At 63.3% G+C, this 57,671-nt stretch carries 51 protein-coding genes and 2 tRNA genes (1 of these 53 cut by a window edge); 34 read left to right on the forward strand and 19 right to left on the reverse strand.

Translation table 11 applies throughout. The features are described from left to right. Positions 1–28: 28 nt before the first annotated feature. Positions 29–652 carry a DsbA family protein gene (locus M1L53_RS22935; RefSeq protein WP_007730951.1) on the forward strand — a complete coding sequence of 208 codons (624 nt, stop codon included), beginning with the start codon at positions 29–31 and terminating at the stop codon, positions 650–652. On the opposite strand, the gene M1L53_RS22940 is transcribed toward M1L53_RS22935, so the two are convergent. Then, on the reverse strand, positions 640–1,476 hold the full coding sequence (locus M1L53_RS22940) for a M48 family metallopeptidase (protein WP_228232720.1): 837 nt from the start codon (positions 1,474–1,476) through the stop codon (positions 640–642). The two genes, M1L53_RS22935 and M1L53_RS22940, sit on opposite strands and share 13 nt — an antisense overlap. A 142-nt stretch (positions 1,477–1,618) precedes the next feature. Between M1L53_RS22940 and M1L53_RS22945 the strand changes: the two genes are divergently transcribed. Beyond that, positions 1,619–2,092, forward strand: a complete 474-nt coding sequence (locus tag M1L53_RS22945; RefSeq protein ID WP_003944571.1) for a ribose-5-phosphate isomerase — start codon at positions 1,619–1,621, stop codon at positions 2,090–2,092. A gap of 15 nt (positions 2,093–2,107) precedes the next feature. Then, entirely contained in the window at positions 2,108–2,905 is a 798-nt protein-coding gene (locus tag M1L53_RS22950; RefSeq protein WP_003944531.1) for an Fpg/Nei family DNA glycosylase, read from the forward strand. On the opposite strand, the gene M1L53_RS22955 is transcribed toward M1L53_RS22950, so the two are convergent. Both M1L53_RS22955 and M1L53_RS22960 read right to left on the reverse strand, forming a co-directional pair. Then, positions 2,902–3,678 (reverse strand): hypothetical protein, encoded by a 777-nt coding sequence (locus M1L53_RS22955; RefSeq protein WP_047270838.1) that lies wholly within the window; start codon positions 3,676–3,678, stop codon positions 2,902–2,904. The genes M1L53_RS22950 and M1L53_RS22955 overlap by 4 nt on opposite strands. Positions 3,679–3,870: 192 nt before the next feature. Then, positions 3,871–3,944, reverse strand: a tRNA-Gly gene (locus M1L53_RS22960). A gap of 408 nt (positions 3,945–4,352) precedes the next feature. Between M1L53_RS22960 and M1L53_RS22965 the strand changes: the two genes are divergently transcribed. From M1L53_RS22965 to clpX, 5 genes are all read left to right on the forward strand, one after another. After that, positions 4,353–4,426: transfer RNA gene (locus tag M1L53_RS22965), tRNA-Pro, on the forward strand. Between the two features lie 115 nt (positions 4,427–4,541). Then, entirely contained in the window at positions 4,542–5,915 is a 1,374-nt protein-coding gene (gene tig, locus M1L53_RS22970; protein WP_007730958.1) for a trigger factor, read from the forward strand. 216 nt (positions 5,916–6,131) lie between these two features. Next, complete coding sequence (locus M1L53_RS22975) at positions 6,132–6,719, forward strand: ATP-dependent Clp protease proteolytic subunit (protein ID WP_007730960.1); 588 nt, start codon at positions 6,132–6,134, stop codon at positions 6,717–6,719. A gap of 48 nt (positions 6,720–6,767) precedes the next feature. Continuing rightward, positions 6,768–7,430 (forward strand): ATP-dependent Clp protease proteolytic subunit, encoded by a 663-nt coding sequence (locus M1L53_RS22980; RefSeq protein WP_003944539.1) that lies wholly within the window; start codon positions 6,768–6,770, stop codon positions 7,428–7,430. Between the two features lie 332 nt (positions 7,431–7,762). Next, the gene (clpX, locus tag M1L53_RS22985; RefSeq protein WP_003944582.1) at positions 7,763–9,043 is read left to right on the forward strand and encodes an ATP-dependent Clp protease ATP-binding subunit ClpX; all 1,281 of its coding nucleotides are present in this window, start codon (positions 7,763–7,765) and stop codon (positions 9,041–9,043) included. Positions 9,044–9,160: 117 nt separating this feature from the next. On the opposite strand, the gene M1L53_RS22990 is transcribed toward clpX, so the two are convergent. The 3 genes from M1L53_RS22990 to M1L53_RS23000 all read right to left on the reverse strand — a co-directional run bounded on the left by M1L53_RS22990 (position 9,161) and on the right by M1L53_RS23000 (position 13,657). Further along, positions 9,161–10,498: an MFS transporter gene (locus M1L53_RS22990; RefSeq protein ID WP_042450291.1), complete on the reverse strand. Its 1,338-nt coding sequence runs from the start codon at positions 10,496–10,498 to the stop codon at positions 9,161–9,163. Between the two features lie 190 nt (positions 10,499–10,688). After that, entirely contained in the window at positions 10,689–12,911 is a 2,223-nt protein-coding gene (locus M1L53_RS22995; RefSeq protein WP_054187697.1) for a glycoside hydrolase family 3 C-terminal domain-containing protein, read from the reverse strand. A 71-nt stretch (positions 12,912–12,982) separates the two neighbouring features. Further along, a complete protein-coding gene (locus tag M1L53_RS23000) occupies positions 12,983–13,657 on the reverse strand; it encodes a TetR family transcriptional regulator (protein WP_007730968.1) in 675 nt (224 codons plus the stop codon). A 127-nt stretch (positions 13,658–13,784) separates the two neighbouring features. Here M1L53_RS23000 and aroQ point away from each other — a divergent pair, with 127 nt between their 5' ends. The 3 genes from aroQ to M1L53_RS23015 are packed head-to-tail and all read left to right on the forward strand — an operon-like array spanning position 13,785 to position 17,022. After that, positions 13,785–14,234, forward strand: coding sequence for a type II 3-dehydroquinate dehydratase (gene aroQ / locus M1L53_RS23005; RefSeq protein WP_054187688.1), 450 nt, complete (start codon positions 13,785–13,787; stop codon positions 14,232–14,234). Further along, complete coding sequence (locus tag M1L53_RS23010; RefSeq protein WP_054187687.1) at positions 14,234–15,112, forward strand: shikimate dehydrogenase; 879 nt, start codon at positions 14,234–14,236, stop codon at positions 15,110–15,112. The genes aroQ and M1L53_RS23010 overlap by 1 nt, the downstream gene beginning before the upstream one ends. Next, on the forward strand, positions 15,109–17,022 hold the full coding sequence (locus M1L53_RS23015) for a sugar phosphate isomerase/epimerase and 4-hydroxyphenylpyruvate domain-containing protein (protein ID WP_030536642.1): 1,914 nt from the start codon (positions 15,109–15,111) through the stop codon (positions 17,020–17,022). Before M1L53_RS23010 ends, M1L53_RS23015 begins: the two co-directional genes overlap by 4 nt. On the opposite strand, the gene fdhD is transcribed toward M1L53_RS23015, so the two are convergent. Together fdhD and M1L53_RS23025 are read right to left on the reverse strand one after the other, a co-directional pair. Beyond that, entirely contained in the window at positions 16,973–17,842 is an 870-nt protein-coding gene (fdhD, locus tag M1L53_RS23020) for a formate dehydrogenase accessory sulfurtransferase FdhD (RefSeq protein WP_003944453.1), read from the reverse strand. The two genes, M1L53_RS23015 and fdhD, sit on opposite strands and share 50 nt — an antisense overlap. Position 17,843: 1 nt before the next feature. Beyond that, complete coding sequence (locus M1L53_RS23025; protein ID WP_030536640.1) at positions 17,844–20,153, reverse strand: FdhF/YdeP family oxidoreductase; 2,310 nt, start codon at positions 20,151–20,153, stop codon at positions 17,844–17,846. Between the two features lie 121 nt (positions 20,154–20,274). Between M1L53_RS23025 and M1L53_RS23030 the strand changes: the two genes are divergently transcribed. From M1L53_RS23030 to M1L53_RS23040, 3 genes are all read left to right on the forward strand, one after another. Beyond that, on the forward strand, positions 20,275–21,282 hold the full coding sequence (locus M1L53_RS23030) for an iron-siderophore ABC transporter substrate-binding protein (RefSeq protein ID WP_030536639.1): 1,008 nt from the start codon (positions 20,275–20,277) through the stop codon (positions 21,280–21,282). Between the two features lie 63 nt (positions 21,283–21,345). Beyond that, positions 21,346–21,960, forward strand: a complete 615-nt coding sequence (locus tag M1L53_RS23035) for a GNAT family N-acetyltransferase (RefSeq protein ID WP_042450225.1) — start codon at positions 21,346–21,348, stop codon at positions 21,958–21,960. 12 nt (positions 21,961–21,972) lie between these two features. After that, positions 21,973–24,006: a S9 family peptidase gene (locus M1L53_RS23040; protein ID WP_030536637.1), complete on the forward strand. Its 2,034-nt coding sequence runs from the start codon at positions 21,973–21,975 to the stop codon at positions 24,004–24,006. A gap of 71 nt (positions 24,007–24,077) precedes the next feature. Here the strand turns inward: M1L53_RS23040 and M1L53_RS23045 are convergent, their stop codons facing one another. Further along, entirely contained in the window at positions 24,078–24,779 is a 702-nt protein-coding gene (locus M1L53_RS23045) for a hypothetical protein (protein ID WP_019749074.1), read from the reverse strand. 172 nt (positions 24,780–24,951) lie between these two features. Here M1L53_RS23045 and M1L53_RS23050 point away from each other — a divergent pair, with 172 nt between their 5' ends. From M1L53_RS23050 to proB, 9 genes are all read left to right on the forward strand, one after another. Then, positions 24,952–27,633, forward strand: a complete 2,682-nt coding sequence (locus tag M1L53_RS23050) for a valine--tRNA ligase (RefSeq protein WP_039973213.1) — start codon at positions 24,952–24,954, stop codon at positions 27,631–27,633. Next, positions 27,630–29,069 carry a folylpolyglutamate synthase/dihydrofolate synthase family protein gene (locus M1L53_RS23055; protein ID WP_003944455.1) on the forward strand — a complete coding sequence of 480 codons (1,440 nt, stop codon included), beginning with the start codon at positions 27,630–27,632 and terminating at the stop codon, positions 29,067–29,069. The genes M1L53_RS23050 and M1L53_RS23055 overlap by 4 nt, the downstream gene beginning before the upstream one ends. Then, the gene (locus M1L53_RS23060) at positions 29,066–29,506 is read left to right on the forward strand and encodes a DUF4233 domain-containing protein (RefSeq protein ID WP_003944448.1); all 441 of its coding nucleotides are present in this window, start codon (positions 29,066–29,068) and stop codon (positions 29,504–29,506) included. Before M1L53_RS23055 ends, M1L53_RS23060 begins: the two co-directional genes overlap by 4 nt. Positions 29,507–29,524: 18 nt before the next feature. Then, positions 29,525–29,944 (forward strand): nucleoside-diphosphate kinase, encoded by a 420-nt coding sequence (gene ndk / locus M1L53_RS23065; RefSeq protein ID WP_003944527.1) that lies wholly within the window; start codon positions 29,525–29,527, stop codon positions 29,942–29,944. A gap of 448 nt (positions 29,945–30,392) precedes the next feature. After that, the gene (locus tag M1L53_RS23070; protein WP_054187686.1) at positions 30,393–33,641 is read left to right on the forward strand and encodes a translation initiation factor IF-2 N-terminal domain-containing protein; all 3,249 of its coding nucleotides are present in this window, start codon (positions 30,393–30,395) and stop codon (positions 33,639–33,641) included. Positions 33,642–33,960: 319 nt separating this feature from the next. Beyond that, complete coding sequence (gene rplU, locus M1L53_RS23075; RefSeq protein WP_003944533.1) at positions 33,961–34,272, forward strand: 50S ribosomal protein L21; 312 nt, start codon at positions 33,961–33,963, stop codon at positions 34,270–34,272. Between the two features lie 42 nt (positions 34,273–34,314). After that, positions 34,315–34,584, forward strand: coding sequence for a 50S ribosomal protein L27 (gene rpmA / locus M1L53_RS23080; RefSeq protein WP_003944532.1), 270 nt, complete (start codon positions 34,315–34,317; stop codon positions 34,582–34,584). Positions 34,585–34,814: 230 nt separating this feature from the next. Beyond that, on the forward strand, positions 34,815–36,266 hold the full coding sequence (gene obgE / locus M1L53_RS23085; RefSeq protein WP_003944579.1) for a GTPase ObgE: 1,452 nt from the start codon (positions 34,815–34,817) through the stop codon (positions 36,264–36,266). Positions 36,267–36,310: 44 nt separating this feature from the next. Further along, a complete protein-coding gene (proB, locus tag M1L53_RS23090; protein WP_003944552.1) occupies positions 36,311–37,414 on the forward strand; it encodes a glutamate 5-kinase in 1,104 nt (367 codons plus the stop codon). Here proB and M1L53_RS23095 read toward each other — a convergent pair. After that, positions 37,387–38,244 (reverse strand): NAD-dependent protein deacetylase, encoded by an 858-nt coding sequence (locus tag M1L53_RS23095; RefSeq protein ID WP_042450219.1) that lies wholly within the window; start codon positions 38,242–38,244, stop codon positions 37,387–37,389. The two genes, proB and M1L53_RS23095, sit on opposite strands and share 28 nt — an antisense overlap. A 50-nt stretch (positions 38,245–38,294) precedes the next feature. Between M1L53_RS23095 and M1L53_RS23100 the strand changes: the two genes are divergently transcribed. Beyond that, entirely contained in the window at positions 38,295–38,816 is a 522-nt protein-coding gene (locus tag M1L53_RS23100) for a VOC family protein (protein WP_080726651.1), read from the forward strand. Between the two features lie 44 nt (positions 38,817–38,860). Here the strand turns inward: M1L53_RS23100 and M1L53_RS23105 are convergent, their stop codons facing one another. The 9 genes from M1L53_RS23105 to M1L53_RS23145 all read right to left on the reverse strand — a co-directional run bounded on the left by M1L53_RS23105 (position 38,861) and on the right by M1L53_RS23145 (position 48,885). Further along, positions 38,861–39,793, reverse strand: coding sequence for a D-isomer specific 2-hydroxyacid dehydrogenase family protein (locus M1L53_RS23105; RefSeq protein ID WP_054187685.1), 933 nt, complete (start codon positions 39,791–39,793; stop codon positions 38,861–38,863). A gap of 9 nt (positions 39,794–39,802) precedes the next feature. After that, positions 39,803–40,201, reverse strand: a complete 399-nt coding sequence (locus tag M1L53_RS23110) for an ectoine synthase (protein WP_003944463.1) — start codon at positions 40,199–40,201, stop codon at positions 39,803–39,805. 15 nt (positions 40,202–40,216) lie between these two features. Then, positions 40,217–41,479, reverse strand: coding sequence for a diaminobutyrate--2-oxoglutarate transaminase (gene ectB, locus M1L53_RS23115; protein ID WP_007731008.1), 1,263 nt, complete (start codon positions 41,477–41,479; stop codon positions 40,217–40,219). Between the two features lie 48 nt (positions 41,480–41,527). Further along, positions 41,528–42,043: a diaminobutyrate acetyltransferase gene (ectA, locus tag M1L53_RS23120; RefSeq protein ID WP_003944572.1), complete on the reverse strand. Its 516-nt coding sequence runs from the start codon at positions 42,041–42,043 to the stop codon at positions 41,528–41,530. 160 nt (positions 42,044–42,203) lie between these two features. Further along, entirely contained in the window at positions 42,204–44,303 is a 2,100-nt protein-coding gene (locus M1L53_RS23125) for a DEAD/DEAH box helicase (RefSeq protein WP_030536630.1), read from the reverse strand. 39 nt (positions 44,304–44,342) lie between these two features. After that, positions 44,343–45,164: a MerR family transcriptional regulator gene (locus M1L53_RS23130; protein WP_054187684.1), complete on the reverse strand. Its 822-nt coding sequence runs from the start codon at positions 45,162–45,164 to the stop codon at positions 44,343–44,345. A gap of 53 nt (positions 45,165–45,217) precedes the next feature. After that, positions 45,218–46,099 carry a ribokinase gene (locus tag M1L53_RS23135; protein WP_030536629.1) on the reverse strand — a complete coding sequence of 294 codons (882 nt, stop codon included), beginning with the start codon at positions 46,097–46,099 and terminating at the stop codon, positions 45,218–45,220. After that, a complete protein-coding gene (locus tag M1L53_RS23140; RefSeq protein WP_003944479.1) occupies positions 46,096–47,538 on the reverse strand; it encodes an MFS transporter in 1,443 nt (480 codons plus the stop codon). The genes M1L53_RS23135 and M1L53_RS23140 overlap by 4 nt, the downstream gene beginning before the upstream one ends. Positions 47,539–47,781: 243 nt before the next feature. After that, positions 47,782–48,885 carry an NADH:flavin oxidoreductase/NADH oxidase gene (locus M1L53_RS23145; RefSeq protein ID WP_042924054.1) on the reverse strand — a complete coding sequence of 368 codons (1,104 nt, stop codon included), beginning with the start codon at positions 48,883–48,885 and terminating at the stop codon, positions 47,782–47,784. A 195-nt stretch (positions 48,886–49,080) separates the two neighbouring features. Between M1L53_RS23145 and M1L53_RS23150 the strand changes: the two genes are divergently transcribed. The 10 genes from M1L53_RS23150 to M1L53_RS23195 form a co-directional block, all read left to right on the forward strand. Further along, a complete protein-coding gene (locus M1L53_RS23150; protein WP_007731018.1) occupies positions 49,081–50,367 on the forward strand; it encodes a glutamate-5-semialdehyde dehydrogenase in 1,287 nt (428 codons plus the stop codon). Between the two features lie 40 nt (positions 50,368–50,407). Further along, positions 50,408–51,310 carry a MoxR family ATPase gene (locus M1L53_RS23155; protein WP_054187683.1) on the forward strand — a complete coding sequence of 301 codons (903 nt, stop codon included), beginning with the start codon at positions 50,408–50,410 and terminating at the stop codon, positions 51,308–51,310. An 8-nt stretch (positions 51,311–51,318) separates the two neighbouring features. Then, entirely contained in the window at positions 51,319–52,782 is a 1,464-nt protein-coding gene (locus M1L53_RS23160; protein WP_007731020.1) for a VWA domain-containing protein, read from the forward strand. Between the two features lie 18 nt (positions 52,783–52,800). Next, the gene (nadD, locus tag M1L53_RS23165; RefSeq protein ID WP_003944462.1) at positions 52,801–53,517 is read left to right on the forward strand and encodes a nicotinate-nucleotide adenylyltransferase; all 717 of its coding nucleotides are present in this window, start codon (positions 52,801–52,803) and stop codon (positions 53,515–53,517) included. Positions 53,518–53,563: 46 nt separating this feature from the next. Beyond that, positions 53,564–54,010 carry a ribosome silencing factor gene (gene rsfS / locus M1L53_RS23170; RefSeq protein WP_003944502.1) on the forward strand — a complete coding sequence of 149 codons (447 nt, stop codon included), beginning with the start codon at positions 53,564–53,566 and terminating at the stop codon, positions 54,008–54,010. Next, complete coding sequence (locus tag M1L53_RS23175; protein WP_007731024.1) at positions 54,007–54,681, forward strand: histidine phosphatase family protein; 675 nt, start codon at positions 54,007–54,009, stop codon at positions 54,679–54,681. Before rsfS ends, M1L53_RS23175 begins: the two co-directional genes overlap by 4 nt. Beyond that, positions 54,668–55,450: a diglucosylglycerate octanoyltransferase gene (gene octT, locus M1L53_RS23180; protein WP_054187682.1), complete on the forward strand. Its 783-nt coding sequence runs from the start codon at positions 54,668–54,670 to the stop codon at positions 55,448–55,450. Before M1L53_RS23175 ends, octT begins: the two co-directional genes overlap by 14 nt. Before the next feature lie 4 nt (positions 55,451–55,454). Further along, positions 55,455–56,297 (forward strand): DegV family protein, encoded by an 843-nt coding sequence (locus M1L53_RS23185; RefSeq protein WP_003944515.1) that lies wholly within the window; start codon positions 55,455–55,457, stop codon positions 56,295–56,297. Between the two features lie 81 nt (positions 56,298–56,378). Continuing rightward, entirely contained in the window at positions 56,379–57,260 is an 882-nt protein-coding gene (locus M1L53_RS23190; protein WP_054187681.1) for a helix-hairpin-helix domain-containing protein, read from the forward strand. After that, positions 57,257–57,671, forward strand: partial view of a ComEC/Rec2 family competence protein gene (locus M1L53_RS23195; protein ID WP_054187680.1) — the start only. 1,946 nt of this gene lie beyond the right edge of the window; 415 of the gene's 2,361 nt are visible here — the first part of the coding sequence; the start codon lies at positions 57,257–57,259; its stop codon lies off the right edge, out of view. The genes M1L53_RS23190 and M1L53_RS23195 overlap by 4 nt, the downstream gene beginning before the upstream one ends.

Genomic DNA, 57,671 nt, shown 5'->3' on the forward strand with positions numbered 1-57,671 from the left:
CCGACATGAACTGATAGGGAGTTTCTTCGTGAGCGCAACCTCGAGCAAGACCACGGACACTGCTGACTTCTGGTTCGATCCGCTCTGCCCGTGGTGCTGGATCACCTCACGCTGGATTCTCGAGGCCCAGCAGGTACGCGACATCGAGGCCAAGTTCCACGTGATGAGCCTTGCGGTTCTCAACGAGGGCCGTGACCTTCCCGACGAGTACCGGGAGATGATGACCAAGGCCTGGGGCCCGGTCCGTGTCGCCATCGCTGCAGCGCAGCTGAAGGGCGACGATATCCTGCTGCCGCTGTACACGGCGATGGGGACGAAGATTCACAACGAGGGAAACAAGGACTTCGCCGACGTCATCAAGTCGTCCCTTGCCGAGGTCGGCCTGCCACCTGAACTGGCCGAGGCCGCCGACACCGACAAGTACGACGAGGCTCTGCGCGAGAGCCACCACAAGGGCATGGACGCCGTCGGACCCGACGTCGGAACCCCGACGATCCATGTCAACGGTGTGGCGTTCTTCGGCCCCGTGCTCTCACGCATCCCGCGCGGCGAGGACGCAGGCAAGGTGTGGGACGGCGCAGTCGCGCTGGCCGGCTACCCCCACTTCTTCGAGCTCAAGCGGACCCGCAACGAGGATCCTCAGTTCGACTGAGCGGCAGTGAGCGCCGGATTTCGGTAGAGCTGACCCGGCCGGAAGAACAGATGCCCTGAGTGCGTGCGGTTGCGAAGCGCAGCCGCACGCCAGGTCAGCACCGGATGCGACGACAAGATGTTGACGAACCACGGGAAGAACCCGGATTCGAGTGTCGCCCGATCGGCCAGTTCGTCGAACCCGACCAGACCCACCAGATACTTTCCCGCGCCTAGGACGCCCATCGCGCCCGGTGCACCCTGCGGACGCATGTGAAAGCCGAAGTTGTCCGCCGTGTACTCCATGGAACGCGACAGCGAAGACCCGATCACCGGAATGTAGTTCGACGCGAACTGTCCCCACTGGCGCCAGTACGACGCATGCCCGGCAGCGATGTGGCCGACCTCGTGGCCGATGATGAATGCGAGCGCATCGGGCTCGCGTGCCTGCCCACCGACTTCGAACAGGTCGCTGTAGACGACGACGAAACGGCGAAATCCGTGCCCCGACGCGAACGCGTTGATCCGTCCGTTCCCCAGCACGACGTAGGCATCCGGCGGAGTTTTCATGCCGAATCGTGCCGCAGCCTCGGCAACCAGCTGATACCCCTCCGGAAACTGTGAAGGCGTCATCTTGATTCCGTTGACCTGTTGCGATCCGTACAGCTGACCTCGCGCGAGGAACAGCAGGATCGGAGCCGCGAGCACCACGAGGATCCACGTCGACAGATCACCCGCAGCGATCAGAACGATCGCCACCACATAAGTGACGACCGTCGTCAGTACCGCGAGCACGAGTAGCGGGATTTCCCACGGGTGGCGAACGGCGTCACTGCCCGGTGACATACGAAGGGCGGGTGCAGCGGCCTGGCCGTTGACGGGGTACATGGGCACCACGATAGGTGTGCTCGCGCGGCGATGCGTGTTCCTGAAAGTGTGACGTCGACCCGGGTGCGCCCGGCTGGTCGGGCCTGAGAGAATTGTCGCCATGCGCGTATACCTGGGTGCCGACCATGCCGGATTCGAACGTAAGAACGAGATCATCGAACACCTGAAAGCGAACGGCCACGAGGCCATCGACTGTGGTGCTCACGAGTACGACGCCGTGGACGACTACCCGGCTTTCTGCATCGAAGCCGCAAAGCGCGTCGTCGCCGACGAGGGCAGCCTGGGAATCGTCCTGGGTGGCAGTGGCAACGGCGAGCAGATCGCAGCGAACAAAGTTCCCGGCGCACGGTGCGCCCTCGCTTGGAGCGTCGAAACGGCGAAGCTGGCACGTGAGCACAACAACGCTCAGCTGATCGGCATCGGCGGACGTATGCATTCCCTCGAGGAATCGCTTGCCATCGTCGACGCTTTCCTCGCCACCGCATGGTCGGGTGAAGAGCGCCACCAGCGTCGTATCGACATCCTGTCCGAGTACGAGAAGACCGGCGTCGCACCGGCTCTGCCGCAAGCCTGATCCGAAAGTTGTTCCGTGCCTGAAGGTCATACCCTGCACCGGCTGGCACGGTTGCATGCCCGCAAGTTCGTCGGTTCACCGGTCCGCGTCCTCAGTCCGCAAGGCAGATTCGCCGAGGACGCGCGCCTGGTGGACGGACACGTACTCACGTCCTCGGATGCCTGGGGAAAGCACCTCTGGCACACGTACGACAACGGTCTGACAGTTCACGTACACCTCGGGTTGTACGGAAAGTTCACCGACGCCGCCCTGCCGATGGAAGAACCGGTAGGTCAGGTCCGGATGCGTATGGTCGGTGCCGATTTCGGCACCGACCTTCGTGGTCCCACCGCCTGCGAAGTCCTGCTACCTCCTCAGGTCGCCGCGATCGAGGCCAGACTCGGGCCGGACCCACTGCGCCGCGACGCGGATCCAGAGAAGGCCTGGTTGCGAATCTCCAAGTCCAAGACGGCAATCGGCGCCCTGCTGATGGACCAGGCGGTCCTGGCGGGTGTCGGCAACGTCTATCGCGCCGAACTTCTCTTTCGTCACGGAATCAACCCTGAACGACCGGGGAATCTCGTCTCTCACGGCGAGTGGACCGCCATGTGGGCAGACCTAGTCGAATTGATGAAAGTCGGCGTCAGACGGGGGAAGATGCACGTCGTTCGCGCCGAGCACGACAACGGAGATCCGGCGTACGCGAAGGATCGTCCGCGTACCTATGTCTACAGAAGAGCAGGATCGCCGTGCCGCGTGTGCGGCACACCGATCCTGCATTCCGTCATGAAGGCACGAAACCTGTTCTGGTGCCCGGTCTGTCAGTCGGCTTAGAAGTCGAAGCCGCCGAAGTCCCCGCCGCCCCCGAAATCCATTCCGCCTCCGTCGCCACCAGACCAGTCGCTTCCGCCGTCAGCGGTGTAGTCCGTGTTGTCGATACTTCCTTGGTCGGCGCCGGGATCACCGGCGTCCATACCCTGATCTCCCGAGTCACCGGAGCCTGTGTCGGCGCCGGGATCGCCACCCTGGGCGAAAGCCTCTGCGCCGTAAGGAACCCCGGCCATGCCGGAGAACATGGTCGAGAACAGCATCATCGAACCCAGACCCCAGGCGCCGGCGACGAGTGCAGGCTTCCACCAGGGTTCGGAGTACCAGCCGGCCGGGACCGGGCGTCCGGCGACTCGGCCACCGGGGTAGTAGTTGGGTGTGTGCGACGACGGATTGGGTGATGCGGCGACCTTGCGGCCCTCGAATTCGACCTCACGGTCTTCGGTGACCGAACCGGCAGCCTTCTGTCCGTCGATGGAAGGAACTTCCGGTCCCGGATCCATGCCCATCGCCACCCGTGCCGCGCGGATGTAGTAAAGCCCTTCCAGTGCAGTCTGTTTCGCGAGACGTGCTTGGACCGGCGTTGCGGCCTGATCGATCTGCGAGCCTGCGGCGTTGTACCGTTCGGCCGCGTCGGCGAGGGCTTGGCGCGACGCGTCGTCACTGCCGGTCAGGTTGTAGACCTGACCGCCGAGGCGTTCGATCGACTGCCGGGCATCGGCTTTCGCATCGTCGAGTTGTGTTGCGCTGTGGCCGGAACCGCGTTGCTGGCTTTTCATGACCAGGAATACGACTACGGCCAGAACGACGAGTATGAGAAGAATCGTGGTCACGTGGCCTCCCGAGCAGAATCGATCCGGACAACTCCAGGATACGGACCGCAGGGGAGTGGTCTGAGTGGACAAAGTCGGAATACAAAAAATCCGCACCGGCTGGGCCGATGCGGATCTTTTGTGGAGTTTCCCTCCTGATGGAGGGGATGACGGGAATCGAACCCGCGTGATCAGTTTGGAAGACTGAGGCTCTACCATTGAGCTACATCCCCGTGCATACGACAACTCGGGATCGCCGTGTTCGTCGTCTGCGATACGAAACTGTACCCAATGCCCCACCGGATTTCATAATCGGGGGGTCGGAGAAGTTCGAGACCGTCGTTCACCTGGGGAATTGGCGAATTGCTCGGCGAGTCGGGGTGTCTCGGCCGCAGGCGCGGCTTCTGATTCCGGCTCTGAATGGCAGTTGAGGCAAGGCTGTATGTGGCTCCCGTATGTGGCTGCCGTCGGATGACATACTGACGGGGTCGACAGCCGGGCCGTGTACAAATGGCGGTCGGGTTCGTGAGAGAGTAGTGAGCGCGATAGGGTTGTGCGCGGTCACCGATGGTGGCTGCCTTTGTGGCCCGCTGTCTTAGCGGCCTCGGATGGCCGTATCGTGTGTTTCATGTGATCGGAAACGGGATGTAGCGCAGCTTGGTAGCGCATCCGCTTTGGGAGCGGAGGGTCGCAGGTTCAAATCCTGTCATCCCGACAAGTACGTACATGGCACTTCACCTCCAGTAAGTCCGGGAGTGAAGTGCCGCGCCAGACAGCAGTACCGATTCAACACAAGTTGTGAGCAAGACCAGACGAAGGAGCGAAGTTTCGTGAAGAGCACCGTCGAGCAGCTCAGCCCGACGCGAGTCCGTATCAACGTTGAGGTGCCCTTCGCGGAACTCAAGTCTGATTTCGACAAGGCCTACAAGGCCCTCGCGCAGCAGATTCGTCTCCCCGGCTTCCGTCCCGGCAAGGCTCCGGCCCGCCTCCTCGAAGCGCGTGTCGGTCGCGGCGCTGTGCTCGAGCAGGTCGTCAACGACGCTCTGCCGTCGCGTTACTCCGAGGCTGTCACCAGCGCCGGCGTGAAGGCCATCGGCCAGCCCGAGATCGAGGTCACCAAGATCGAAGACGGCGAGCTCCTCGAGTTCACCGCCGAGGTCGACGTGCGCCCGGAGATCGAGCTCCCTGACTTCAGCTCCATCAACGTCGAGGTCGATCCGATCGAGATCACCGACGAAGCCATCGAAGAGCAGCTGCTTTCGCTGCGTCAGCGTTTCGGCACCCTCACCGGCGTCGACCGCGCAGTCGAGGACGGCGACTTCGTCTCCATCGATCTGTCGGCCACCGTCGACGGCGAGAACGTTGCCGAGGCAACCGCGAGCGGACTGTCGCACGAGGTCGGTTCGGGCCAGCTCATCGAGGGCCTCGACGAAGCCATCATCGGCCTCAAGGCGGGGGAGTCCAAGGACTTCACGTCGACGCTGGTCGCCGGCGAGTACGCAGGCAAGGAAGCTGTTGTCACCGTGACCGTGCAGACGGTCAAGGAGCGCGAGCTTCCGGCTGAGGACGACGAGTTCGCTCAGCTCGCCAGCGAGTTCGACACCCTGGAAGAACTGAAGGCTGACCTCCGTGAGCGCGTCGCACGCGTCCGCAAGGTCGAGCAGGCCGGTCAGATCCGCGACAAGGTTCTCGAGCAGCTGCTCGAGACCGTCGAGGTTCCGCTGCCGGAGGCCGTCGTCAAGGCTGAGGTCGACGCTGCTCTGCACGACGCCGTTCACGGTCTCGATCACGACGAAGAGGCACTGAACAAGCTCCTCGAAGAGCAGGGCAGCAGCCGCGAAGAGTTCGACAAGGATGCACAGGAAGCCGCTGAGCGCTCCGTCAAGACGCAGCTCTTGCTCGACTCGATTGCCGATGCGGGCAACGTCACCGTCGGTCAGGACGAGCTCACCGAGCGCATCCTGTTCCAGGCGCAGCGTTACGGCATGGCTCCTGAGCAGTTCATCCAGCAGATCCAGCAGGCCAACCAGCTCGGCGCCGTCTTCGCAGACGTCCGTCGTGGCAAGGCTCTCGCGTCCGTCGTCGAGTCGGCCGGTGTCAAGGACACCTCCGGCGCAGTTGTCGACACCGCAGAGCTGTTCGGCAGCAGTGAGGCCGAAACCGAAGCGGACGAGTCTGATTCCGCCGAGAGCGAAGACAAGTAAAAACGCAGGCGGACGGGTGTTTTCACCACGATCGACTGCACTGAGTTTTCCGCTTTGAGCGAAGTAGGGCGGCACCGGGACTCCGGTGCCGCCCTACTTCGTTACTGTCTGTGTCAGTAGAAGTGTTTCGCATAGACGATCCACCGCACAAGTAGATCCACATAGAAGGCAGGTACCGTGACTTCCAATCACCTGGAGACTTTGCAGAGTCCCGCCATGACTTCAGCGACCGCTGGGTTGAACCTCAGCGACTCGGTGTACGAGCGCTTGCTGCGAGAGCGCATCATTTTCCTCGGTACCCAGGTCGACGACGACATCGCCAACAAGCTGTGCGCACAGATCCTGCTGCTCTCGGCCGAGGACCCGACGCGAGACATCTCGCTCTACATCAACTCGCCCGGTGGATCCGTGACCGCAGGTATGGCGATCTTCGACACGATGCAGTTCGCCGAGTGCGACATCGCCACCTTCGGCATGGGCCTTGCGGCGTCGATGGGTCAGTTCCTGCTCTCGGCAGGCACCAAGGGCAAGCGCTACGCACTGCCTCACGCCCGCATCATGATGCACCAGCCGTCCGCCGGCATCGGTGGTTCCGCCAGTGACATCGCGATCATGGCCGAGCAGTTCAAGCACACCAAGCGCGAAATGGCCGAGCTGATTGCTCAGCACACCGGCCAGACGGTCGAGCAGATCACCGCGGACTCCGATCGTGACCGTTGGTTCACGGCGAAGGAAGCTCTCGAGTACGGCTTCGTCGACCACGTCGTCTCCCGTGCGAATCAGGCCGGCGGCACCGGCAACTGAGCCGGTTCGCCCGTCCTTTCGCTGCCCAATTCATACTTTGGAGAACTGATGACCAATCTTTTCGGAGCTAACTCGCTGGGCGGCCAGGCGCCGTCGGGCCCCCAATCGCGTTACATCCTGCCCCAGTTCACGGAGCAGACCAGCTACGGCGTCAAGACGTCCGACCCGTACAACAAGCTGTTCGAGGAGCGCATCATCTTCCTCGGCTCGCAGGTCGACGACGTGTCCGCCAACGACCTCATGGCGCAGTTGCTGGTTCTCGAATCGCAGGATCCGGACCGCGACATCACGATGTACATCAACTCGCCCGGTGGTTCTTTCACCGCGCTGATGGCGATCTACGACACGATGCAGTACGTCCGTGCCGACATTTCCACCGTCTGCCTCGGTCAGGCTGCTTCGGCAGCTGCCGTGCTTCTGGCCGGCGGTACGCCGGGCAAGCGCTTCGCGCTCCCCAACTCGCGCATTCTGATCCACCAGCCGGCTACGGGCGGCATCCAGGGTCAGGTTTCCGATCTGGAGATCCAGGCTGCGGAGATCGAGCGTATGCGTCGGCTCATGGAGAGCACGCTGTCGCTGCACACGGGTAAGGATCCGGAGACCATCCGCGTCGACACCGATCGCGACAAGATCCTCACGGCCGAGCAGGCCAAGGAGTACGGCATCATCGACGACGTGCTGGCTTACCGGAAGCTCAGCGCACAGAAGTAGTCGATTTCCGCCTCGTGTCGAGGATCTGTTACCCGATTCCCGACACGAGGCGGACACGTCGAGAAGTGCCTGGTGGAGCGCTTGCCAGGCTGAAATCTCGACTCTTTTCTTTTTTATCCGCAGACGAAACGCCGAGAACAGGTCGACCCCGTTCGGGATCTGCGGGTACCGTCACTTCACGGGCTGGTTCTCGACCGGCGTTCTGCGATTGTTCGACCAGATTTGTTCGATCAGTTTGTCTGATCTGACAACTACCGAAGTACTGCGGAGCGTCTCGACCGATCGAGTGGCGGCGAGTGCACGTACATGATGGAAAGTAGGGACCTCACGAGATGGCACGCATCGGCGACGGCGGGGATCTGCTCAAGTGCTCTTTCTGCGGTAAGAGTCAGAAGCAGGTCAAAAAGCTCATTGCAGGACCCGGGGTGTACATCTGCGACGAGTGCATCGACCTCTGCAACGAGATCATCGAAGAGGAATTGGCCGAATCGAGCGAGGTCAAGCTCGACGAGCTTCCCAAGCCTGCGGAGATCCGAGAATTCCTCGAGAACTACGTCATCGGTCAGGACTCCGCCAAGCGGACGTTGGCCGTGGCCGTCTACAACCACTACAAGCGCATTCAGGCCGGCGACAAGGGCCGTGACGCGCGGGGTGAGACGGTTGAGCTCGCGAAATCCAACATCTTGATGCTCGGCCCCACCGGCTGTGGCAAGACGTATCTCGCTCAGACTCTCGCGAAGATGCTCAACGTCCCGTTCGCCATCGCTGACGCGACGGCGTTGACCGAGGCCGGTTACGTCGGTGAGGACGTCGAGAACATTCTGCTCAAACTGATTCAGGCTGCCGACTACGACGTCAAGCGCGCCGAGACCGGAATCATCTACATCGACGAGGTCGACAAGATCGCCCGTAAGAGCGAGAACCCGTCGATCACGCGTGACGTCTCCGGCGAAGGCGTTCAGCAGGCGTTGCTGAAGATCCTCGAAGGTACGCAGGCGAGCGTCCCGCCGCAGGGTGGCCGTAAGCATCCGCACCAGGAATTCATTCAGATCGACACCACGAACGTGCTGTTCATCGTCGCGGGCGCTTTCGCAGGTCTCGAGCGGATCGTCTCCGATCGTGTCGGCAAGCGCGGTATCGGTTTCGGCGCCGAGGTTCGGTCGAAGGCCGAACTGGATACGGTCGATCGTTTCGCCGAGGTCATGCCGGAGGATTTGATCAAGTTCGGTCTGATTCCCGAGTTCATCGGCCGTTTGCCGATGATCGCGTCGGTGACCAACCTCGACAAGGAATCGCTCGTTCAGATCTTGTCGGAGCCCAAGAACGCTCTCGTCAAGCAGTACCGTCGCCTGTTCGACATGGACGGCGTCGAGCTCGAGTTCACCGAAGAAGCGCTCGACGCTATCGCCGATCAGGCGATCTTGCGTGGAACCGGCGCTCGTGGCCTGCGCGCCATCATGGAAGAGGTTCTTCTTCCCGTGATGTACGACATTCCCAGCCGTGACGACGTCGAAAAGGTGGTCGTCACCGCGGAGACCGTCAACGACAACGTACTTCCGACCATCGTTCCGCGTAAGCCGGAACGTGGCGAGCGTCGCGACAAGACGGCGTAGAACTTCAAAACGACTGTGGCCCGGTATCTCTCGCGAGATGCCGGGCCACAGTGGTTCGTGCAACACAGTGGTTCGTGCAACACAGTGGTTCGTGCAGGATGTCTGTCGGGTATTCGGCTAGATCGGGTTGCCGAGTTCCTTGAGGGGAGTGCGGAACGTCTCCTTGGCGGTGAACGCCGAGAGCGCGCAGATGACGCAGGCCACCGAAGTCAGAATGGCAACGGGCATCCAGTGTGTCTTGTCGCCGCCCATGAGGGCGTTGCCGATGGCGGGGGCAAAGCCTGCGAGGGCGAAGCCGACCTGGGTGCCGATCGCAATGCCCGAGTAGCGGACCTTGGTGTTGAACATCTCGGAGTAGAACGACGGCCAGATGGCATTCGGGGCAGCGTAGAAGACGGACATCAATCCGATTGCGGCGAGGAAGATCAGGGGAACGTTGCCGCTGGCGATTGCGCCGAAGTACACGTAGATGAACACCGCGCTACCGAGGGCGCCACCGATGAACAGCGGCCTGCGACCGATCCGGTCGGAGAGCATCGCCCAGGCGGGCTGACTGAGCAGGGCTACGGCGTTGGCTGCGATGGCAACCCAGAGCATGGTCGACTTCGGAATCCCCACTTCTTCGGTGGTGGCGAAAGCGAGACCGAAGACGGAGAAGATGGTCGAGACGACGGCGATGAAAGCGCAGCAGATCACGCGAATCAGATTTGCGCTGTGGGTGCGAAGAAGATCGGCAACAGGCAATTTGGCGACGGTCTTGGATTCCTGCTGCTCGGTGAACTCTTCGGGCTCTTCGAGCTTGAGACGCATGATGTATGCCGCGACCAGAACGATCAGGCTGCCCCAGAACGGGATTCGCCAGCCCCACGTGTAGAGGATGTCGTCGGGGAGCGCGGCGATGGGCAGGAATACGAGGCTGGCGAGGATGAAGCCGGCCTGGGTGCCGTTGAGGGTCCAACTGCAGAAGAACGCGCGTCGGCCTTCGGGGGCGTGTTCGAGCGTCAGTGAGCTGGCACCGCTCTGTTCACCGGCAGCGGAGATGCCCTGGGCGATTCTCATCAGGACGAGAAGGATCGGTGCAAGAACTCCGATCGAATCGGCGCTGGGAATACATCCGATGAGGAAGGTGGCTGCGCCCATCAGAATGAGCGTGAGCAGCATGATCTTCTTGCGGCCGACGCGGTCACCGAAATGGCCGAGGACTACAGCGCCGAGGGGACGCGCGACGTACGCGACACCGAAGGTGGCCAGCGAAAGTAGAGCCGCATGCCCGCTGTCCGGGAAGAACACCGTGGGGAAGATGAGCGCAGCGGCGGAGGCGTAGATGTAGAAGTCGTAGTACTCGAGCATGCTGCCGAGAAACGACGACGTTGCGGCGCGCTTGACCTTGGTCGTGTCCGGCCTTGCCAAGGATCCCGCCTCGGGCCCGGACGGTGTAACCGTGCTAGCTGACATGCTCATCTCCTGGGTGGAAGCGTCGTGGAGGCTCTACATCCGCCGATTGTGTTCGTATAAAGAACGTCTGTGCGGAGAGCGATACAAGGAATGTAACCGACGCCACAGCAACTACACAAGATTATTAACCAAATAGTTCATAAAAATCTACTGGCGGTCACGCTGCTCGTCGAAACCGCAGTTCAGAGAGTTAGGAGGCCGGCTGTGCTGCGGCCGCCACCAACTGCTCCACCTGTTCCTCGGTGATCCCGAGGCCGAAGGTGGCGAGTTTTCCGAGCGGCATCGAGCCTGCGAGTGCCATCATCTCGGGGCTGACCGCCTGTGCACCGTCGCCCGCTGCGGCAGCCATGGCGGCGCCGAGAACTGCGCTGCCGACGGGATGGGCGAGCCATTCGCCGATGGTCGACATGGCGTCGAGCGTGCCGACGCCGACGTTCCCGGCCAGGGTGATCGTGTCGGTGGTTGCGATGTCCCGAGACGAGAAGCCGACGCGGATCTCGTAGTCGCCGGCCTCGATCGCCCAGTCCTTTTCCGTGACAGACCAATAGGCAAATGCCCTGCTGTCGAGCGTGATGGTCACAGTCGCGGATTCGTCGGGGTCGAGGCGGACCTTGGCAAAGCCTTTCAATTCCTGCGCGGGTCGATCGATGCTTGCCGAGGCGTCGTGGACGTAGACCTGAACGACGCTGCTGCCCGATCGGTCGCCGCTGTTGCGCACGGTGACGGTCACTTCGGCGGAGTTCTCACCGGCCTCGACGGAGGTATCGGTGATGTCGAAGGTGGTGTAGCTCAGCCCGAACCCGAACGGGTACGCCACTTCGCGCAGCGCGGAGTCGTAGTAGCGGTATCCCACGTACAGGCCTTCGCCGTAGCGGACGTGCTGCTGTGATCCCGGGAAATGCAGATACGACGGATTGTCTTGGAGGCGAAGCGGAATGGTCTCCGTCAGGCGGCCGGACGGATTCGTGAGGCCGAACAGAAGATCGGCAATCGCCGAGCCGCCCGCCTGGCCGAGTAGCCAGCCCTCGAGGATTGCGGCGGCATGATCCTTCCAAGGCTCGATCGAAACCACACCGCCGTTGGCGAGCACGACGACCGTGTTCGGGTTCGCGCCGTGGACCGCTTCCAGCAGGGCGATCTGGTCAGCCGGCAGTTCGATGTCGGTTCGGTCGAATCCTTCGGATTCCGTGGCGGACGGTAGTCCGAGGAACAGCACCGCGACGTCGGCGCGGCGTGCGGCGTCGACAGCCTCGGTGACCATGTCGTCGTCCGGAGTGCCGTCGAAGGTGAAGCCCGGTGCGAAAGTGACGCGGTCGGCGCCTTCGAGGTCGAGTATCGCGTCCAAGGCATTGTCGAGCTTGGTTGGAACCACCTGCGAACTGCCGGCCCCCTGGTACCGCGGGCTGCACGCGAATTCGCCGATCACCGCGACGGTTTGCCCGCCGGGGGTCAGCGGCAGCAGTTCTCCGTCGTTCGCCAGCAATACAGCGGACTCCGCTGCAGCGGTCCGCGCCAGTTCGTGGTGACGCTCGACGTCGTACGTGTGGCCCTCGGTGCGCGCGGCGGCGGTGCGTGCCACCAGCGTCGCCAGGCGCTCGGCGGCAGTGGTGAGCACTGATTCGTCCAGGTCGCCGCCGCGCACGGCGTCGACGATCTGGGTATCGGTTCCGGTCGGCGGCATTTCCAGGTCGAGGCCCGCGGCGAGTGCCGCCACGCGGTCGTTGACCGCTCCCCAGTCCGAAACGACGAGGCCGTCGAAGCCCCACTGTTCGCGGAGTACCTCGGTGAGCAGCCAATGGTTCTGGCTCGAGTACACACCGTTGATCTTGTTGTACGAGCACATGACCGTCGTCGGGGCCGCGGTCTTGACGGCGTATTCGAAGCCGGCCAGATAGATCTCGCGCAGCGTCCGTTCGTCGACGTCGGCACTGACTCTCATCCGGTCGTGTTCTTGGTTGTTGACAGCGAAGTGCTTGAGCGAGGTTCCGACGCCGCGAGACTGGATGCCGGTGATCAGCGCTGCCGCGACGCGGCCGGAGAGGAATGGGTCCTCGGAGACGTATTCGAAATTCCTGCCACACAAGGGTGATCGTTTGATGTTGATGCCTGGGCCGAGGAGGACCGAGACCTGTTCGGCTTTGGCTTCGTCGCCCAGAGCCTCACCGACCTGGCGGATGAGGTCGAGGTTCCACGACGAGCCCAACCCGACCGCCGGTGGGAAACATGTCGCTGGAATGCTGTGGCCGAGTCCGAGTGCGTCGCCGCCCTCGGGCTGTTTCCGGACTCCGTGCGGACCGTCGGTCAGGAGTATCGATTCGATTCCGGCAACGGACTGGCTGTGCCAGAAATCCGAGCCGGACGTCAACGACGCGTTCTCCTCGAGTGAAAGCCCGTCTACGTAATTCTCGGTCACGTCATTCCTCCCGGTGGCAGCTGTGAGTTCCACTCACCACCGTAGGGGGATTTTTCGGACTTCGGGGTGGGTCAGGACGGCGCCTTCGAGGTCAGGAAGGCAACAACCATGTCGCCGAGCATGGTTCGAAGATGCTCACGATGCGTCGAGTCGGTCAGGTCGCGGTCGAAGAGCGCTTTGAAGGTGTAACGATTGGCGATACGAAAGACGCAGTAACTGCTGATCAACATGTGAATATCGAGAGCATCTACGTCGGAGCGGAATGCTCCCGACTGCTGTCCGTCGTGGAGGATCTGCGAGACCAGGTCGGCGGCGGGGGCGCCGAGACCGCTGAGTAGCTCGGATTTCTCGATGTGCTCACCGCGGAGCATGTTCTCGTTGGCTACCAGCCGAATGAAGTTCGGGTGTTGTTCGTGGTGGTCGAAGGTGAGTTCGGCCAAGGCGCGGACTGCTGCCGTGGGTTTCAATCCCTCGAGGTCGAGTTCACGTTCCTGCGCACGAATGACGCTGTACGCGTGTTCGAGGACGGACTTGTACAGCCCTTCCTTGTCGGTGAAGTAGTAGTAGATCATGCGCTTGGTGGTGTGAGTCTTGGTTGCGATCTCGTCCACTCGGGCGCCGGCAAAGCCTTTGTCGGCAAACTCCTCGGTGGCGACGGCGATGATGTTCACCCTGGTCAGATCGCTGTTTCGGCGTCGTTTCTCCGGCTTCGACACCACGGAGTTCACTGACTGCTCGGAAACCATGTGCTCACTCTATCTGTCAGCAGTTTGTCGACTTTGCTTGTCGAGTCCGCGTCGGGGGAGTAACGTCCAGTGAACTAACTCACTAGTTCGTACATTAGTTTCGAGCGTCAACCCCGAGGTGCCCCTGATGACTTCATCTCTACCGATTCTGGTCCTCAACGGGCCCAACTTGAATTTGTTGGGCCAGCGCCAACCGGAGTTCTACGGGAGAGACACGCTGGACGACGTAGTTTCCCGCTGTGAAGCGGCGGCCGCGAAGTTCGGAGCGGTGGTCGAGGCAAGGCAGTCGAACCACGAGGGCCAACTGATCGATTGGATCCACGAGGCCAGGGGAAACGTTGCGGGCATCGTCATCAATCCCGGTGGGTACTCGCATACCTCCGTTGCGTTGCGTGACGCTCTGGTCACACTCGATGCCCCCGTCGTGGAGGTGCACATCAGCAACATCCACAGTCGCGAAGAATTCCGTCACCACTCGTATGTCTCCGGCATCGCCGACGCCGTCATCTGTGGATTGGGAATCGACGGATACAGCGCCGCAGTCGAATTCGTCTGCATCCGAGAAGGGAAGAACTGATGAGCGATTCGATGCTCTGCGGTCTGATCGGCACCGGAATCGGAGCCTCTTTGACTCCGATCATGCACGAGGAAGAAGGGCGCAGACAGGGTCTTCCGTACGTCTACCGCATCCTCGATCTCGACGTGATGGGCATGGCGCCGTCGGACATCGGTGAACTTCTCACCTATGCACGACGTTTCGGGTTCCGCGGCCTCAACATCACTCACCCGTGCAAGCAGTTGGTGATCGAGCACCTCGACGAGCTCTCGCCCGATGCGAGCCGGCTCGGCGCGGTGAACACGGTCCTCTTCGACTCCGGCAAGGCGATCGGACACAACACCGATTGGTCGGGCTTCGGCCGAAATTTCGACGACGGACTTCCCGGAGCACAGCTCGATCGTGTCGTGCAGCTCGGTGCCGGCGGAGCCGGTGCGGCGGTTGCCTATGCCGCGCTCACCCGTGGCGTCGGGACACTGACGTTGGTCGATTCGAGCCTGCCTCGCGCGCAGGAACTTGCACAAACCTTCGCGCAGCAGTTTCCGGCGCAGGTTGTCGAGGCGCGGCATACGAGCGACCTCGCCGAAGTGCTCGGCAAGGCAAACGGATTGATCCACGCGACGCCGATGGGAATGGCGGCTCATCCCGGAATGGCGTTCTCGCCAGATCTGCTTCGCCCTGATCTGTGGGTGGCCGAAATCGTCTACCGTCCACTCGAAACCGAACTGTTGCGTCAGGCAAGGTTGATCGGAGCCCCGACGCTCAGCGGAGGCGGAATGACTGTCTTCCAGGCCGTCGACGCGTTCCGGATCTTCACGGGCATCGAGCCCGACAGTAAGCGCATGCTCGCGCACATGACGGAACTTGTACACGGCGAACAGACTGCGGCAGCGCTGTGAGTGCCCCGGTCCGGACGTCGATCGCGACGGTATCGCTCAGTGGCACTCTCGAGGAGAAGCTCGACGCCATCGCTGCTGCCGGCTTCGACGGCTTCGAGGTGTTCGAGCCGGATTTTGTTGCTTCGCCGTGGTCCCCGAAGGAATTACGAACGAGGGCTGCGGATCTGGGCTTGACCCTCGATCTGTATCAGCCGTTCCGTGACTTCGACACGGTGGACGAGGCCCAATTTGCTCGGAATCTTGTTCGAGTGCAACGCAAATTCGAGCTCATGGATCAACTGGGGTGCGAGACGCTCCTGGTGTGCTCCTCGCCCCTGCCGACCGCAAGTCACGATGACGGTCAGTTGACAGAGCAATTCGGAGCTCTCGCCGAACTGGCGTCCGAGCACGGCAAGAAGGTTGCCTATGAGGCGCTCGCGTGGGGTGCCCACGTCAACACGTACGGCCATGCGTGGCAGATCGTCGAGGGCGTCGACCATCCTTCGCTCGGTACCTGTCTGGACAGCTTTCACATCCTCTCGCGCGGTGACGATCCCGCCGGAATTCGCGAGATTCCCGGCGAGAAGATCTTCTTCCTCCAGTTGGCGGACGCTCCGTTCTTGGCGATGGACATCCTCCAGTGGAGCCGGCATCACCGAAACTTCCCGGGGCAGGGCAGCTTCGATCTCAATGCGTTCGCTCAGCATGTCTACGCCACCGGTTACGACGGACCGTGGTCGCTCGAGATCTTCAACGACGTATTCCGCCGCGCCGACACCCAGCGGACGGCAATCGACGCTCATCGGTCGCTCCTGCATCTGGAAGAACAGGTCGCCGCCGCGAACCCTGCCGCCGGTGGACCCACGCTGTTCACCGCCCCGGAGCGCACACCGCTCGAAGGAATCGTGTCTCTGCGAATCGCGGCGGGTCCGGCGAAACAGGACCAGGTGCACTCGATGCTCTCCCGCGTCGGTTTTCATCTGGTCGGACGGCACCACGATCACGATTTGCAGTTGTGGCGGCACGGACCGCTCACCGTTGCCGTGGATGCGACTGCGGGCACGGTGTGGACGGCGCCCGGGCTGCCTGCGGATCTACCGGTTCTCACTCAGATCGGCATCCGGGCAACCGAACCCGAGGTGTGGGGAGAGCGCGCTCTGGCTCTCGAAGTGCCGGCGACGCGCGTGCAGTTGCCGGGGTCGAGCGACGAGAACTCCGAGGTACCGGACGTCGTACGCCTGAAGGTCACCGATGCGACATCGATCGACCTTCGTGGCCCCGGCAGCGCTGCAGCGTGGGAATCGGCATTCGAGATCTACCCGCTGCCCGCCGAGCGCAATCGTGAACAGGGCGCAGTGTTCACCGGGATCGACCACGTGGCACTGGCGGTTCCGGCCGAGAGCTGGGACGGCATCATGCTGCTCCTACGGTCCGTGTTCGAGATGCAACCACACGAGGGGCAGGACGTCACCGATTCTGTCGGCCTCATGCGAAGCCAGGCGCTCACGCTCGTTCAAGGCGGTGACGGACATACCCTGCGCATCTCGCTGAACATGGTGGAGGGAAGTCGAAGTGGGCTGCCGACGGTCCGTCGCGGCGGCGTCAGCCACGTCGCCTTCGCGTGTGAGAACATCTTCGGTGCCGCTGCGTCCATGCAGGACTGGGGATTTGCTCCGCTACCCATTTCCCCGAACTACTACGACGATCTGGACGCGCGTTTCGGACTGAATCCGGAACTGCTCGACCGGATGCGCAGCACCGGAATTCTTTACGACGCGGACGCTCACGGCGAGTTCTTCCACCTGTTCACCCCGACCGTCGGGGGAGACCTGTTCTTCGAGGTCGTGCAGCGGGTGGGTGGATACGAGGGCTACGGGGAAGTCAACTCCGCTGTGCGACTGTCGGCTCAGTTGCGTGCGAGTTCGACGTGACCTCGACTCGGTGCGGGTGCGAGTAGACGTTCATCGAATCGCCGCGGATGAAACCGGCGAGAGTCAGCCCGGACTCCTGCGCTAGTTCCACTGCCAGCGACGACGGCGCGGAGACAGCACCGAGGATCGGAATGCCGGCCATGACGGCCTTCTGGACGAGTTCGAACGACGCCCGCCCGCTGACGATCAAGATCGTGTCGTAGAGGGGCACTCGGCCGTCGGTGATGGCCCAACCGATCACCTTGTCGACGGCGTTGTGACGGCCGACATCCTCGCGCAGTGCAAGGAGTTCGCCGGTGGCGGTGAACAATCCGGCCGCGTGCAGGCCACCGGTGCGCTCGAAGATCCGTTGGCTCTCCCGCAGTGTGACCGGCATGGCCGACAGGATGGTCGAGGTGACGGAAGTCGTGTCACCGACCAGCGGATGTCGCGTCGTGGTTCGGACGGCGTCGAGCGAGGTCTTGCCGCACACTCCGCACGCGGAACTGACGACGGTGTTGCGGTCGGTGGTGTGGTCGGGCAACGGCACTCCGGGAGCGAGAGCGATGTCGAGGACGTTGTACGTGTTCGCACCGGATTCGTCGACGCCGTCGCAGTAGCGGACGACGCTCACGTCGTCGCGGGTGGCGATGACACCTTCGCTGAGAAGGAATCCGTGCACGAGATCGACGTCGTTGCCGGGGGTCCGCATCGTCACTGCCAGCACCTGACCGCCAACTCTCATTTCGAGTGGTTCCTCGACGGCCAGCGTGTCGGGGCGCGTGACGACCCGATCACCCGAGATTCGAACGACCGGTGTTCGTGCGGTGACTCGTCCCATCTCAGGCGCCCGATGCTTCGAGTCGAACGGTGACGGCCTTCGACACCGGCGTGTTCGACTTGGCTGCAACGTGTTCGAGGGGAACGAGCGGATTTGTCTCGGGGTAGTACGCCGCAGCATTGCCGCGCGGGGTGTCGTAGGAGACGATGCGGAATTCCGTGACCCGACGCTCTTCGAGTGTGCCGTCGGGTGTTGTCCACTCGGACACGATGTCGACGAGATCGCCGTCACGGAATCCGAGCGCGGTGATGTCTTCGGCGTTGACGAGGATGACTTTGCGTCCGCCCTTGATGCCGCGGTATCTGTCGTCGAGGCCGTAGATCGTGGTGTTGTACTGGTCGTGGCTGCGCATCGTCTGCAGAATCAGGCGCCCACTCGGAGTGGGTATCCAGTGCAGGTCGTTCACGCCGAAGTTGGCTTTGCCGGTGTGCGTGCGGAACTCACGCGAGTCACGCGGCGGGTGGGGGAGTTGGAATCCGTCTGGCTCTCGAACGCGGGAGTTGTAGTTTTCGCAGCCTGGCACTACCCGTGAGATGGAATCGCGGATCAGATCGTAGTTGCCCTCGAAGGCCGACCAGCGGACGGAGTGATCGTTGCCGAGTAGTTCGCGGGCGAGTTGGCAGATGATGGCGACTTCGCTACGCAGGTAGGGGCTGACCGGTGTGAGGCGTCCGCGCGACAGGTGCACCATGGACATCGAATCCTCCACGGAGACAAGCTGCTTTCCGCCGGCTTGGACGTCGAGGTCGGTGCGTCCGAGGGTGGGGAGGATGATCGCGGTCTGCCCGTGGACCACGTGACTGCGGTTCAGCTTGGTGGACACCTGCACGGTGAGTTCGCATTGACGCAACGCTGTTTCAGTCGCTGCGGTGTCCGGGCTTGCCTGGATGAAGTTGCCGCCCATCGCCATGAAGAAGCTTGCCTTGCCTGCGTTCATGGCGCGGATCGCGTCGACGGTGTCCCATCCGTGCTTGCGGGGACTCGAGATCGAGAACTCGGTATCGAGCGCGGCCAGGAACTCTTCCGGCATCTTTTCCCAGATGCCCATCGTGCGGTCACCCTGGACATTGGAGTGTCCTCGCACCGGACAAACGCCGGCACCGGGTTTGCCCATCATTCCACGCATGAGCAGCAGGTTGACTGCTTCTTCGATGGTGGCGACTCCGTGTGTGTGCTGAGTGATCCCCATGGCCCAGCAGGTGACGGTTCGCTCGGATCGGGCAAGTGCGGCAGCCGTTTCCTCGAGCTGTGCCATCGACAGACCCGTTGCCTCGAGTACCGTGTCGAGATCGACCGCGCGGATGTGCTTCTCGTATTCGTCCCAACCGGCGCAGTACCGGTCGACGAAAGCGCGGTCGACGACCGTCCCGGGAGCGCGATCTTCCTGCTCGAGCAGCAGCTTCCCCAGGCCTTGGAACAGCGCCATGTCGCCGCCCAGCCGGATCTGCAGGAACTCGTCCGCGATGTCGACTCCGTGCCCGATCACGCCGGACACCTTCTGTGGATCCTTGAACCTGCGCAATCCCGCCTCGGGTAGAGGATTGATGGCAATGATCTTGGCGCCGTTGCTCTTTGCCTTCTCCAGCGTCGAGAGCATTCGAGGGTGGTTGGTGCCGGGGTTCTGTCCGGCGATGAGGATGAGATCGGCGTTCTCGAGGTCGGGAACCGTCACCGAGCCTTTGCCGATGCCGATGGATTCGGTCAGTGCGCTTCCGGACGACTCGTGACACATGTTGGAACAGTCGGGCATGTTGTTGGTGCCGTAGCTGCGAATCATCAACTGGTAGAGAAACGCGGCTTCGTTGGACGTGCGACCGGAGGTGTAGAACACCGCTTCGTCCGGCGATGCGAGGCCGTTCAGATGTTCGGCGATCAGTGCGTACGCGCCGTCCCAGTCGATCGGCCGGTAATGGGTTGCTCCCGGCGTCAGGACCATCGGGTGCGTCAGTCGCCCCTGCTGTCCGAGCCAGTAGTCGGTCTTGCCTTCGAGATCGGCGATCGAGTGCTCCGCGAAGAATTCGGGTGTGACGGTGCGAAGCGTTGCTTCCTCGGCAACAGCCTTCGCTCCGTTCTCGCAGAATTCGGCGGGCTTGCGATGTCCGGGAGTCTCCGGCCACGCACACCCCGGGCAGTCGAAGCCGTGTCGCTGGTTGAGTCTGGTGAGCGTTCGGGCGGTCCGCAAGGCTCCCATCTGCTCGATTCCTCGTTGCAGCGACACCAGAACGGCCGGAACTCCGGCGGCGTAGTCCTTGGGGTGCGTGACTTCGAGATCCGATTCGTCGATGTCCTTCGAGGGGCCCTGGCGCGTCATGTCTCCATAGTGGCCCGAACGGCGCGGTACTGCCATCGAATGGGCCGGTCGAACTAGCCGGAATGAAGCTTTCATCGGCTAGCCTTACCTACCGAACCAGCAGACTTTAAGGGGTAGGAACATGGATCGAACGGACGCAGGTCGGCTGACCCGGCGCGGATTTCTGATCGGCACGTCGGGAGCGTTGCTGGCATTCGCCGCAGCCTGCTCCAGTTCGAACGACGAGGACACACCTCCCAGCGGTGACTCTGCGGAATCGATCACCCACAAGTTCGGGGCTACGGAGTTGCCCAAGGATCCGCAGCGGATCGTCAGTGTCGGATACAACGATCAAGATGCGATCCTGGCGCTCGGTGGGACCTTGGTTGGAACCTTCGACTGGTACGGCGATTACCCCTACGGAGTGTGGCCCTGGGCGCAGCCGCTGCTGAACGGGGCGACTCCCGAGATCATCGGAACTGCGGGCACCACCATTCAGATGGAGAAGGTCGCTGCCACGACACCCGACCTCATTGTCGGCACCTACTCCGGGCTCACTCAGGCGCAATACGACAAACTCAGTGCCATTGCGCCGACGGTGGCGCAGCCCAAGGAGTTCGCGGATTACGGAATCCCCTGGCAGAACCAGACGACCATCATCGGCGAAGCGTTGGGGCAGCAGGGTAAGGCCACCGAGCTGATCGCCGGCGTCGACCAGAAGTTCGCCGACGTGAAGACGGCCAATCCGGCGTTTGCCGGCAAGACCGTTCTGGTCGGCGCGTTGAAGGGGCCGGGGCAGTTCGGGGTCTACGGACCGGAAGACCCGAAGGTGCGGTTCTTCACCGAACTCGGATTCGTGAATCCGCCTGTCACCGATCAGATCACGGGTAACTTCGCCGAGATCAGCACCGAGCAACTCTCGCTCGCGGACGTCGACGTACTCGTCTGGTACGCCGGTGGCGGCTACGGCGACAAGCTTCGCGCGGAGCTGGACAAGACCCCGATCTACCAGGAACTCGACGTCGTGAAGGACGGCCGCGCGATCATTCTGGAAGACGCTGCTGCCGAAGCCATGACGTGGAGCACCGTACTGAGCTTGCCGTACGCGCTCGAACAGATTCCGCCGCGGATTGCGGGCTTGCTCGTCTGATCGGTTCAAGGACAGCGCTGTTCAAAGTCCAGTGATTCGGACAGTCGGCGGTACTCTCGCCTCATGGGTGTACACGTACGGCCGGCTGTCCGATCCGATATTCCGGCACTGTCGGCAGTGTTGGCCGAGGCGTTCGAAGATGATCCCTTGATGGCGTGGATGTTGCCGGACGAGGCCACCAGGGCTGATCGCCTGACGAAACTGTTTGCCGCAGAAGCTCGTTACCACCACCTCGCCGGGGGCGGCGTCGAGGTGGCCACCGACGACAACGGCCTGATCGGCGGGGCAACTCTGTGGGATCCGCCGGGGCGGTGGAAGCAGTCGTGGATTTCCGGGCTCGTGAGCCTGCCCGCAATGGTGCGTGTCTTCGGCAGGGGCCTACGACACGCGGCCGAGGTCAGCTCCGTTCTCGAAGGAGCACACCCGAATTCGCCGCACTGGTATCTCGCGACCGTCGGGACCGGCAGCGCGGCGCGCGGTGGGGGATACGGCAAAGCGCTGCTGAACTCTCGGTTGGAGCGTTGTGACCGTCAACATGTCGACGCTTACCTCGAGAGCAGCAAGGAATCGAACATCCCGTACTACAACCGCTTCGGTTTCGAAGTGACCCGTGACATCGTCATGCCAGGCGGCGGGCCGACGATCTACGCAATGATGCGTCAACCGCGGGGCGCGTGATACGAACTAGTGGTGACCCAGATTCCCGAGCTCCACGCAGGCACACCGTTCGACGAACTCGACGACTACATCGCTCTGGCCAGGTTGTCCGGCCTGGTGTTGTCACCTGACGGCTCGCTGCTGATCTGCGCGCGCGCCGTTCTCGACGACAAGAGCGCCGAATACGTGTCCTCGTTGTGGGAGATCGACCCGGAAGGCCGGCGTCCTGCGCGTCGGTTGACCTGGGGTTCGACCAGCGAGTCCGGTGCTGCCTTCGCGTTCGACGGCGACGTGCTCTTCACTGCCACGCGAGCCGTGCCGGGCGAGAGTGATCCGCAACCAGCACTCTGGCGCCTACCAGCGGCGGGCGGAGAAGCTCAGCTGCTGATCTCGCGTCCCGGTGGTGTCTCGTCGGTATCAGCGGCGAAGGCGGCGCCGACGTTCGTGGCCCAGACGTCGGTCATGGCTTCGGCGATCAGCCTCGACCAGGACGATCAGGTGCGATCGGCGCGCAAGGACAAGAAAGTCACGGCGATGCTGCACACCGGTTATCCGGTGCGCCACTGGGACCACGACCTGGGCCCCGATCATCCGCATCTGGTTGTGGCCGAGACGGATTCGAAGGAATCCGTCGAGTTGCGGGACATCACACCGACGGCAGGCGCAGCGCTGCGGGAGACGTCGACCACGATTTCCGACGACGGTCTCTTCGTCGTGACCACGTGGACTGTCGGCGATGCGAGTGCCGCCCGCCGATCGACGTTGGTTCGGATCGACACGGTGACCGGTGACCGAGTCACGCTTGTCGACGAGGCCGACGCGGACGTCTACAACCCGGTGCTCTCGCCGGACGGAACCAAGCTCGCGTTCATCCGGGAGACACTCACCACACCGGAGTCCGCACCACGAATGACTCTGCAGCTCTACGACTTCGGATCCGGTGCCGTGACCGGCGTCGCCGACGGCTGGGATCGCTGGCCTACCTCACTTGCCTGGCTACCCGACGGATCCGGGCTGGTCGTCACCGCTGACGACGGCGGCCGCGGTCCGATCTTCACCATCGACCTGTGGGGCCAACCAGTGCGCCTGACAGCCGACGACGCGGCGTACACCGACGTTCGAGTGGCGCCGGACGGTGAGTCGATCTACGCGTTGCGAGCCTCGTACGAAGCGCCCCCGCACGTGGTGCGGGTCGATCTGCGATCAGGTGAGATCACCGCACTTCGTGGGCCCGACACTTTGCCGGAGCTGCCGGGAACACTGACCGAGATCACCGCGCGTGCCGAGGACGGTTCGACGGTGCGTAGCTGGTTGGCGCTGCCGACGGGCGCCGCGCCGCATGCACCGGTGCCATTGCTTCTCTGGGTCCACGGCGGCCCACTCGGTTCGTGGAACACCTGGTCCTGGCGGTGGAATCCGTGGCTGCTCGTCGCCAAGGGCTATGCAGTACTGCTACCAGATCCCGCGCTCTCGACCGGATACGGCCAGGACTTCGTCCAGCGGGGGTGGGGTCAGTGGGGCAAGGCGCCCTTCACCGATCTGATGGCGATCACCGATGCTGCTGTCGCCCAGCCCGAGATCGACCCCAAGCGAACAGGCGCGATGGGTGGTTCGTTCGGTGGTTACATGGCCAACTGGATTGCCGGACATACCAACCGTTTCGACGCCATCGTCACCCACGCGAGTCTGTGGGCACTCGATCAATTCGGCCCGACGACGGACGCTGCCTGGTACTGGCAGCGCGAGATGTCGCCTGAGATGGCCGTCGAGAATTCGCCGCATCTGTACGTCGCGGACATCACGACTCCGATGCTGGTCATCCATGGCGACAAGGACTACCGGGTTCCGATCGGTGAGGGCTTGCGACTCTGGTACGAACTGCTTGCCGAGTCAGGTCTGCCCGCCGACGACGACGGGAAAACGGACCATCGCTTCCTCTACTTCCCCGACGAGAATCATTGGGTGCTCAAGCCGCAGCACACCAAGATCTGGTACGAGGTGGTCACCGCGTTCCTCTCCGAGCACGTTCTCGGCGAAGATGTCGCGCTACCGGAGATTCTGGGCTGAACCCGCGCGTGCCTCGTTCGGATGAAACACCGAACGAGGCACGAGCGTCTTCGCGTGGATCCGGACCGGAATCAGGCGCCGGGGCAACGAACGGTGTACGACCACTCGGTGTGGTCAGGGCCCGTGACGCGAACCAGAACGGACGACGCCCCACCGGCGGGCACGTTGACGACAGCTGAACCAGTTCCCTCGTTGATGTTGTCGCCGATGTATCCGGTGCTGTGGATCAACCGACCTTCGTAGTACACCTCGATCAGGTCCGGGACGTTTTCGGTCTCGTAGCCGAGCACGAACGAGGTCGGGCCACCGCGGCCGAGTTCGTGCTTGGTGCTGGTGATTCCTGCGCCGCCCGAGACGGTCGAGGCGTCGCAGCGCTGCGTGGGCGCAAATGATCCGCCGCCGCCGCTGCCGCTGGCCAGGCCACTGAGAATGTCCCTGACGTTGCCACTGGCCAGGCCGTTGACGATGTCCGTCGCGCTGGTCGAGCCGGCGTTCAGGCCGCCGAGGACGTCGTTGAGGTTCCCAGTGGCGATCCCGCCGACGATGTCACCCACGCTGCCGCTGGCGATGCCGTTTGCGATGTCGTTCCCGATATCGCCGACGCTTCCGTTGATCGTGGCGCTGCCACTGTCGATGCTTCCTTGCACACTTTCTTCGATGCCGGGGGCAGCAGACGCAGTCGCCGGAAGCACGAGGGCAACCGCCGCTCCGATCGTCGCGGCCGCCGCCAAGGTTCGAACGCCGGGACGGCGAGAACTCCAGTTGTTCAACATATTTGCTCCACAGGTCGTTGGTCGGTCGTCCTTCAGAGCGATCCTGTCAGCGGAGCGGATCGGTGAATATCGTTTGTTCGGCTGACCCCGGACTGCGGGGCAGTCGTTCGTGTGCGCTGCGGCGGCCGACGGGCGAATTCGTTCACGACGGGGGAGTCATTAGGATCAAGTGGTGACCAGTGCAGCTCCAGAGAACCCCCAGACCCCCGCCGACGCCCTACCCAAGAGCTGGGACCCCAGCGCGGTAGAGGCCGATCTGTATCAAGGCTGGGTAGACGCCGGGTACTTCCAGGCCGACGCGACCAGCGACAAGCCCGGCTACTCCATCGTGCTGCCGCCCCCGAACGTCACCGGCAGCCTGCACATGGGCCATGCCCTGGATCACACCCTCATGGACGTGCTCAGCCGTCGCAAGCGGATGCAGGGCTACGAGGTGCTGTGGCTGCCAGGCATGGACCACGCCGGTATCGCCACGCAGTCCGTCGTCGAGAAGCAACTCGCTGCCGACGGAAAGACCAAGGAAGATTTCGGCCGCGAGCTGTTCATCGACAAGGTCTGGGACTGGAAGCGCGAATCCGGTGGAACCATCGGTGGCCAGATGCGGCGCATCGGTGACGGCGTCGACTGGAGTCGTGATCGTTTCACGATGGACGAGGGCCTCTCCCGCGCAGTCCAGACAGTCTTCAAACGCATGTTCGACGAGGGCCTGATCTACCGCGCCGAGCGTCTCGTGAACTGGTCGCCGGTGCTGCAGACCGCGATCTCCGACATCGAGGTGAAGTTCGAGGACGTCGAGGGTGAGCTGGTTTCCCTGCGCTACGGCTCGCTCGACGACAACGAGCCGCACGTCATCGTCGCGACCACTCGCGTCGAGACAATGCTCGGTGACACCGCAGTAGCGGTCCATCCCGAGGACGAGCGCTACAAGCACCTCATCGGCACCACTCTCGATCATCCGTTCACCGGGCGTCAGATCCCGATCATCGCCGACGACTACGTCGACCCCGAGTTCGGAACCGGCGCTGTGAAGATCACGCCGGCTCACGATCCCAACGACTTCGAGATGGGCCTGCGGCACAACCTGCCGATGCCCACCATCATGGACAAGACCGGCAAGATTGCCGACACCGGAACCGAATTCGACGGAATGGACCGCTTCGAGGCTCGCGTCAAGGTTCGCGAAGCTCTCGCCGAGCAGGGACGCGTCGTCGCCGAGAAGCGCCCGTACCTGCACAGCGTCGGGCACTCCGAGCGCAGTGGCGAGGCCATCGAGCCTCGTCTCTCGTTGCAGTGGTGGGTCAAGGTCGAGACGCTCGCCAAGGCTGCGGGTGACGCGGTTCGCAACGGGGACACCGTCATTCACCCGGCGAGCCAGGAGCCACGCTGGTTCGACTGGGTCGACAACATGCATGACTGGTGCATTTCCCGTCAGCTCTGGTGGGGTCACCGCATTCCGGTCTGGTACGGCCCCGAGGGTGAAGTTGCGTGCTTCGGTCCTGACGAAACGGCGCCGGAAGGCTGGGTCCAGGATCCCGACGTCCTCGATACCTGGTTCTCCTCCGGACTGTGGCCCTTCTCGACGATGGGCTGGCCGGACAATACGCCCGAACTCGAAAAGTTCTATCCCACCAGCGTTCTCGTCACCGGCTACGACATCCTGTTCTTCTGGGTCGCCCGCATGATGATGTTCGGCACCTACGTGTCCGAGGACGAGTCGATCACCGCCGGTCCGGGTAAGTCCGGCGCGCAGATGCCGTTCAAGGACGTGTTCCTGCACGGACTGGTCCGCGATCAGTACGGCAAGAAGATGTCGAAGTCTCGCGGCAACGGTATCGACCCACTCGACTGGGTCGATCGTTTCGGCGCCGACGCCCTGCGATTCACACTTGCACGCGGCGCCAACCCGGGCAGCGACCTGTCCGTCGGTGAGGATTCGGCGCAGTCCTCGCGCAACTTCGCGACCAAGTTGTTCAACGCGACCAAGTTCGCTCTGATGAACGGCGCTGCTCCCGCGCCGTTGCCCGCTCGAAGCGAACTGACCGACGCCGATCGTTGGATCCTCGACCGTCTCGACACGGTCCAGGCCGAGGCGGACGCCGCATTCGATCGCTACGAGTTCAGCAAGGCGTGCGAAGGCCTGTTCCACTTCGCGTGGGACGAGGTCTGTGACTGGTACCTCGAACTCGCCAAGGTGCAGTTCGCCGCCGACGAGGCCGTCGCCGCGAACACCCGCGCCGTGCTCGGCAACGTTCTCGATGCACTGCTCCGCCTACTGCACCCGGTCATTCCGTTCGTGACCGAAACCCTGTGGAAGGTGCTCACCGGCGGCGAGTCCGTCGTCGTCGCCGAATGGCCCACGTTGTCCGGTGAGGCAGTCGACGCCCAGGCCGCAACCAGGATCGAAGACACGCAGAAGCTGATCACCGAGGTGCGACGATTCCGAAACGATCAGGGACTCAAGCCTTCCCAGAAGGTCCCGGCTCGTGCGTCCGGGCTATCGGAGGCCGGCATGGACGGCCAGTTCGCCTACGTGGCGGCGCTGGCCAAGCTGACCGAACCCGAAGAGGGATTCACCGCGTCGATCTCCGTCGAGGTGCGCCTGAGCCAGGGCACCGTCACTGTCGACATCGACACCTCGGGCACCATCGACCTCGGCGCGGAGAAGAAGCGGCTCGAAAAGGACCTCGCGGCAGCGCAGAAGGAGCTCGTCACCGCTGACAACAAGCTGGCGAACGAGGCCTTCCTGGCGAAGGCGCCCGACGCCGTCGTCGACAAGATCAAGACACGTCGCCAGATCGCCGTCGAAGAGATCGAGCGCATCACGGGACGTCTGAAGGAGCTGGCCGACAAGTGAGTTCGTACGAGCCGTCCCAATTCGACGCTCAGAGTTCGGTTCCGACTCCGGTCGACATCGCCGAACTGGCGCTGGTGGAAGCAGAACTCGACAAGCGTTGGCCCGAGACCAAGATCGAGCCGTCACTGACTCGTATCGAGGCGCTCATGGATGTCCTGGGCTCGCCTCAGCACAACTATCCGTCGGTGCACGTCACGGGAACCAACGGTAAGACGTCGGTGACGCGCATGATCGATTCGTTGATGACGGCTCTGCATCGTCGCACCGGGCGAACCACCAGCCCTCATCTGCAGATCGCGACCGAGCGGATCAGCATCGACGGTCATCCGATCTCACCGCGGCTCTACGTGGACACGTTCCGCGAGATCGAGCCGTACGTGCAGATGATCGACGCACAGTCGGAGGAAGCCGGGGGACCGGCGATGAGCAAGTTCGAAGTGCTCACCGCCATGGCCTATGCGGCCTTCGCGGAGGCGCCGGTCGACGTCGCCGTGGTCGAGGTCGGCCTCGGCGGACGCTGGGACGCCACCAACGTGATCGACGGGCAGGTTGCGGTGATCACCCCGATCAGCCTCGATCACGCCGAGTACCTGGGCACCGACCTGGCCGGGATCGCGGAGGAGAAGGCCGGGATCATCAAGAAGGGCCGCGAGGACCTGGTTCCGGTGGACACCGTCGCGATCATCGCCGAGCAGACTCCCGAAGTCATGGAGGTATTGCTGCGGCGTGCTGTCGAGGTGGAGGCCGCGGTCGCTCGTGAAGGCTCGGAGTTCAAGGTGCTTGCTCGCCAGATCGCGGTAGGCGGACAGCAGCTCGAACTTCAAGGCTTGAGCGGTGTGTACACCGACATCTTCCTCCCCCTTCACGGTGAGCATCAGGCGCGCAACGCCGCGCTCGCGCTCGCTGCCGTAGAAGCGTTCTTCGGTGCCGGTCCGGATCGACAACTGGATCAGGATGCAATCCGCAACGGGTTCGCCTCGATCGTCAATCCTGGTCGCCTCGAACGTGTTCGGAGTGCGCCGACGGTCTTTCTCGACGCCGCCCACAATCCAGACGGTGCCCGCGCTCTCGCGGCCGCACTGGCCGCCGAGTTCGACTTCCGCAAGCTCGTGGGAGTGGTCAGCGTCATGGCGGACAAGGACGTCGACGCCATCTTGACTGCATTCGAATCCGTCTTCGACGAGATCGTCGTCACCCACAACGGGTCACCCCGGGCGATGGACGTCGAAGAACTGGCGAACATCGCCGTCGCGAAGTTCGGCGACGAGCGCGTCGTCGTTGCGCCGGTGCTTGCCGACGCCTTGGAAGTCGCGATCGAAATCGCCGAGCAGGTCGCCGAACCCGGTGAGGCCGTATCAGGGGCGGGTGTGGTGGTGACGGGATCCGTCGTGACCGCAGGCGCCGCCCGCACGCTGTTCGGAAAGGACCCCGCGTGAGTACCCCGTCAGATGCCAATCCCGAGTCCGGAGACCACGAGCCCGGAGACACTGCCGGCGAGTTCGGGCCGCCGACCAAGGACCCGTGGAAAAGCTTCCGCGGAGTGATGGCCGGAACCCTGATCCTCGAGGCGATCGTCGTGCTGCTGGCTTTGCCGGTTGTCGCGGTCGTCGGCGGAGGCCTCACCGCGGCCTCCGCGGGATTCATCATCGGGTTGGCGGTACTGATGATTCTGGGTGCGGGCATCCAGGGCAAGCCGTGGGCGATGGGGTTCAACGTCGCGCTGCAGGTGATCCTTCTGTTCGGTTTCTTCGTCCACCCGTCGATCGCCGGTGTGGCGATCACCTTCGGGATCGTCTGGGGATACCTCGTCTACCTGCAGAGAGACATCAAGCGCCGGATGGACAAGGGCCTGCTTCCCGGTCAGCGGGACTGACCATTTAGGCTGTCCGCTGTGACTGAGCGCACCCTCGTACTGATCAAGCCCGACGCCGTTGCCCGTGGATACGTAGGAGAAATCCTCAGCCGTATCGAGCGCAAAGGCCTGACAATTGCAGCACTCGACCTCCGCGTAGCTTCCGAAGAGGTGGCTGGTAGCCACTACGCAGAACACGCCGAGCGTCCGTTCTACCCGAGCTTGTTGGAGTTCATCACCTCCGGTCCGCTGGTGGCCGCAGTGCTCGAAGGCCCCCGAGCCATCGCTGCTTTCCGTCAGTTGGCCGGCGGAACCGACCCGGTCGACAAGGCTCTTCCGGGTACGATCCGCGGCGACTTCGGACTCGAAGCGCAGCAGAACCTCGTTCACGGCAGCGACTCCGTGGAGTCGGCAGAGCGTGAAATCGCTCTGTGGTTCCCCGCGCTGTCGTCCATCTGAATCTCCGATCGGGCCTCTGGCCCACATGAACGGGCCTTCGGCCCACATCTCCACAGCGAATTCTCGGCACGTATCCCACATCGGTGCGCCCTTTGCAGTTGCAGGCGCGTTGGTGTGGGATACTGCTTTCAGTTGAACCGCAATTTGTTTTACGCACGTTCAACCGGATGACACCTAGGTTCGATGCCCTTTCATCGCTGCTCCAGGTCAACAGGAAATCCCTGGACCTCTGCACGCTGGATGATCAGGCGCTCGCGCACAGGACAACGGCCATCCAGCCAGGCACTTCATGTGCTCGCAGTGAATAACGGGCATTGCGGACCATGCGGAGCGAGACCTTACAATCTCGTACTCACTTCTGAGTGCGAGTACACACAGCACGCTCCCGCGTGGCCGCGTGACAACTCGACTTCTGGGTTGGACGCGCCCGGGGGCTGAGGAGACTTACGTGGCCGATCAATCCCCAACCGAATCAGATTCCAGCACCACCCCGGAATTTCCCGACAAGATGCGCGTACACGCGCTGGCGAAGTTGCTCGGCGTCACCAGCAAGCAGGTCCTTGCCGAAGCCGCAGCGCTCGGTACCGAATTGCGCAGCGCGCAGTCGAGTCTCCACCGTGACGTCGCTCAGCGGATTCATGCCTCGTTGACTTCCGCGGCCGAGGCCATCGAGCCCGTCGTCGCCGAGCTCGACACCCTCATCGACCCGGTTGTCGAGGCGCCGGTTGCCGAGGAGCCTGCTGCAGAAGCTCCCGTGGAGGCTGCTCCTGTTGCAGCGGCTCCGGCCGAGAAGCCTGTCAGGGCTCGTCGCACTCGCAAAAAGGTCGTCGTCGAAGAACCTGCAGCAGAAGAAACAGTGGATCCGGCTGTCGCCGAGATCAGCGCTGGACTCGACGCCGCAGCTGCGCTGCAGAGCAAGGAAGCCGAGCAGTCCGATCTGTTCACTTCCTTCGAGGCACCGCAGACCCATCAGCCCGAGGTGGCTCCCGCCGCGCCGCAGGTCCCGCTGTTCCTGCAGCCGGATCTCGAAGCCGCCGAGGTAGCTCCGCGTCGCCGTCGCGCACGCCGCGAGCCTGCTGCACCGGCGGTCGTCGAAGAGAAGCAGACAACCGCGGAAGCCGAAACCGTCGTTCCCGAGGCAGCGCCGGTTGCAGTTCCTGCCGTCGAAGAGCCGGCTGTGACCGCACCGCAAACCGAGGGCGAGAGCGCCGAGTCCGAGGACGAGGACGACGATCAGCCGCGTCGCCGTCGTCGTGGACGCCGTGGACGTGGACGTGGTCGCGGTGAACAGGGTGGCGAGCAGGGTTCGGACGAAGAGTCGGATACCGCTACCGAATCGGAGCAGGAATCTGCCCCTGCGGCAGTCGAGAAGCAAACCGACGACGCTGCCGGCGAAGAATCCGGTGATAAGTCCGAGTCCACCGCTGATGCGGATTCCGAGAATGCCGACGATTCCGATCTCGATGCCGACGGATCGAGCCGCCGTCGCCGCCGTCGTCGTCGTCGCAAGACCGGCACCGACGGCGCCACCGACGCGACTGCGACGTCCGAGGACGATCCGCCGAACACCGTCGTTCACGAGCGCGAGCCGCGCAACAAGACCCGCGTCAAGGACGAGGTCCAGGGCATCAGTGGTTCGACACGTCTGGAAGCGAAGCGTCAGCGTCGCCGCGACGGTCGTGACGCCGGCCGACGTCGCCCACCGATCCTGACCGAGTCGGAGTTCCTCGCGCGTCGTGAGGCCGTCGATCGCGTCATGGTCGTGCGCGATCGGGCAGACAGCGGTCAGCCGCATGCGACTACACAGGTAGCAGTCCTCGAAGACGGAGTGCTGGTCGAGCACTTCGTCACCAACTCGGCGTCCGCGTCGATGGTCGGCAACGTGTACCTCGGACGTGTCCAGAACGTGCTCCCCAGCATGGAAGCTGCGTTCATCGACATCGGACGTGGCCGCAACGGTGTTCTCTACGCCGGTGAGGTCAACTGGGAGGCTGCCGGTCTCGGTGGCAACTCGCGCAAGATCGAGCAGGCTCTCAAGCCTGGCGATCAGGTGCTCGTTCAGGTCAGCAAGGATCCGGTCGGCCACAAGGGTGCTCGACTGACGACACAGATTTCGCTTGCCGGTCGTTTCCTCGTCTACGTGCCCGGTGGTACGTCCACGGGTATTAGCCGCAAGCTTCCGGACACCGAGCGCAAGCGTCTCAAGGAAATCTTGCGCGACATCGTGCCCGCCGACGCGGGCGTGATCATTCGCACGGCGTCCGAGGGCGTCAGCGAAGAAGAGTTGGCGCGCGACGTGACTCGTCTGCAGGCTCAGTGGGCCGGCATCGAGGAGCAGGCTGCGGCTGCGGACACCGGTAAGTCCGGCAACCCGCAGGCGCTGTACGAAGAGCCTGACATGCTGGTCAAGGTCATTCGTGATCTGTTCAACGAGGACTTCTCCAAGCTGGTCATCGAGGGCGAGAAGGCGCACACGACGGTCGAGAACTACATCAACTCCGTTGCGCCCGACCTGCTTCCGCGGCTCGAGAAGTACACGCCGAACAACGGTATCGACGTCTTCGCGGCTCGCCGTATCGACGAGCAGTTGGCCAAGGCACTCGATCGCAAGGTGTGGCTGCCGTCCGGCGGCACCCTGGTGATCGACCGCACCGAGGCCATGACCGTCGTCGACGTCAACACCGGCAAGTTCACCGGAGCCGGCGGAAACCTCGAAGAGACCGTCACCCGTAACAACCTCGAAGCGGCCGAGGAGATCGTTCGCCAGATGCGCCTGCGGGACATCGGCGGAATGATCGTCGTCGACTTCATCGACATGGTTCTCGAATCGAACCGGGACCTGGTCCTGCGTCGGCTCACCGAATGCCTGGGTCGCGATCGCACGCGCCATCAGGTGTCGGAGGTCACGTCACTCGGGCTCGTGCAGATGACGCGCAAGAAGTTGGGCACCGGATTGGTCGAGGCCTTCTCGACCACCTGTGAGCACTGCCACGGCCGCGGCATCATCGTCCATTCCGAGCCCGTCGAGGTGAAGTCCTCGGACGACGGAGGATCGCGTTCGGGCTCGCAGCGCAGTGATTCCGGTACCTCGCGCAAGAACAAGCGTGGCCGCGGAGACAAGTCGGCTTCGACCGAGTCCAACGGACAGGAAGCTCCGGCGCCAGAGGTTCCGGCCGTCGACGCGACGGTCAAGCGGGCTCATCCGGTGGCATTGGCGATGGCCTCGCATCACCACGACGACGACGAGACCGTCGCGGCCGACTCGACCGAGTCTGATTCCGCCGGTGTGTCTTCGGGGGACGATGCATCCAAAAGTGCCGATCGGCAACAAGATCGGCCGATCGATACTCCTGCTGCTGCTGAGCACCATGACGTTCCTGTTGTGGACTCTGCTGCGGAAGAAGTATCCGCAGTGGACAACGAGTCGGCCGCAGCTTCGACCGAAGCAGCTCCGCGCGGTCGTCGGCGTAGTCGCCGGGCGTCGCGGGCAGCGTCGGCACCGGTTGCCGAGGCAGCTCCCGAGGTGGGCACGGTCTTCGTGATTCCGACTCCGGAACCCGTGGTGGACGCGGTCGCGGAAAACGTTCCGGCTCCGGCCACCGAAGTTCCGGCCGAGGAAGAAGTTGTCGTCGTCAAGAGACCCCGTCGCAGGCGTGCAGCAGCACGTCCCGCAGGTCCTCCGGTAGACGGAGAGTAAGAACTACTGGCTTTCGGTCGGTTGGATGACTTCGCGATGAGCGAGGACATCCAACCGCTATCCGAAGTTTCAGCTGGTAGAAGCAGTACAGAGTAGTAAGCACCACCCCTCGGCGGGGCGGTTTGACCCTGACGGTTGCTTTCCCGTAACCTTGGAGGGTCGCCACCCGGCGGTAGAGATTCCGTGTGCCTAGAGTGCGCGTGAATGTCCCGGTACGTCAGTGCCGAGCCGAGGTGACATAAACCAGACCAGTCGCGATGCATTTGAAGCCTCAGGCAGCAGCGCGAGCAAGTTCGAAGAAGCAAGGGGTAGCCCTCCGATGGCAACGTACGCGATCGTCAAGACCGGCGGAAAGCAGTACAAGGTCGCTGTTGGTGACCTCGTCAAGGTCGAGAAGATCGAGGGTGAGCCCGGCACTGCTGTCTCGCTTGCTCCCGTTCTCGTGGTCGACGGATCTGACCTGACCACCGACGCGGCCAAGCTGGCCAAGGTCGCAGTCACCAGTGAGATCGTCGAGCACACCAAGGGCCCGAAGATCCGCATCCACAAGTTCAAGAACAAGACCGGTTACCACAAGCGTCAGGGCCACAGGCAGCCGATCACGGTGCTCAAGGTCACGGGCATCAAGTAACCAGTTCTTTCTAGCTAATTTCACCCGAGGAGGGTCAATAGCATGGCACATAAGAAGGGTGCATCCAGCTCCCGTAACGGTCGCGATTCAAACGCCCAGCGCCTCGGCGTGAAGCGCTTCGGCGGCCAGTCGGTCAGCGCAGGCGAAATCCTGGTTCGCCAGCGCGGCACGCACTTCCACCCCGGCGTCAACGTCGGCCGTGGCGGCGACGACACCCTGTTCGCTCTCGCTGCCGGTGCAGTCGAGTTCGGCCAGAAGCGTGGACGCAAGACCGTGAACATCGTTCCGGCCGTCGTTGCGGCTGAGGTCTAGTCTTTCTCGCTAGTTGTGCGTCATCGGTTCTACTTCGGTAAGCCGGTTCTGCTTTCGGTAAGAGAGTGACGCGTTCCAAGCTCCCGATAGGGGCGGACCAGGGTTGAAATAACCCGGTCCGCCCCTATCGTTTGTTTAGCAGTACCCGTTTTGCCCCGAGCAACCCTGCTCACCAGAAGTTCAGCTCATCGCGTGAGACCCGCAATTGACTGAGGAAGGATCCGGCAGTCATGTCCCGATTCATTGACCGTGTTGTGCTGCACGTCAGCGCTGGAAAAGGCGGCAATGGTTGCGCCTCCGTACACCGCGAGAAGTTCAAACCGCTCGGCGGTCCGGACGGTGCCAACGGAGGTCGCGGTGGCGACGTCATCCTCGTGGTCGACGAGAACATCCACACCCTCCTCGACTTTCACTTCCATCCCAACGCGAAGGCGACCAACGGCAAGCAGGGCGCCGGCAGTAACCGCGAGGGTGCAAACGGTGAAGACCTCATCCTCAAGGTTCCGGATGGAACTGTGGTTCTCGATACCGACGGCAACGTGCTTGCCGACCTCGTGGGAGTCGGTTCACGCTTCGACGCCGCTCAGGGCGGCCGCGGCGGACTCGGCAACGCAGCACTCGCCTCGAAAGCCCGCAAAGCTCCCGGTTTCGCACTCCTCGGTGAGGACGGTGTCGAGCGTGACCTGGTTCTCGAACTCAAGTCGGTAGCCGACGTCGGTCTGCTCGGATTCCCCTCCGCCGGTAAGTCCTCGCTTGTGTCCGTTCTCTCTGCGGCCAAGCCGAAGATCGCCGACTACCCCTTTACAACTCTGGTCCCCAACCTCGGCGTCGTCTCGAGCGGTGACACCACCTTCACCGTCGCCGACGTGCCCGGGCTGATCCCCGGTGCAAGCGAAGGCCGCGGTTTGGGCCTGGACTTCCTGCGCCACATCGAACGCTGCGCCGTATTGGCGCACGTGATCGACTGCGCCACCCTCGATCCGGGACGTGACCCGATCTCCGACATCGACGCCCTGGAAGCAGAGCTGGCCGCGTACACGCCCGCGCTCTCCGGCGATTCGGGACTCGGTGACCTCGACAAGCGCCCGCGCGTCGTCATCCTCAACAAGACCGACGTTCCCGAGGCCGCCGAATTGGCCGAAATGGTCACGCCTGAGATCGAAGCTCGCGGATGGCCGGTCTTCACCATCTCGGCGGTGAGCCGAGAAGGATTGCGACCGTTGACATTCGCGCTGGCGAAGATGGTCCGCGACTACCGCGAAGCTCATCCGAAGCCCGAGCCGAAGCGCCAGGTCATTCGCCCGGTCAAGGTCAAGGATTCCAGCTTCACCATCGAGAAGGATCCCGATATTCCCGGTGGGTTCGTCGTCCGAGGCACCCGCCCGGAGCGGTGGATTCGTCAGACCGCCTTCGACAACGACGAGGCCGTTGGTTACCTCGCCGACCGTCTTGCTCGATTGGGCGTCGAGGACGCATTGGTCAAGAAGGGCGCTCAGCCAGGAGCTTCCGTCACCATCGGTGACGTCAGCTTCGAGTGGGAGCCGATGACGCCGGCCGGTATCGATCTGACCCGCACGGGCCGTGGAACCGACCCGCGTCTCGATCAGGTGGAGCGCATCGGCGCCGACGAGCGCAAGCACGCGCGTCGTGTCCGCCGCGGCTTGCTCGACGAAGACGCCTGACCCACGCGATTTCAGGACGAAAACCGAAGAGAGGGAACGGGACTGTGCTCGGGTCCACCAGGGAGTCGATAGCGTCGGCTCACAGTATCGTCGTGAAGATCGGGTCGTCTGCGCTCACCAGTCTGGTGGCGGGACTCGATACTCACCGACTCGATCTGTTGGCCGATGCCATCGAGGCTCGCATGCGTGCGGGTTCCGATGTCGTCGTCGTCTCGTCCGGTGCCGTCGGCGCCGGACTGGCGCCGCTGGGACTGACCAAGCGACCGCGGGATCTCGCGACCAAGCAGGCTGCGGCCAGCGTCGGTCAGTTGGCTCTGGCTCACGCCTGGGGTACGTCGTTCGCCCGTTACGGGCGTACCGTCGGGCAGGTTCTACTCACGGCTGACGACATCGCTCGACGGACGCAGCACCGCAACGCCCAACGGACACTCGATCGTCTACGGGCATTGCACGCGGTGGCGATCGTGAACGAGAACGACACCGTTGCCACCACCGAACTTCGATTCGGTGACAACGATCGGCTGGCTGCACTGGTTGCTCATCTGGTCGGCGCCGACGCGTTGATCCTGTTGTCGGATGTGGACGGACTGTACGACGGGGATCCCCGAAAGGGCGATGCCACACTGATTCCCGAGGTCAACAGTCCCGAGGATCTCGACGGTGTGGTTGCCGGTTCGGGTGGCGCCCTCGGTACCGGAGGCATGGCGTCGAAGCTCTCAGCAGCACGCCTGGCCGCTGATTCCGGCGTGCCGGTTCTGCTCGCGGCAGCATCGGACGCTGCGCAGGCACTCAGTGGTGCCGATGTCGGAACGGCATTTGCGCCCCGGCCGACGCGATTGTCGGCCCGCCGATTCTGGGTTCGTCACGCCGCTGACACATCGGGTGACCTCCACCTCGACGAAGGCGCCGTCCGCGCGGTCGTGTCCAAGCGTCGAAGCCTGCTGTCCGCTGGCATCGTCGGTGTATCCGGTGACTTCCACGCCGGCGACGTCGTGTCCCTGATGGGGCCGGGGGAGAAGCCCGTCGCCCGGGGTGTCGTTGCGTTCGACGCTGCGGAGATCGAGGAGATCCTGGGGCGCTCCACCACCGATCTACCGGCCGACATGCAGCGTCCTGTGGTTCACGCGGACGACTTGGTGGCGCTGTAGCTTTCGTGCTCGACGAGGGCGGAAAGTGCTTCAGCGCAACCGACTTCGAGCTTGAGGTCGGCGAATTCGTCGCCGCGAGTCGTGCCTCGATTGACGATGGCGATCGGCTTCCCGGTCTTGGCGGCATGCCGGACGAAACGTAGGCCGGACATCACGGTCAACGACGACCCGGCTACCAACAGTGCGTCGGATTGGTCGACGAGGCTGTACGCACGGGCGACGCGTTCCTTGGGGACGGATTCGCCGAAGTAGACGATGTCCGGTTTGAGTAAGCCACCGCACACGGCGCAATCCACGACGCGAAAGTGTGCGGTGGATTCGATCACGGCATCTGCGTCGGGTGCGATTTCGACTCCTGTTGCAGCAGCGACTGTTTCGGCGAATCCAGGATTGGCTTCTTCCAGTCTCTCCGCGAGAGTGGTACGGGAGATCAGCCGCTGGCAGCTCAGGCATCGAACCTGCGCGTAGGTGCCGTGGAGGTCGATGACGTTTCGCGCGCCGGCCTTGGTGTGCAGGAGGTCGACGTTCTGGGTGATCACGCCGACGGCTCGCCCTGTTCGTTCCAGTGCCGCGACGGCCCGGTGGCCCTGGTTGGGGCGGGAGCTGTCCATGTATCGCCAGCCGATGTGGTTGCGCGCCCAGTAGTGCCGCCGAAACGCCGGATCGCCGATGAACTGCTGGAACGTCATCGGATTGCGCGGTGGCGAATCAGGGCCGCGGTAGTCCGGGATTCCGGAGTCGGTGGAGATGCCGGCGCCTGTCAGAACTGCCAGGCGACGGCCGGCCAGGAGCTCGGGGAGGGCGTCGAGGCGGCTGTTGTCGGTAGGCACCGTTCCAGGATAGGCGCGTGTGCGAGACGGAGGCGCGGAGGAAGTCCGAAATGTTCAATAGAACACGTGTGCGATCGCCAATACTCGTACACATGAACACAGTGAACCCGATCCCCGCTGGTTACCGCACGATCACTCCCTACCTTGCGGTGCCGGACGGCCATGCCGCACTCGACTACTACAAACGAGCACTTGGAGCTGAGATAGTCGATGCGATGAACGCACCTGACGGCTCCCTCATGCATGCGGAGATCCGGATCGGCGATTCGATGCTGCAGCTTTCGCAGGAGATGCCGGACTTCGGTCTCAAATCACCGCAGGACGGCTGGGTGCATTCGTCAATCGTCGTCTACACCGAGGACACGGACGAGTTTGTCGCTCGGGCAGTCACCGAGGGAGGCACGCTGGTCACGGCTGTGGCCGATACATTTTCGGGCGACCGGCATGGAGTGTTTCTCGATCCGTTCGGCCACAGGTGGGCAGTATGCACGAAGGTCGAGGATGTACCTGCCGAAGAGGTCGCTCGCCGGGCGCGGGCGCTCTTCTTTCCGGAGACGCAGTCGCCACAGTAATTTGTGGCAACCGTGGTCCGAGCATTCGAGCTTCGGCGGCGTGCTCAGTATCCGGCTACTGGGTCCACGAGGGCAGCCAGCGCCTCACCCTTCGCGAAGCGGGTCACGTTCTTGGAGACGTGATCCGCGAAGGCGGCGGGGCGAACGCCTGGCGGATTGGAATCGTGGGGTGTGATGATCGCATTCGTCAGATCCCACAGTGGGTGACCGTCCGGGAGGGGTTCGGGATCGGTGACGTCGAGACCGGCGCCGCCGATCTGTTCCGACTCGATGGCCTCGACCAGTGCGTCGGTGTCGACCAGTGATCCGCGCGCGACATTGATCACCCAGGAATGGGGTTGCATCGCCGCCAACTGCGTACGGCCCACGAGGTGACGGGTGGCCGGGGTGGCGGGCGCAGCAATCACGAAGTGATCTGCGCGAGAATAGATTTCATCCATCCTGGATGCGGGGTACGTCGAGATCGCCCCGGGGACCGGGCTACCGGAACGATTGACTGCGATGCTGTCCGCCCCCTGCGCGGCCAGCATCGGAATCAGCGCGCGGCCGATACCGCCTGCGCCGATGATCGCAACCGTCGAGCCACGAAGGGTGCCGATCTTGGGAAAGAACTCGAACTGACGCCACGTTCGAGCCTCGATGTGTGCAGGTAAGTGGCGAACTCCGGCCAAGAGAAGCATGAGTGCATGCTCGGCCACCGACGCCGAAAACGCACCGGCCGCCGAGGTCCACGTGATTTCTGTGTCCTTCGGAATCACACCGGAGTCGAACCAATCCTCGATTCCCGCCGACGGAAGCTGCACCCACCTGACCGACGCCGGTAACTCCGACGGAAAGGTCTCGGGTGAGCCCGCCCAGATCAGGGCGTCCGCAGTGTCGATCGGACTGATCAGACCACCGCCCCGAAGCACCGCGCTGTCGAGCAGTGCATCGGGGACGGGGCCGATCGCTACGCGTGGAGAGGTGTCAGTCGCCATGACTAGACGCTACGCGGGGACCTCCACCAGTGGGTAGACACCGTTCTCGTCGTGCACCTCACGCCCGGTGACCGGCGGATTGAACACGCACAGCATGCGCATCTGCGTGTCCGGCTCGACGCGGTGACGCTCGTGGCCGTTGAGCAGGTACATCGACCCCGGTGCGAGATCGTATTCCTTGTTGTTGTCGAGGTCGATCAGCTTGCCGGTGCCCTCGACGAGCCAGACAGCCTCGACGTGGTTGGCGTAATGGAACTCGTTGACCGAACCCGCCTTGATGGTGGTCTCGTGGAACGAGAACCCGACGCGGTCGCCGCCGAGGACGATGCGCTTGCTGCGCCAGTTTCCGTCCTCACTCGTGATGTCGCGGTCGGTGTCGGTGATCTCGGTGGTGGTGCGAACGATCATGGGAGAGTCCTTCCTCTAGCTGCAGACCTTGAGTGTCGCCTCGGCCAGGATGGAGAGGCCGTGCTCGAGCTCGTCGTCGGTAATCGTCAGTGCGGGAAGCAGTTTCACAACCTGGTCGGAGGGTCCGGAGGTCTCGGCGAGCAATCCCTCGTCGAATGCCAACTGGCAGACCTTGCCGGCGCGCTCGGGCTGTTCGAAGACGAGGCCCTGAACCAAGCCACGCCCGCGGTGCGAGACCTCGCCGGGGAACTGATCGGAGAGGTTGGCGAAGCATTCGCTGATGCGTGCGCCCTTCTTCAACGTCGTCTTGGTGAGGGCGTCGTCGGACCAGTAGTGGTCGAGTGCCACCTTGGAGGTGACGAACGCCGGGTTGTTGCCGCGGAAGGTGCCGTTGTGCTCGCCCGGTCCCCAGACGTCGAGTTCACGCTTGAACAGCGTGAGCGCCATCGGCATTCCGTAGCCGCTGATCGACTTGGACAACGTGACGATGTCGGGAACGATTCCGGCCTCTTCGAAGGAGAAGAACGGGCCGGTACGGCCGCAACCCATCTGGACGTCGTCGACGATCAACAGGATTCCGCGATCCGAGCACAGTGTTGCCAGCGCCCGAAGCCATTCGGGGCGAGCGACATTGACGCCACCTTCACCCTGCACGGTTTCGACGATCACTGCCGCGGGGCGGTTGATTCCACTGCCGGAATCATCGAGAACGCGGGAGAACCACTGGAAGTCCTCGGTGACGCCGTCGAAGTAGTTGTCGAAGGGCATCGGTGTCGTGTGCACGAGGGGGACACCGGCGCCCGCGCGCTTCATCGAGTTGCCGGTCACGGAGAGTGCACCAAGTGTCATCCCGTGAAATGCGTTGGTGAAGTTGATGACTGCCGAACGTCCGGTGACCTTGCGGGCCAGCTTCAGTGCAGCCTCGACGGTGTTCGATCCGGTCGGGCCGGGGAACTGGACCTTGTAGTCCAGGCCGCGCGGCTCGAGGATGTTGCGCTGAAAGGTCTCGAGGAACTCACGCTTGGCGACTGTCGACATGTCGAGACCGTGCGTGATGCCGTCGCTCATGATGTAGTCGACCAGTGCGGACTTGAGCACCGGGTTGTTGTGGCCGTAGTTGAGGGCGCCGGCACCGGCGAAGAAATCGAGGTAGTCGCGCCCGTTCTCGTCACGAATCCAGGATCCGGATGCGCTGGTGAACACTGCGGGCCAGTCACGGCAGTAGCTGCGAACCTCGGACTCGAGGGTTTCAAAAATGCTTGCTTCGTTGATATTCATATCTTCTTTGTTCCTCCGGGGCATGCTGTATGCCGAGCGCGAAGTGCGCTAGGCGCCGATCGTGTAAAGATCTTCGGCTTCGTGTCCATCGGGAAAATCGTTGGGCGAGAACAAGGTCTGCCTGGTTATCGGTACTTCGCGCCGACGTGCGAGCGCGGTGAAGAGTGCGATCGAAGCCTCGTTGTCGGGGCTGATCGTGGTCTCCAGATGTGTAACACCCAGTGGGGCAGTGCGATCCATCAAGTCGGACAGCATGCGGGCAGCAATTGCCTTGCCGCGCTGGTCTTCGTCGACCGCAACTTGCCACACGAACAGGGTTTCCTGCGCGCTGGGACGGGTATAACCGGAAACGAATCCGACTACGCGGCCGTCTACCTCCGCGACGATGGACGTCGCGCTGAAATCCCTGCACCACAACAGGTATGCATAACTCGAATTGAGGTCGAGCACCTTCGAATCACGTGCGATCTCCCAGAGCCGGACTCCGTCATCGATCTGTGGGCTTCTGAACAACACCGCGTCCGGCGCGGTGGTCGGGATAGCTCTCGTATCAACAGGCTTCATCGGTCATCTGAACGTAACAATCATTGCTGTCGAAGTCATGCAGATGTCCGTTTCGGGCCGTGTGGAACCCGTTGCGCCCCAGGTGAGGACATGAATGTGATGGTGCTCACATTATGTAACTTTTGCCGTTGTCGGAGCGACTATTTCGGGCAAAAACTCGCTATTTCGGGCTTGCGAGCGCCAACGGAAGTACAGAGTGAGCACCAGCCTGTCGAAGTGCGCGCGCGGCCATCGTGAAAGTCCAACCGGTATCGGCGATTGCGTCGACAAGAAGTATTGGTCCCTGATGGATACTCATGTCCGGGACTTCCCAAACATCGACCAGTCCGGACACGCGGTAGGCGGAGTTCGCTGCCGACACCGGAGGGTGGTCGGGTCGCAAGCGAAGGGTGCCCAGGTCGGTCAATCGCCCGACCTCGGCCAACTTGGCAGCCAGGCTCGACACCAACAAAGGATGCGTCGTGGATTCGAGGGCCATGACACCGGTGGGTCGCTCGGCCCAATTCCAGGCGGCCAGAACGCTGATACACGCGCTGACCACCGCATCGGGTACCTCGGCGTCGGGACCGTCGAAAAGCGCGCGGAGACGTTGACCCCAGCCCAGGTCCGACATCCGTCCGAGAATGCGCCCGGTTTCGGGCCCCTCGGTGATCTTCCCGGACAGCTTGACGCCCAGCTTGCTCAGGCCGGTCGGCCACATCTTGCGCGGCTCCAGGTCGAATCCGGGGCGCTGCAAGCGCGCCCGAGTCTCGTCGAGGGCGGCGGTGTCGACAGTGGTGTCGTAGCGATTGCCTGTGCAGTTGTCACAGCGACCGCACTGTGAGTTCTCTGAGGTCAGACCAGGATCGTCGAGTTGTTCACGCAGGAAGGTCATTCGACACGTCGTGATGCTCTGGTACTCGACCATTGCGGCCTGCTCGGCCTGGCGGGCGTCGTCGAGTCGGCCGTAGCGCTCGGCGTCGTACACCCAGGGTTCGCCGGTGCTGATCCACCCGCCCTTGACGCGTTTGACCGCGCCGTCGACGTCGAGGACTTTGAGGACCATCTCGAGACGCGTGCGATTGAGCTCCACCAGAGGTTCGAGTGCCGGTGTCGACGTGGCCTTTTCGGTGTCGAGGTGTTCGATGACGCTGCGGACCAGGTGCTCGCGGGGGAAGGCGACCGAGGCGAAGTAACTCCAGATCTGCTTGTCCTCGGCGCCAGGCAGGAGGATCACGTCTGCCCTGTCGGTGGAACGACCGGCGCGGCCCACCTGCTGGTAGTACGAGATCGGCGACGACGGTGCGCCGAGGTGGACGACGAACCCGAGATCAGGCTTGTCGAAGCCCATCCCGAGTGCCGAGGTGGCCACCAGAGCCTTGACGCGATTACCCAACAAGTCCTGCTCGAGAGATTCACGTTCAGTGGGATCGGTCTGGCCCGTGTAGGCGGCGACGGTATGGCCGCGCTCGGAGAGCAGGCTTGCGAGGTCGCGCGCGGCCGAAACCGTCAGCGTGTAGATGATGCCCGAACCCGGCAGCGTCTCGAGCATGTCGGCAAGCCAGGCAGCGCGCGCCGTCGCCTCCGGAATGTGGACTACAGAGAGGTGAAGCGACTCGCGTTCGAGCCCGCCGCGAAGGACGAGGGTTTCCTCACCGCCGACGCCGAGTTGGGCGGACACGTCCTCGACGACGCGGTTGTTGGCCGTCGCCGTGGTTGCGAGGACGGGAATGCCCTCGCCGAGTTCGGCGATCAAGGTCCTGATGCGGCGGTAGTCGGGACGGAAGTCGTGGCCCCAGTCGGAAACGCAGTGAGCCTCGTCGACTACGACCAGGCCGGCATCAGCTGCCAGGGCCGGGAGCACCTGATCGCGGAAGTCAGGGTTGTTCAGGCGCTCGGGGCTGACCAGAAGGACGTCGAGATCATTGGCTGCGACGCGGGCATGGATGTCGTCCCATTCGGTGACGTTGCCCGAATTGATGGTTGCGGCGCGCACTCCGGCACGTTCGGCAGAACTGACCTGGTTTCGCATCAGGGCCAACAACGGAGAGACGATGACGGTGGGGCCGTGGCCCGTTGCCCGGAGCAGCTTCGCCGAGATGAAGTAGACCGCAGATTTGCCCCAGCCGGTCCGCTGTACGACGAGCGCGCGTTTGCGCTGCACCACCAGCGCCTCGATGGCCGTCCACTGGTCCTCGCGTAGGCGGGCATCCGGCCCCGCGAGTTCGCGGAGCAGCCGCTCGGCTTCGTCGCGCATGGCTGGGGCAGTGGCGGTGGTCATGGACCCCATGGTGCACGACCCTGCCGACACGTGCGGGCTTCAGGCCTTGGCAACAGGTTCCTGCAGTTCGGTGACCCAGCCGTCGACATCCTCCGGGCACGCCAGCGTCACCTCACGGCTGGGGCCGGCATTGCGGTATCCCGCTGCGTCGATCCATTGGGCCAACGCCTGATAAGCGGGCAGGCAGTTGTCCATCGAACCCTTGTGCAGCAGCGAGGCCACGTGCTCTTCGGCCCGCAGGTCCACCACAGCGAACTCGTAGTCGCCATCGGGATTCGCGTCTACCGGTAGCGCCGCATGGACGACGACGTTCTCGTCGTCACCGGCATCCTCGTAGTAAGCGACAGCGGGTCCGATCGCGGCGATACCGGCACGATCCAAACCGGTACAAAGGCGCTCGTACAACCCGCGAACCACCGGGCCGATCGACGACGGATCCATCGTCTTGGCGCTACCGGTCAACTCCGCGACCCGCAGCGCCGGAACTGACTTGATCACAACCTCGTATGCGGACATCTGTCCCTCACTTTCGATGATCCGTAGGCGCGCCTGTACATGCGCCAGTCGCGCGGTGTCTTCCTGGATTCGGGTTTCGAGTTCTGCTCGGCGAAGCGTGAGCATCCCGCGGATCTCGTCGACGGTGACCGCTGACTCCACCACTTGCTGGACCTGGGCCAGAGTCAGGCCCAACTCCTTGAGAGCGACGATGCGGTTGAGCAGCGCCAACTGGCCCGCGGTGTACGAGCGATACCCGGTGGATGCGTCGACCCTCGCGGGTCTGAGCAGACCGATGGCGTCGTAGTGGCGGAGCATGCGCACCGACACACGACCTGCTCTCGCGAAGTCTCCGATGCTCAACATCCTTGCTCGCCCCGTTTCTCTCTCACAAACCCGATACCTACAGGTTTACGACCTCACACGGTGTCAGAGTCAAGCTGTCGGTTCAGGACTTTTTCGATCGCAGCGCGAGTGGGTGACGACACCGACGCGCCGCGGACCGTCGTCGCCAGACTTCCCGCCGTGGCAGCGAACTGCAGGGCGCGGTCCTGGCCCTGCACCCACTCCACGGCGAAGGCGCCGGTGAAAGCATCGCCTGCGCCAGTTGTATCCACGGGTGTCACGGCCGGGGAGTCGGCGTGGATTGTCTCCTCGCCCGACCGGAGATCCGCGCCGCCGGCCCCGAGCGTCGTGACGAGGTATCGGACGCGACCGGTGACCGCGGCCAACTGCTCCGACTCGGTCTGGTTGACGATCAGGATGTCGACAGACTCGATCAGGGCGCCCGGAAGGTCTTGTACCGGTGAAGGATTGAGGATGACAGTTGTTCCGTTGGCACGCGCGTGCCGGGCCGCTGTGGTGACCGTGTCGAGGGGTATTTCGAGTTGGCACAGGAGAACGTCGGCGTGTGCGATCGCGTCGAGGTCTACTTCGGACAATGAGGTGACCGAGGAATTGGCGCCCGGGACGACGATGATGTTGTTCTCCGCGTCCTCGCTCACGGTGATGGCGGCAACGCCGCTCGGGCCGTCGACACTACGAAGCAACGCGGTGTCGACCCCGGCGTCTTGCAGGGTCTCGCGCAATTGGGTGCCGAAACCGTCGTCGCCGACCGCGCCGACGAACGACACGTCCCCACCGGCCTTCGCGGCGGCGATGGCCTGGTTGCTGCCTTTGCCTCCCGCCGCGGTGGCAAAGGCAGTGCCGAGCAGCGTTTCTCCCGGAGCTGGGAATCTGGACACTGACGTGGTCAGATCCATGTTGATACTGCCGACGACGACGATTCGAGGCGTGCTCATACCTCGAGGTTATCGGCCTTCATTCTCTTTCGACGAACCTTGCGGATGATCCGACGTGCTTCCTCGTCGGTGGCGACGGAGGGCGGAGAGCCGTCGAGTGGCTTGCGTGCGGTCTCGGGGATCATCAGGACTGCGATACCGCCGATCACGGCGGCGATCATCATGTACATCGGTGCGACCAAGTTGCTGCCCGTTGCACTTTCGAGGGCGGTGAGCACCAGGGGAGTGGTCCCGCCGAAGATGGAGACCGCGAGGTTGTATCCGATTGCCAAGCCGCCGTACCTGATTCCGGTCGGAAACAGTGCGGGAAGCACGGACGGGAACACACCGACGAACAGCAGGAGCAAGCCGCCGAGAATTGCGAGTCCCAGGAAGACCGTCACGTAGTTGCCGACGCCGATCAGAAGGTAGGCAGGCAGGGACAGGACGAAGAATCCGATGAAACCGCTGAGCAGCAAGGGTTTACGCCCGACGCGGTCCGAGAACTTTCCGACGTAGCTGATTCCCATCATCATCACGATCATGACGATGATCATCAGAACGAGTCCGTGGGATTCGTCGTAACCCAACGTGTTGGTCAGATACGTCGGCATGTAGCTGAGCAGTCCGTAGTGAGCGATGTTGTACGTGGCCACCAGGACGATGCACAGAACAAGCGGACGCCAGTTGTCGACGAGAGTTTCGCGTAGTTTCTTGCCTGTGGATTCATCTGCGAGGGAGCGCTCTTCGGCCTGCTCCATCATCTGGAATGCGGGGGTTTCCTCCAAACGCAGACGGAGGTACAGGCCGATGAGACCCAGAGGTCCGGCAATGAGGAAGGGGATGCGCCAGCCCCACTGGAGTAGGTCCTCGGCACTGACGACGGTCTGGATGATCGTCACGATGCCCGCTGCCGCCACATATCCTGCCAGAGTCCCGAATTCGAGGAAGCTGGCGAAGAAACCGCGGCGCTTGTCCGGTGCGTATTCGGCGACGAACGTACTGGCTCCGCCGTATTCGCCGCCGGTGGAAAAGCCCTGCAGTAGGCGTAGGAGTACCAGCAGGATCGGGGCGGCGATACCGATGGATTCGTAGCTCGGGATGAGGCCGATGGCGAAGGTGCTGCCCGCCATCAGAATGATGGTGGTGGCCAGGACTTTCTTGCGTCCGATGCGGTCACCGAGTGGACCGAAGAACAATCCGCCGAGTGGGCGGACGATGAAGGCTGCCGCAAAAATTGCAAAGGTAGAGAGGAGTTGAGCGCTGCCGCTCGCGTCCGGGAAGAACACTTTTCCTATAGTGGTAGCTAGATATGCGTAAACGCCGAAATCGAACCACTCCATGGCATTTCCGAGCATCGTTGCCTTGACAGCGCGCTTGACGGACGCATTGTCGGTGACGCAGACATCGGGTGATTCGGCCACTTCGAGAGCGCTTATCGAGTTCTCTGGTGTAGTCATGACATGCGCTCCCCAGCGCAATCATCGAACCGAGCGGGGCACGTACCTGATGCACGCATCTTTTCGTTGCCCACTCGCCGATGAGCCGGTCGGGAAATCGAGCGTCCGCGTGCCCTGTGGCTCGTTGCGACCCCCGTCGCACGGCTCTGGCCCGCGGCAGTGTCCGGAGCCCACAGGGCTCCGGACTACCGGCAAGTAAGACGCTTACGCTATCAAAGTTGTGCGCGGGAGCCGATTTTCGGGCTAGAAGGCGCGGGCGTACTGCGACGGGATATGCGGTCCTACCTCGGCGTTCAGTTCACGGGCCGCCCGGCGCGCCCAGTAGGGATCACGCAACAGTTCCCGGCCGAGGAGCACCGCCACTGCGCTTCCGTCTTCGACGATCTTCTCGGCCTGTTCGGGTTCGGTGATGAGGCCGACGGCGGCGGCCGGTAGCAGGCTCTCGTTCTGCAGGCGACGGGCGAACGGAACCTGGTATCCCGGCTCCACCGGAATCTTGGCCGCCGGTGAATTACCGCCGGTGGACACGTCGACGAGATCGACGCCGTAGTCGGAGAGGATGTTGGCGAGGGCAACGGTCTGATCCGCGGTCCAGCTGTCGACCTCGAGCCCACGCTCTTCCGTCAGCCAATCGGTCGCCGAGACCCGGACGAAGAGCGGTAGCTCGGCCGGCCACACCTCGCGGACTGCGCTCAGGATTTCGAGGAGCAATCGGATGCGGTTCTCGAAGCTGCCTCCGTAGCGGTCCGTTCGCTTGTTGCTCTCGGGGGAGAGGAACTGATGGATCAGGTATCCGTGGGCCGCGTGAATTTCCACGACCTTGAATTCGGCCTTCAATGCGCGGGTAGCCGCCGCTGCGAAGTCCGCGACGACCTTCTCGATGCCCTCCGTGGTGAGCTCGACCGGATCGGCAAGGTGACCGAACGGAACCGCGCTCGGGGCAACCGTCTGCCACGAGAGTCGGTCGTCGGCGGGCAGACTCTTGCCGCCGCGCCACGGAACCTGCGTCGACGCTTTGCGTCCGGCGTGGGCCAGCTGAATTCCGGGCACTGCGCCGAAGTACGCGAGTTGCGCGTTGATCTCGGCGAAGGCTTGCGCCTGCGTGTCGTTCCAGATCCCCAGATCAGCTGCCGATATGCGGCCTTCGGGATTGACGGCCGTCGCCTCGGTGAGAATCAGGCCGGTGCCGCCGATTGCACGGCTCACCAGATGCGTGCGATGCCACTCGTTGGGCACTCCGACCTGGTCGCCGATGACGTCAGCGGAGTACTGGCACATCGGTGCCATCCAGACGCGGTTCGGGATGGTGACGCCGCGCAGGGTCAAAGGCTCGAACAACACACTCACGGATGGCTCCTGACTCGAAGAAGAAGGTCGGTGGGTGCAACAGTGTCGCGCGCCGGAATTGTTCCCCGGCGGTCCGCCGAAATGTCCGCAGGCGGTCCGCCGAAATGTTCGCAGGCGGTCCGCCGGAATGGTCCCGGGTGGTCACAGCCTCGTTCCGCCGAGCAGGCCGTCACGGTGGGTGGTTAATGTGTATTCATGACCGCTGTGACTTCCAACGCAGAAACCGTCGACTCGAACGCGTCCGACACCAAGTCCGTCGTGCACGACGCCGCACGCCGAGCCCGTAAGGCTTCGCGCGTCCTGGCTCTGCTGACCACCGCGCAGAAGGATGCTGCGCTCAACGCCGCAGCCGACGCGGTACTCGCGGCAAGTGATCGGATTCTCGCGGCCAACGCTCTCGATATCGACACCGCGAAGGCGGGCGGCACCGAGGAATCGCTGCTCGACCGTCTTCGTCTGACCGCTGACCGGATCGAGGGCATCGCGTCGGGTTTGCGTCAGGTTGCCGGACTACCCGATCCGATCGGTGAAGTGCTTCGTGGATCCACTCTGCCGAACGGTTTGGAACTACGTCAGCAGCGCGTTCCGCTCGGTGTCGTCGGCATGGTCTACGAGGCTCGCCCCAATGTTACCGTCGACGCTTTCGGGCTGACTCTCAAGTCGGGAAATGCTGCGCTGCTTCGTGGTTCGTCCTCGGCAGTCAAGTCCAACGAAGCGTTGGTGGAGGCGCTACGCGCGTCGTTGGTTGCTCAGGGGCTCCCCGAGGACTCCGTTCAACTTCTGCCGAGTGCGGATCGGTCGACGGTCACGCACCTCATCCAGGCCCGCGGCCTCGTCGATGTAGTCATCCCGCGCGGCGGTGCCGGCCTGATCAGCGCCGTAGTTCGCGATGCCACTGTCCCCACCATCGAGACCGGTGTCGGTAACTGCCACGTCTATGTTCACTCGGCCGCCGATCTACTGATGGCCGAGAAGATTCTTCTCAACTCCAAAACCCGTCGGCCCAGTGTGTGCAACACGGCAGAGACGGTGCTGGTCGACGCCGCTATTGCCGAGACGGCCGTGCCGAAGCTGCTCCAAGCGCTCCAGATGCACGACGTCGTCGTGCACGGTGATCTGCCGGGACTGGTTCCCGCGACCGAGGACGACTGGTCGAAGGAATACCTCACCCTCGACGTCGCCCTCAAGGTCGTCAAGGACTTGGACGCTGCCGTCGAGCACATCGACCAGTACGGAACCGGCCACACCGAAGCCATCGTGACGTCCGATCTCTCGGCTGCCCGCGAGTTCACCGCTCGAGTCGACGCTGCGGCAGTGATGGTCAACGCGTCGACTGCCTTCACCGACGGTGAGCAGTTCGGGTTCGGCGCCGAGATCGGCATCTCCACCCAGAAACTGCACGCGCGTGGCCCCATGGGGCTGCCGGAACTGACGTCCACCAAGTGGATCGTCTGGGGCGACGGGCATACCCGACCCGCCTGAAAAGTTCACCAGACTTGCCCCACCTCTCAAGGAGTTAACCGTGGACCGAGCACTTCCCGACACGACGCCGTTCTTCTCGACCGTCGACGACGTGATCGAACGGCTGGCCGAAACCGGCTATCTGTCCGACAAGGCCACCGCGACGGCAGTCTTCCTGGCCGATCGTCTGGGCAAGCCGCTGCTCATCGAGGGCCCGGCCGGTGTCGGAAAGACGGAACTCGCCCGCGCAGTCGCCCAGACCACGGGCGCAGAACTGGTGCGTCTGCAGTGCTACGAGGGCGTCGACGAGGCTCGTGCGCTGTACGAGTGGAACCACGCGAAGCAGATTCTTCGGATTCAGTCGGGCGGAGCGAGGGGTGATGTCGCGGTCGACCACAGCTGGGACTCGACGAAGGCGGATGTCTTCTCGGAGGAGTTCCTGCTCGCACGTCCACTGCTCAAGGCCATTCGCCGCGAGGACCCGACGGTGCTGTTGATCGACGAGACGGACAAGGCAGACGTCGAGATCGAAGGTCTGCTCCTCGAAGTGCTCAGCGACTTCGCGGTCACGATCCCCGAGCTCGGAACGATCACCGCCACCCGCAAGCCGTTCACGGTGTTGACCTCGAATGCCACTCGTGAACTCTCGGAGGCTCTGAAGCGTCGTTGCCTCTTCCTGCATCTCGATTTCCCGGACGCCGACCTCGAGCGTCGCATCCTCGCAAGCCGTGTGCCGGAGCTTCCTGAAGCGATTGCCGAGCAGCTGGTCAACACCATTCGTGTTCTTCGCGGAATGCAGCTCAAGAAGGTCCCTTCGGTATCCGAGACCATCGACTGGGGACGCACCCTTCTTGCTCTGGGCATGGACACTCTCGACGACGATGCCGTTCGCGCCACGCTCGGCGTGATCCTCAAGCACCAGTCGGACCAGGTGCGTGCCGCCGCTGAACTTCGGCTGAACTGAGGTCTGACATGGCTCCCGCAGCATCGACGTCGCCGCTCTCACCTGGCGGCCTGGCAGCGCCGCACGGGATTCCCGGTCACCTCGTCGATTTTGTCGAGGCTTTGCGACGACGCGGAATCATGGTCGGCCCGTCCGAGACAGTCGACGCCGGTCAGGTCATGTCTGTTCTCGACCTGCTCGATCGTGAAGCGCTTCGTGAAGGGCTGGCATGCTCGCTCCTGCGCAGGCCGACCCACCGGGCGACGTTCGACGCCGTCTTCGACCTGTGGTTCCCCAAGGCGATCGGTGACCGTGCGGTCGGCGACGTCGACGTCACACTGCCGCGCAAGCCAGACGGCTCGATCGACCTGCAGGCCTTGCGTGAGCTGATTGCCGAACTGCTGACAGACGGCAGTGACGAGGCGATGGAGATGACCGAACTCCTGACCGCCGCGATGGTCGAGGAACTCGGGCAGTACCAGTCGAGCAACGGCCCGTCGTTCTCCGCCTACCAGGCGCTGCGCGACGTCGCCCCGGAGACGTTGCTCAACAAGATCCTGCAGGGCCTGCTCGGCAACCAGGAGGGTTCCGGGTCAGAGGGCAAGGACAACTCCGACTATCAATCCGAGGTCGCCAAGCGCACGGCAGCGCAGCGCATCGCGGACTTCCGCAAGATGGTCGAGAAGGAAACGCGTCGACGCACAGCCGAGAATTTGGGCAAGGAGCGGGTCGCCACGTACGGCGTTCCGAAACTCGCCGAGGAAGTCGACTTCTTGCGAGCGTCCGATGCCGAACTCACCACGCTGAAGAAGAACGTCGCACCCCTGGCTCGCTTGTTGGCCAGTCGTCTCGCCGTGCGTCGTAGCCGCTCTCGCGCGGGTTCGATCGACCTACGTCGTACGTTGCGCAAGTCCATGTCGACGGGCGGAGTGCCGATCGATCTGGTGCAGCGCAAGCCGAAGCGGGCGCGGCCCGAACTTGTGGTGATGTGCGACGTGTCCGGCTCGGTGGCGGGGTTCAGCCATTTCACTCTGCTGCTCGTGAACGCTTTGCGTGAGCAGTTCTCGCGCGTGCGGGTGTTCGCGTTCATCGACACGACCGACGAGGTCACGCGGTTCTTCGACTCGAACGCAGACCTCGGATCAGCGATGTCACGGATGGTGCGTGAGGCCGAACTGATCACCTACGACGGCCACTCAGACTACGGACACGCCTTCGGAGTGTTCCAGGAGAAGTTCGCGCAGTCGATCACCAGTCGCACGTCGCTACTGGTACTCGGCGACGGTCGCAACAACTACCGCGATCCCAACCTTCAGTCGCTGTCGCAGATGGTGGCAGTAGCCAAGCACGCGCACTGGCTCAACCCCGAGCCGAAGGGGCAATGGGGAACGGGTGACTCCGCGGCGAAGGTCTACAACGAGGTCATCAGCATGCACGAGTGCCGCTCGGCCCAGCAGCTTGCCGACGTCGTGTCCCGTCTGCTGCCGGTCTGACCCGTAAGCTCGACACTCGTGCAGAAGGGACTATCGGTGGAACGTGCTCGACGCCTAGGAGTGATGGGTGGCACCTTCGACCCCATTCACCATGGCCACCTCGTTGCGGCCAGTGAGGTCGCCGACCGGTTCGGACTCGACGAAGTGATCTTCGTCCCCACCGGACGGCCTTGGCAGAAGCAGGGGAAGGGCGTCAGTCCTGCCGAGGACCGGTACCTCATGACGGTCATCGCCACCGCCTCCAACCCGCGGTTTTCCGTCTCTCGGGTCGACGTCGACCGTGAAAAAGTGACGTACACCGTGGACACGCTGCGAGACCTCCGGGCCTACCACCCTGACGCCGAACTCTTCTTCATCACCGGTGCCGATGCGCTGGCCAGCATCCTTTCCTGGCAAGATTGGGAAGAGTTGTTCGCATTGGCGAAGTTCGTCGGGGTATCGCGACCGGGTTTCGATCTCAATGCAGAGCACCTGGCCGGTCACCTCGACACCATGCCCGCCGACGCGGTCACGTTGATAGAGATTCCGGCACTTGCCATTTCGTCGACCGAATGTCGGCGTCGGGCAAGTGAAGACCGCCCCGTCTGGTACCTGGTGCCGGACGGAGTGGTGCAGTACATCTCGAAGCGGAACCTGTATCGACCTGTCGACGCGGAGCGCCGCGACGGAGCTACAACGATGTCGGAGCCCGCACCGGGGAAGTCGGAAGCCGTCCCGGGCGCCGAATCGAGCTAGCCGAGCACAACAAGTACTTTCTGAAGACGAAACTGGAGAACATCGAGTGAGCGCAAACACCGAAGCCATCGACATGGCACGCATCGCGGCCTTGGCAGCCGACGAGAAGCTGGCCACCGAAGTGGTGGTGCTCGATGTGTCCGAACAGCTGGTCATCACGGACTGCTTCGTCATCGCATCTGCGACGAACGAGCGTCAGGTCAACTCGATTGTCGAGAACATCGAAGACCGTCTCCGCGAAGCGGGACACAAGCCGGTCCGCCGTGAAGGCACCCGCGAGGGCCGCTGGGCACTGCTCGACTACGCCGACATCGTCGTCCACGTCCAGCATGACGAGGAGCGCAACTTCTACGCTCTCGATCGTCTGTGGAAGGACTGCCCGACGGTCGAGGTCGAAGGCCTCGGACAGAACCGTCCCGGCCCCGCCGATGCCAACACGGTGTTCGAGACCGACACGGTTTCCGAGCCGGACGCGCAGGATCCCTCGCTGTGACTTCGTCGGCGCCCAGTGCGGCGTCGAACCCTGTCCGCCGGCTCATCCTGCTGCGTCACGGACAGACCGAATACAACGCCGACTCTCGGATGCAGGGGCAACTCGACACCGACCTGTCGGAGTTGGGACGCACGCAGGCCAAGAGTGCAGGTCCGGTGATCGCCGATCGCAGGCCGTTGACGATCGTGTCCTCGGATCTGCGGCGCGCGTATTTCACGGCCGTCGCTGTCGGTGATGCCGCCGGACTTCCGGTCCTCACCGACATGCGTCTGCGTGAGACACACCTGGGGGAATGGCAGGGCCTGACTCATCATGACGTCGACGAGCGCACTCCCGGTGTGCGATCTGCGTGGCGAGCGGATGCCACGTTGGCGCCGCCCGGCGGCGAAAGCCGAATCGACGTCGCGAATCGCAGCCTCCCCGTAGTTCACGAATTGCTCGACACGCACCCGGACTGGGCCGAGCGGCCCGTGGTTCTGGTGGCGCACGGAGGCTTGATCGCGGCACTGACAGCGGCATTGCTCGACCTACCCATCGATCGCTGGGCCGTCCTCGGCGGATTGGGAAACACCAGTTGGGTGCAACTCAGTGGACATGGTGACGTCAAGTCGATCGAGTGGCGACTCGACGTATGGAATGCTTCTGCGAGTGTCGCAAATGACGTCCTCTGAAAGTGCCGACGGGCAGCGCCCCGTCCTCCTCGTACTCGCGGATTCGCTGTCGTATTTCGGCCCCAAAGGCGGCCTCGCGGCAGATCATCCACGCATCTGGCCCAACATCGTGGCCGACGAACTCGGCTGGGACGTCGAGTTGGTCGCCCGTATCGGATGGACGTGTCGCGACGCGTGGTGGGCACTGACTCAGGATCCTCGTGTGTGGGCGGCGGTGCCGCGGGCCGGCGCCGTCGTGTTCGCGGTCGGCGGGATGGACTCGCTGCCGTCCCCATTGCCTACCGCGCTCCGCGAGACCATCCGCTACGTTCGGCCACCCGCGCTTCGACGCGTGGTGCGCGAGGGTTATCAGTGGCTGCAGCCGCGGCTTGCACCTCTGGGCCGCCCGGTCGCACTTCCGCCCAAGCTGAGCGTCGAGTATCTGGAAAGCTCGCGAAATGCGTTGGAGTACATGCGGCCGGAACTGCCGATGATCGCGACCTTGCCGTCGGTGCACCGCAGTGATGCCTACGCCAGCGTGCATGCCGGACGACCTGCCGCGGTGTCCGCGATCACCGAGTGGGCTACGGAGAAAGACGTTCCCGTAGTCGATCTCGCGGATGCAGTGCGAGACAACGTCTTTTCCGAGAACGGTAATCCCGACGGAATTCACTGGGGTTGGGACGGTCACGTCGGTGTAGCCCGCGCGATGACCGCTGCGATTCGCGGGGTCGAGTCGCAGAAAACGGTTTCGCCGGAACTGGTATCACCGCCGAGCGAAGTCGGGTAGCAGAATGCCGGTCGTCGTCGTCACGGATTCCTCCGCCTGCATCCCGCAGGAGTCGGCCGACGCATGTGGCATTCAGGTTGTTCCGCTCCACGTGCTCCGTGACGGTTGTGACTTGCGAGAGGGCGTCGACGCAATGCCGAGCGACCTGTCGGGAGTGACAACGGCCGGAGCGTCGCCCGCCGAGTTGTCCGAAGCGTATGCACGCGCCCTGGACATGAGCGACGGTGACGGCGTTCTCGCCGTTCACATTTCACGTCAACTGTCGGGAACGTGGGAAGCCGGACGAGTCGCAGCCCAGGAATTCGGTGGCGCCGTCCGGATCGTCGATTCACAGTCCGCCGGTATGGGTTTGGGCTATCCGGCTCTCGAAGCTGCACGCTTGGCCGAGAAGGGCGCTTCACTCGAAGAGGCGTACGGCCGGGCGGTCGACGTAGCGAGCCGTGGGCGCTGCTACATCGTCGTCGACAAACTTGATCAATTGCGTAGGGGCGGACGAATCGGAACCGCGGCCGCACTGCTGGGCACTGCATTGGCCATGAAACCGATCCTGCATCTGGTGGACGGCAAGCTGGTGCTCGGCGAGAAAACACGTACCACCACCAAAGCTCTTGCGCGCTTGGTGGATTCGGCAGTCGAACGCGCCGGTCTCGGTCGTGTGGCGATAGCCGTGCATCACATGCGCGCGCGAGAGCGTGCGGACGGGATAGCCGAACAGTTGGCCGAGCGCATTCCCGATGTAGCGGAATCCGTCGTCACCGACTTCAGTGCGGTTATCGGAGCGCACGTCGGTGTCGGCGCGATCGGTGTTGTGGTGTGCCCGTTGCCGGAGATCGACACGAGCGCCTGATCGTTTCTCCACAATCCGCGAGTTCTCCACAGATACAAATTGTTCGTCGTTGGCGGCGAGGTCTCTCGTTAGCGTCCAGTCATGAGGATCAGCGAGGAGCGCGAGCGGGCGCGTGATCGCCTCGCGGCGATGGACGGCAACTACCGGCGGCGACACGAGGACGTCGACGAATTCGAGGATTCAGGGTCTTTCGAGAGGTCCCCCGAGTGGCTTCGGGACTTCGACGAGGACGACTACGACGCTCAGCCCGACTCGTCACGGTTCGACCGATTGCCCGAACACTGGCGCGGTACACGTTGGCGCCCGAGTCGGTCGGCGACCTGGGTGTTGGCGATCGTTGCAGTTCTGGCCACGGGAATCGGCTTGTTCGCCGTGTGGTGGGATTCTCCGAGCATGCAGGCGGTCCCACCGTTGCCCTCGCCCCAGAATGTCACGGAGAAGAATGTGACTGCCGGCGATGGTGAATCAGCCAGTCCTGTACCGACCGGCGTCGTGGCAGAGCAGCCGCCCGAGGCTGTGGTGGTCAGTGTCGTCGGGCTCGTGCGCACGCCTGGGCTTGTCAATCTTCATTCGGGCTCGCGCATCGCCGACGCGCTTGCTGCGGCAGGTGGCGTGCTCGACGGAGCGGAGACGGTGGGCCTGAATCTGGCTCAGAAACTTGTCGACGGCGATCAGATCGTGGTTGGTGCGGCCGATCAGTCCGGTGGTGTTTCTTCGAGTACCACTGCAGGAGGGACCAGCCCCGCAGCTACGGGGGAATCCGGCGGGGCTGGGCTGGTGAACCTCAATACCGCCACCGAGGCCGAACTGGACGAGCTTCCCGGGGTAGGGCCGGTAACGGCTGCGGCGATCATCTCCTGGCGCACCTCCAACGGAAAATTCACGGACATAGAACAATTGGGGGAAGTCGACGGGATCGGCCCGGCAAGGTTGGCCAAATTGCGAGTGCTGGTGTCGGTGTGAACGAACCGGAAGCCTCGCCGGTCCTCGACGCTCGACTGCTTCTGTCGGCGGTCGCGGTGTGGGGGAGCAGTGCGGTGGGGATCCTGTTCGGCCCGGTCGCCGCGTGGGTACTGGCGGTGGCGTGTGCGGTTCCAGCGGCACTCCTCACTTACGTGGTTGTGCGCCGGACATCAGCGGGGTGGGTACGAATCATGTTGGTTGCATTGCTGTTCGGTGCCGGGTGTAGTGCCGTCGGCGGGTGGCGGGCGTCCGAGGCGGAGAGGCACCCACTGACCCGAGCTTCTCTCGAGGGAGCTTGGGTGAGTGTCGAAGTGGAACCCTCGGAGGATCCGCACGCGGTCTCCGGCGCGGTGGGTCAAGGTCAGGTCGTCTTCAGGGCAACCGTCAATTCGGTGACTGCCCAGAACCGCA

This window comes from Rhodococcus sp. T9N, from assembly GCF_024436645.1.
Lineage (GTDB): Bacteria > Actinomycetota > Actinomycetes > Mycobacteriales > Mycobacteriaceae > Rhodococcus_F > Rhodococcus_F qingshengii.

Bases quoted from the DNA above. Each gene is read 5' to 3' on its own strand.
- M1L53_RS22980 (WP_003944539.1), top strand. From the start codon at position 6,768: ATGACCAATCTTTTCGGAGCTAACTCGCTGGGCGGCCAGGCGCCGTCG.
- obgE (WP_003944579.1), top strand. From the start codon at position 34,815: ATGTCCCGATTCATTGACCGTGTTGTGCTGCACGTCAGCGCTGGAAAA.
- M1L53_RS23010 (WP_054187687.1), top strand. From the start codon at position 14,234: ATGAGCGATTCGATGCTCTGCGGTCTGATCGGCACCGGAATCGGAGCC.
- M1L53_RS23190 (WP_054187681.1), top strand. From the start codon at position 56,379: ATGAGGATCAGCGAGGAGCGCGAGCGGGCGCGTGATCGCCTCGCGGCG.
- M1L53_RS23100 (WP_080726651.1), top strand. From the start codon at position 38,295: ATGTTCAATAGAACACGTGTGCGATCGCCAATACTCGTACACATGAAC.
- rpmA (WP_003944532.1), top strand. From the start codon at position 34,315: ATGGCACATAAGAAGGGTGCATCCAGCTCCCGTAACGGTCGCGATTCA.
- aroQ (WP_054187688.1), top strand. From the start codon at position 13,785: ATGACTTCATCTCTACCGATTCTGGTCCTCAACGGGCCCAACTTGAAT.
- octT (WP_054187682.1), top strand. From the start codon at position 54,668: ATGACGTCCTCTGAAAGTGCCGACGGGCAGCGCCCCGTCCTCCTCGTA.
- M1L53_RS23045 (WP_019749074.1), bottom strand. From the start codon at position 24,779: ATGTTGAACAACTGGAGTTCTCGCCGTCCCGGCGTTCGAACCTTGGCG.
- M1L53_RS23105 (WP_054187685.1), bottom strand. From the start codon at position 39,793: ATGGCGACTGACACCTCTCCACGCGTAGCGATCGGCCCCGTCCCCGAT.
- M1L53_RS23125 (WP_030536630.1), bottom strand. From the start codon at position 44,303: ATGACCACCGCCACTGCCCCAGCCATGCGCGACGAAGCCGAGCGGCTG.
- M1L53_RS23130 (WP_054187684.1), bottom strand. From the start codon at position 45,164: ATGTTGAGCATCGGAGACTTCGCGAGAGCAGGTCGTGTGTCGGTGCGC.
- ectA (WP_003944572.1), bottom strand. From the start codon at position 42,043: ATGAAGCCTGTTGATACGAGAGCTATCCCGACCACCGCGCCGGACGCG.
- M1L53_RS22955 (WP_047270838.1), bottom strand. From the start codon at position 3,678: ATGAAAAGCCAGCAACGCGGTTCCGGCCACAGCGCAACACAACTCGAC.
- clpX (WP_003944582.1), top strand. From the start codon at position 7,763: ATGGCACGCATCGGCGACGGCGGGGATCTGCTCAAGTGCTCTTTCTGC.
- rplU (WP_003944533.1), top strand. From the start codon at position 33,961: ATGGCAACGTACGCGATCGTCAAGACCGGCGGAAAGCAGTACAAGGTC.
- M1L53_RS23035 (WP_042450225.1), top strand. From the start codon at position 21,346: ATGGGTGTACACGTACGGCCGGCTGTCCGATCCGATATTCCGGCACTG.
- M1L53_RS23160 (WP_007731020.1), top strand. From the start codon at position 51,319: ATGGCTCCCGCAGCATCGACGTCGCCGCTCTCACCTGGCGGCCTGGCA.
- M1L53_RS23185 (WP_003944515.1), top strand. From the start codon at position 55,455: ATGCCGGTCGTCGTCGTCACGGATTCCTCCGCCTGCATCCCGCAGGAG.
- fdhD (WP_003944453.1), bottom strand. From the start codon at position 17,842: ATGGGACGAGTCACCGCACGAACACCGGTCGTTCGAATCTCGGGTGAT.
- M1L53_RS23025 (WP_030536640.1), bottom strand. From the start codon at position 20,153: ATGACGCGCCAGGGCCCCTCGAAGGACATCGACGAATCGGATCTCGAA.
- M1L53_RS22940 (WP_228232720.1), bottom strand. From the start codon at position 1,476: ATGTCACCGGGCAGTGACGCCGTTCGCCACCCGTGGGAAATCCCGCTA.
- M1L53_RS23000 (WP_007730968.1), bottom strand. From the start codon at position 13,657: ATGGTTTCCGAGCAGTCAGTGAACTCCGTGGTGTCGAAGCCGGAGAAA.
- M1L53_RS23150 (WP_007731018.1), top strand. From the start codon at position 49,081: ATGACCGCTGTGACTTCCAACGCAGAAACCGTCGACTCGAACGCGTCC.
- M1L53_RS23030 (WP_030536639.1), top strand. From the start codon at position 20,275: ATGGATCGAACGGACGCAGGTCGGCTGACCCGGCGCGGATTTCTGATC.
- M1L53_RS22990 (WP_042450291.1), bottom strand. From the start codon at position 10,498: ATGTCAGCTAGCACGGTTACACCGTCCGGGCCCGAGGCGGGATCCTTG.
- M1L53_RS23140 (WP_003944479.1), bottom strand. From the start codon at position 47,538: ATGACTACACCAGAGAACTCGATAAGCGCTCTCGAAGTGGCCGAATCA.
- M1L53_RS22975 (WP_007730960.1), top strand. From the start codon at position 6,132: ATGACTTCAGCGACCGCTGGGTTGAACCTCAGCGACTCGGTGTACGAG.
- ectB (WP_007731008.1), bottom strand. From the start codon at position 41,479: ATGAATATCAACGAAGCAAGCATTTTTGAAACCCTCGAGTCCGAGGTT.
- M1L53_RS23135 (WP_030536629.1), bottom strand. From the start codon at position 46,099: ATGAGCACGCCTCGAATCGTCGTCGTCGGCAGTATCAACATGGATCTG.
- M1L53_RS22945 (WP_003944571.1), top strand. From the start codon at position 1,619: ATGCGCGTATACCTGGGTGCCGACCATGCCGGATTCGAACGTAAGAAC.
- M1L53_RS23110 (WP_003944463.1), bottom strand. From the start codon at position 40,201: ATGATCGTTCGCACCACCACCGAGATCACCGACACCGACCGCGACATC.